This window comes from Nocardioides flavescens (assembly GCF_009823805.1).
In the GTDB taxonomy this organism is placed as follows: domain Bacteria; phylum Actinomycetota; class Actinomycetes; order Propionibacteriales; family Nocardioidaceae; genus Nocardioides; species Nocardioides flavescens.
This window is the reverse complement of record NZ_WUEK01000001.1, coordinates 425314-479903: the sequence shown is the minus strand read 5'-3', so window position 1 is coordinate 479903 and position 54590 is coordinate 425314. Positions and strand designations below refer to the sequence as shown.

The window sequence follows — 54590 nt, the reverse complement described above, 5'->3', positions numbered from 1 at the left end:
CGCCCAACGGCATCCCCGACTACAACTACGACGTCGTCGCGGGGCTCGACGCCAAGCTGACCTACGACATCGACATCTCGCAGGACGCCAGCTCGCGCATCAAGAACCTCGCGTACGGCGGCACGGCGGTCGCCGACGGGCAGGAGTTCGCGCTCGCGGTCAACAACTACCGCCAGTCCGGCGGCGGTGGCTTCCCCGCGGTCAAGACGGCCCCGATCGTCTACAACCGGCAGAACGAGATCCGCCAGCTGCTCATCGACTGGGTCATCGCCAACAAGACGATCGACCCGGCGCAGTTCGCCTCCGTCGACTGGCGGCTGGTCTCCGGGAGCACGCAGATCACGGTGAGCTGAGGCTCGCGACCCTTCCGGGTCGGTAGTCCGTGACGTTCTGGCCCCTGTCCGTGTGGATCGGGGGCGAGAACGTCGCGGACTATCCCGCCGCCGGCGCGACCCTCGGCAGGTCGCGCACCTGGCGCGAGCACAGCGTCAGCAGGCAGACGACGACGTAGAGCAGACCGGCGCCGACCAGTGCGTGCTGTGCTCCGACGGCCCCGGCCAGGACCCCTGCGCCCAGCTGACCGATGGGGATGGCGACGAACGAGCCGAGCATGTCGTAGGAGTAGGCCCGCGAGAGCAGCGGCGGTGGCACGTGCTCCTGCATGGCCAGCGCCCAGCCGATGCTGAAGACCTCGATGGAGACCCCGGCGAGGACCATCGCCACGATCAGCGTCGGCAGGTGCGGAGTGAGGCCGAGGGTGATCATCGGCGCCGCGCAGAGCGTGATGGCGCCCATGCCCCACAGCAGCGGGCGCCGCAGCGAGACCCGCAGCAGCACGAGACCGGCCAGCACGAGCCCGAGCGCCTCGGCCGACAGTGCGAGACCCCATCCCGCCTCACCGATCTCGGTGCGCTGGGCGATCACCGGACCGAGCGTGAAGAAGAGCCCGGCGTGCAGCGCGTTGAGCACGCCGAAGGCCACGACGACGACCCACAGCCAGGTGGTGCCGACGACGTAGCCCCACCCCTCGCGCAGCTGGGTGAGCAGCGAGGGCTCGTCGGTGTCCCTGACCAGCGGGGGGAGCCGCACCTTCAGCAGCAGAGCTGCCGAGACCAGGTAGGTCAACCCGTCGGCGGCGATCGCCCAACCGGCGCCGACCGTCACCACCAGCACCCCGGCGAGGGCCGGTCCGACGACGCGCAGTGCGCTGCGCTGCAGCGCGACGAGGGCGTTGGCCTGCTGCAGGGCCCCGGGTGAGACGAGCTGGGGGAGCAGGCTCGCGAACGCCGGCAGGCTCGCCGCCGACACCACGCCGTTGACGGCGGTGAGCGCGACCAGCTGCCACACGGTGGCGTGTCCGCCGAGCACGAGCGCGGCGATCGCGAGCTGGGTGAGCCCGGCCGCGACGTTCGACACCTGGATGACCAGCGTGCGTGAGAACCGGTCGGCGATCACGCCGCCGAGCAGCAGGAACACCACCATCGGCACGCTGTGCGCCGCCAGCACGGTGCCGAGGGCCGAGGCTGAGTCGTCGACCGCCAGGACCGCGAAGGTCAGGGCGACGGAGTTCATCACCGAGCCGGCGAGGTTGACCAGCTGGGCGAGGAAGAACCAACGGAACGTCGGCTCCCGCAGCGGCGCGAGCGCCCCGCTCCCCGTGTCCGCCACGAGGGTCAGTGTGGGGGAGCGGTCGTGGGCCCGTCGAACGGGTTGCCGCCGCCTCAGCTCCCGCCGAACTCCGGACGCCGGCGCTCGCGGAAGGCGCGCATGCCTTCCGCGGCGTCGGCGGTGCGGAGCAGGAGGCTCTGGCCGGAGCGCTCGCGGTCGAGGGCGGGCTCGAGCTGGCTGAGCGTGGCGGCGTTGACGGCGCGCTTGGTGGCGCTCTGGGCGAGCGGGGCGCCGCGCACGAGCCGGCGCACGAGCGTCTCCAGGGCGGCGTCGTGCTCCTCGTCGGTGACGAGGTGACTGACCAACCCCGCGTCGTAGGCCTCCCGACCGGTCAGCGGCTCGCCGAGCAGGGCCATCCGCATCGCGCGGGGACGGCCGACGGCGGCGGCGACGGTGGCCGACGTGCCGCCGTCGGGCATCAGGCCGATCCGGGCGAAGGCCAGCAAGAAGTTCGCCGACTCGGCGACCACCTGGAGGTCGGCGGCCACGGCGATCGAGCAGCCGACCCCGGCGGCGACCCCGCGGACGCCGGCAACGACCGGCTTGGCGCAGCCTGTCACGGCGCGCACCATCCGGTTGGCGGCCTCGACCGCGCGCACGTCGAGGCGCTCATGGGCGTCGTCGGCCGAGATGTCGGCCCCGGCGCTGAAGGCGTCGCCGGCCCCCGTCACGACCACGGCCCGCACGTCGTCGCGCGCGTGCGCGGCCTCGAGCTCCTCGGCGAGGGCGAGCGCCATCTCGTCGCTGAAGGCGTTGAGCACCTCGGGCCGGTCGAGCGTCAGCCAGAGCGATCCGTCGTCGCGGAGGTCGACCCGCAGGTGGGCCTCAGGCAACGGTGACGCCCGCCTCGCGCATCGCGGCCAGCGCCGTCTCGGTCGTCGCAGGGGCGACCCCGGCGGTCAGGTCGAGCAGCACCGTGGTCGCGAAGCCCTCGGCCGCGGCGTCGAGCGCGGTCGCCCGCACGCAGTGGTCGGTCGCGATGCCGCAGACGTCGACCTCGGTGACGCCGCGCTCGCGCAGCCACTCCGCCAGCCGCGAGCCGTCCTCGGCCGTGCCCTCGAACCCGGAGTACGCCGCCTCGTGGCGGCCCTTGCGGAACACCGCGTCGAAGCGCGAGACCGCCGGCAGCAGCCCGGGGTGAAACTCCTCGCCGCTCGTGCCGACCTCGCAGTGCACGGGCCAGGAGTCGACGAAGTCGGGCTCGGCCGACCAGTGGGCGCCCGGGTCGACGTGGTGGTCCTTGGTCGCCACCACCACGTCGTACGCCGCCGCGCGGGTCGGATCGGCGACGAGCGCCGCGACGTCGGAGGCGACCTGGGCGCCGCCGGTGACGGGCAGCGAACCGCCCTCGCAGAAGTCGTTCTGGACGTCGACGACGACGAGCGCGCGGGTCATGCGGTCCAGGCTAGCCAGCGGAGACCGGCGCGCCCGGGATCGGGAGCCAGTCGACGACCTCGCGGATGACGGTGTCCCACAGACCCCACTCGTGCTCGCCGGGCCGCAGGTCGGCGGTCACGTCGACACCGCGGGCGCGCGCCGCGGCGATCAGCTTCTCGCTGCCGGGGAGCAGGGGGTCCTCGGTGCCGCAGGAGACGTGCAGCGGTGGTACGTGCTCGGCGCGCTCGAGCAGGGCGAAGAGGTCGGCCTCGGGTCCGGGCGCGCCGCCGTGGATGCGGTCGAAGAGTGCGGTGCGGGGCCCGGCGGCGAGCTCGACCACGTCGAGCGCCCCGGACAGCGAGGCGGCCGCGGCGTAGCGCTCGGGGTGGGTGAGGGCGAGCCGCAGCGCGCCGTACCCGCCCATCGACAGGCCGGCGACGAACGTCGACGCCGGCTCGGTCGCCACGCGGAAGAACCGCGCCACGAGCTCGGGCAGCTCCTGCGACACCCAGGTCCAGTACCGGTGGCCGTGCGCCTCGTCGGCGTAGAAGCTGCGCCCGACGGCCGGCATCACGACGGCGAGTCCCCGCTCGGCGGCGTACCGCTCGATCGAGGTGTAGCGGGTCCAGGCGGTGTGGTCGTCGGAGAGCCCGTGGAGGAGGTACAGCACCGGGGGCGGCCCGGTGACGTCCGCACCCGAGACCCCGATCTGCTCCTCGGTGGGCTGGGGGAGCAGCACGGTCACGGACGTGCCGACCTCGAGCGACTCCGAGAAGACGTCGCAGGTCAGGCGGGCCATCAGTGCCCCTCGAAGACGGTCGGGATCACCGGCTCGCCCTTCGACATCTGCTGGGCCGCCGGGGGCAGCTCGGCGCGCGACGACAGGTGCCGCTCGCGGGCCGCCTCGAGCGGCTCGCGGCCGACGACCTCGCCGTCGCGCACCAGCGGCACGAGCAGCTCCCGGTCGTCGCCGTCGTTGTGGCCGGGCGCCCCGATGCCGACCACCTCGGCCTCGGCGCGTCCTCGGGGGTCGAGGCGGCGCAGGGCGTACTTGCGCCCGCCGATCGAGGTCTTGTCGACGCTCCTCTTGGCGACCGAGACGAGCTCGCCGTCGTCACCCTCGCGCGCGACGAGCTTGTAGACGAACCCCGAGGTCGGGTGGCCGCTGCCGGTGACGAGCTGGGTGCCGACGCCGTAGCCGTCGACGGGTGCGCTGGCGAGTGCCGCGATGGCGTACTCGTCGAGGTCGCTGGTCACCACGATCCGGGTCCCGGTCGCGCCGAGGGAGTCGAGCTGGGCGCGCACCTCGTGGGCGAGCTCGCCGAGGTCGCCGGAGTCGATGCGGACGGCGCCGAGCCCGGTCCCGGCGACCTCGACCCCGACGCGCACGGCCTCGGCGATGTCGTAGGTGTCGACCAGCAGGGTCGTGCCGGCGCCGAGCGAGTCCACCTGAGCGCGGAACGCCTGGGCCTCGGTGTCGTGCAGCAGGGTGAAGGAGTGGGCGCTCGTGCCGACCGTCGGGATGCCGTACCGCTGGCGGGCGGCCAGCAGGCTGGTCGCGCTGAACCCCGCGACGTACGCCGCCCGTGCGGCCGCGACCGCCGCCTCCTCGTGGGTGCGGCGCGCGCCCATCTCGAGGCACGGCCGGTCGCCGGCGACCGCGGTCATCCGGCTCGCGGCCGAGGCGATCGCCGAGTCGTGGTTGTAGATGCTGAGCAGCACGGTCTCGAGCAGCACGGCCTCGGCGAAGCTCGCCTCGACGATCATCAGCGGGCTGTGGGGGAGGTAGACCTCGCCCTCGGCGTAGCCCCACGCGTCGCCGCTGAAGCGGTAGCCCGCGAGCCACTCGCGGGTGGGCTCGTCGACCACGCCCTCGAGCGCGGCCAGCGCCTCGTCGTCGAAGCGGAAGGCCTCGATCGCGTCGAGCGCGCGGCCCACACCGGCCACGACGCCGTAGCGACGTCCCTCGGGCAGCCGTCGGCCGAAGAGCTCGAACACCGAGCGGCGGTGGGCCGTCCCGCTCGCGAGCGCGGCCTGGAGCATGGTGAGCTCGTACTGGTCGGTGAGGAGGGCCGTCGACGTCACCGGACCAACGTAGTGCTGCCCGACGGGCGCGCTGTGCCACGATGGAGGAGTGGCCGCAGCAAGTCCCGTCGAGGTCGAGCCGACCAGCACCCCGGAGGAGATCACCGTCCTCGCGACGCCGTGGGTGACCATCGTCTGGAACGACCCGGTGAACCTGATGTCCTACGTCACCTACGTCTTCCAGAAGTACTTCGGCTACGACAAGAAGAAGGCCGAGAAGCTGATGATGGAGGTGCACGAGGACGGCAAGTCCGTCGTCAGCTCGGGCAGTCGCGAGGAGATGGAGCGCGACGTGCAGGCGATGCACGAGTACGGCCTCTGGGCGACCCTCGACAAGCAGAGCTGAGCGGACGTGAGCGGATTCCAGCGCCACCGTCGCTCCCAGCAGGTCATCGCGACGTTCACCGGCTTCGAGGCCGACCTGCTGCGCTCCCTCGAGGCCCAGCTCGTCGAGCTGCTGCGCAACGAGGCCGCCGTCCCGCGCGACGACGTCGACCCGTTCGAGGCGCTGATGGACTTCACCGGCCCCACGACCGAGCCTGACGACCCCGTCCTGCAGCGGCTCTTCCCCACGGCGTACCCGGACGACGAGGAGGCCGCCTCGGAGTTCCGCCGCTACACCGAGGGCGGGCTGCGCGACGGCAAGGCCGCCGCCGCGGTCACGGTCATCGAGACCCTCGAGGACGCCGGACTGCCGCCCGAGCTCACCGAGGACGGGCTGATGATCGACGTCGAGCTCGACGAGCCGACCGCCGAGACCTGGATGCGCTCCTTCACCGACGTGCGCCTCGCACTCGCCACCCGCCTCGAGGTCGAGGACGGCGACGAGGAGTACTGGGAGTCGCTGCCGGACGACGACCCCCGCGCGCAGGCCCACGAGATCTACGACTGGGTGGGCTACCTGCAGGAGACGCTCGTCATGGCCCTCTCGAAGCGCTGAGCTCTCCGGGCCCTAGGCTGGCCCCGTGCTGAGACTCGACCGGGCGACGTACGACGCGATCGTCGCGCACGCCAAGCGGGACCACCCCGACGAGGCGTGCGGCATCGTCGCCGGCCCCGCGGGCAGCGACCGGGCCGAGCGGCTCGTCGAGATGGTCAACGCCGCCGGCAGCCCGACGTTCTACGAGTTCGACTCCACCGACCTGCTGAAGCTCTACCGCGAGATGGACGACCGCGACGAGGAGCCGGTGGTGATCTACCACTCCCACACGGCGACCGAGGCCTACCCCAGCCGCACCGACACCGGGCTCGCCTCCGAGCCGGGCGCCCACTACGTGCTCGTCAGCACACGCGAGCACGGGAACAACGACGGGCCTGTGGAGTTCAGGTCCTACAGGATCGTGGACGGCGAGGTCTCCGAGGAGGAGATCGAGCTGGTCGACGAGCTCTGACCCACCCACTCACCCACGAGACCCACCGAGCACCGAGGAGCACCACCAGATGGCCATCGAGGTCCGGATCCCGACCATCCTGCGCACCTACACCGGCGACCAGAAGTCGGTCACCGCGGAGGGCACGACCCTCTCGGCGCTCATCGACGACCTGGAGGCCAACCACTCCGGCATCAAGGACCGTCTGATCGACAACGGCGACCTGCGCCGCTTCGTCAACGTCTACGTCAACGACGAGGACGTCCGCTTCCTCGGCGGTCTCGAGGCCCCGCTCAAGGACGGCGACCAGGTCGTCGTCCTCCCCGCTGTCGCCGGGGGCTGATCCGCGATGGGTCGCACGATCGTCCTCGTCGACGGCGAGAACATCGACGCGACCCTGGGCACCAACGTCTTCGCCCGACGGCCGCACCCCGACGAGCGGCCGCGCTGGGAGCGCCTGACGGCGTACCTCGCGGCCGAGTGGGACCAGCCGGCCGTCGGGCTGTTCTTCCTCAACGCCAGCAACGGCACCATGCCGACGCAGTTCGTGCAGGCGCTGCTGGCGATGGGCTACCGCCCCGTCCCGCTGTCCGGTCGCGCCGACCAGAAGGTCGTCGACGTCGGCATCCAGATGACCCTGGCCGCGCTCGTCGACCGCGACGACGACGTCGTCCTGGTCAGCCACGACGGTGACTTCGCCGACGACCTCGCCGCGCTGAAGCGACGCGGGCGCCGGCTCGGGCTCGTCGGCTTCCGCGAGTTCTTCTCCGGCCGGCTCAACGCCCTCGACCTCGACACCTTCGACCTCGAGGACGACGTCGAGGCGTTCAAGGCCCCGCTGCCGCGCGTGCGCGTCATCGACCTCGACGACTTCGACCCCGACCGCTTCCTGGTCTGAGGGGTCTCAGGGCTCGTCTCGGGTCCGGGCACCCCTGTCGCGGGTGTCATGCTGGAGGCATGCGCTACGACAACCTCCTCGCCTCGGTCGGCGGTACGCCGCTCGTCGGGCTGCCGCGGCTGTCGCCCAGCGCCGACGTGCGCCTGTGGGCCAAGCTCGAGGACCGCAACCCGACCGGCTCCATCAAGGACCGCCCCGCGCTGCGGATGGTCGAGGAGGCCGAGAAGGAGGGGCTGCTCCGCCCCGGCTGCACGATCCTCGAGCCCACCTCCGGCAACACCGGCATCTCGCTGGCCATGGCGGCCAAGCTCAAGGGCTACCGGATGGTCTGCGTGATGCCGGAGAACACCTCCGAGGAGCGCCGCCAGCTGCTGCGGATGTGGGGCGCCGAGATCATCACCTCGCCCGCCGCGGGTGGCTCCAATGAGGCCGTGCGCGTCGCCAAGCGGGTCGCCGAGGAGCACCCCGACTGGGTGATGCTCTACCAGTACGGCAACGAGGCCAACTCGCTCTCGCACCAGGAGAGCACCGGGCCCGAGATCCTCGCCGACCTCCCGTCGGTCACCCACTTCGTCGGCGGTCTCGGCACCACCGGCACCCTGATGGGCGTCGGCCGGTTCTTCCGCGAGGCCAAGCCCGACGTGCGCATCGTCGCCGCCGAGCCGCGCTACGGTGAGCTCGTCTACGGCCTGCGCAACCTCGACGAGGGTTTCGTGCCGGAGCTCTACGACGCCGACCTCATCGACGCGCGGTTCTCCGTCGGCCCGCGGGACGCCGTACGCCGGGTGCGCGAGCTGCTCGAGCTCGAGGGCATCTTCGCCGGCATCTCGACGGGCGCGATCCTGCACGCCGCGCTCGCCCAGGCCGCCAAGGCCGTCAAGGCCGGCGAGAGCGCCGACATCGCGTTCATCGTCTGCGACGGCGGCTGGAAGTACCTCTCCACCGGCGCCTACGAGGGCACCGTCGACGAGGCGGAGGACGCCCTCGAGGGTCAGCTCTGGGCATGAAGCCACAGTCGGGTGGTTTCGAGACAGGACTTCGTCCTTCCTCAACCACCGTGGACCGAACGGCCGCGTCGGTGGTTGAGGAGGCCGGCTACGGCCGTCTCGGGACCACGTCTCGGCGAGCGTGGTTTCGAGACAGGACTTCGTCCTTCCTCAACCACCGGGTGCTCCTGCTCCTCCTGGTGCTGACGACTCTGGCGTCGCCAGCGGTCGCCGCGCCGGCGGACCTGACGCCGACGGGCGGGCAGGCGCTGGTGGGGACGGCGCGCTACACGCAGACGCTGACCGCGCGGCCGGGCCGCTGGAGCGAACCGGACGTCGACGTCACCTACGAGTGGCGCTCGGGCGGGCAGGTCGTGGCGGGGGTGACCGGGCAGCGCTACGAGCTGCGGCCCGAGGACGTCGGGCGGCGGGTGCAGGTGCGGATCACCGCCACCGCGCCGGGGCTGGCGCCGGTCACCGTCACCGAGACCCGCGGGCCGGTGAAGCACCGCGTCGACGTGCGCCGCGTGGTGCGCTACAGCGTCGAGACGCGCGGTCGGATCACGGCCCGGCTCGGGGAGTTCCGCACCCAGGCGCAGGCGACGTACGACGACCCGCGGGGCTGGCGCAGCGCCGGCATCGAGTTCCGCCGGGTGGCGCGCGGTGGGGCGTTCACGCTCGTGCTCTCGCAGGCGAGCCTGCTCCCGTCGTTCTCGCCGGTCTGCTCGTCGATGTGGTCGTGCCGGGCCGGGCGCTTCGTCGTCATCAACCAGGACCGCTGGCTCGGCGCGTCACCCGCCTGGAACGCCGCCGGCCTCGCGCTGCGCGACTACCGCCACATGGTCGTCAACCACGAGACCGGGCACTGGCTCGGTCTCGGCCACGCCAGCTGCCCGGGGCCGGGCCAGCTGGCGCCGGTGATGCAGCAGCAGTCGAAGGGGCTGCAGGGCTGCCGGTTCAACCCGTTCCCGACCACCGGTGAGATCGCCTCGCGCAGCTGAGGCGTGCGCGAGGACACGTCGTCGTCCATTCCGCGCGGGCGCGCCGAGAGCCTAGGCTCGGACACCGTGCCTCCCGCAGCCCCCACGGTGTCGCCCGACGCCCCGATCGGGATCTTCGACTCCGGTTTCGGCGGGCTGACCGTGGCGCGGTCGGTCATCGACCAGCTGCCGCACGAGTCGGTGCACTACCTCGGCGACACGGCCCGGCAGCCCTACGGCCAGAAGCCGATCGCGGAGGTGCGCGAGTACGCCCTCGAGTGCCTCGACCACCTCTACGCCCAGGGCGTGAAGGCCCTCGTCATCGCCTGCAACTCCGCCAGCGCGGCCATGCTCCGCGACGCCCGCGAGCGCTACGACGTGCCGGTCGTCGAGGTGATCCTGCCCGCCACTCGCCGCGCGGTCGCCGCGAGCCGGAGCGGCCGGATCGGGGTGATCTGCACCCGGGCGACGAAGGAGTCGATGGCCTACGAGGACGCCTTCGCCGCGGCCCCGCAGGTCGAGCTGACCACCCAGGCCTGCCCCCGCTTCGTCGACTTCGTCGAGGCCGGCGTCACCGGCGGCGAGGAACTGCTCGCCGCGGCCCACGAGTACCTCGACCCGCTCACCGCAGCCGGGGTCGACACCCTGATCCTCGGCTGCACGCACTACCCCCTGCTCACCGGCGTCATCTCCTACGTCGTCGGCGACGCGATCACTCTGGTGAGCAGCGCGGAGGAGTGCGCCAAGGACGTCTACCGGATGCTCACCACCACCGGGCTGCTGCGCCCGTCGGGCGTGCCGACGTACACCTTCGCGACGACGGGGGAGCCGCAGGAGTTCGAGACGATCGGGCGCCGTTTCCTGGGAGCGGAGATGATGGCGGCCAGCCAGTTCGCGGGGGGTCTCAGATGAAGCTGACCGTCATCGGGTGCTCGGGGTCCTTCCCCGGCCCGGACTCCGCCGCGTCCTGCTACCTGCTCGAGGCCGAGCACGACGACGGCACCGGCGCGCGTACCTGGCGGGTGCTGCTCGACCTCGGCAGCGGCGCGCTCGGCGTGCTGCAGCGCTACGCCGACCCGCTGGCCGTCGACGCGGTGCTGCTGAGCCACCTGCACGCCGACCACTGCCTGGACTTCTCGGGCTACTACGTCATGCGCAAGTACCACCCCGACGGCGCGCAGCCGCGGATCCCGGTGCACGGCCCGAGCGACACCCCCGGCCGGCTCGCGCGCGGCTACGACCTGCCCGAGGACCCGGGCATGAGCGAGGAGTTCGACTTCGTGTCCTGGGCGCCGGGCGCCCCGGTCGAGGTCGGACCGTTCACCGTCGAGGCGTTCCCGGTCGAGCACCCCGTCGAGGCCTACGGCCTGCGCGTCAGCGCCGACGGGCGCACCGTCGCCTACACCGGCGACACCGCCGTCTGCGACGCCCTCGCGCCCCTCGCGGACGGTGTCGACCTGCTGCTCGCCGAGGCGTCGTTCCGCCACGGCGACGACAACCCTCCGGGCATCCACCTCACCGGACGCGACTGCGGCGAGCTCGCCGCCTCCGCCGGCGTCGGCCGTCTCGTGATCACCCACGTGCCGCCGTGGCACGACGCCGAGGCGATGCTCGCCGAGGCCACCGAGGTCTGGGACGGCTCCGCCGAGCTCGCCCGCACCGGCGCGGTCTACGACCTGTAGGAGACGGGCGCTCAGACCAGCCCGGCGTCGTGGACGCAGATGGCGATCTGGACGCGGTTGGTGACGGCGAGCTTGTCGAACAGCCGGGAGACGTGGGCCTTGACGGTCGGGACCGACAGGCACAGCTCGCGGGCGATCTCGGCGTTGGTGAGGCCGCGCCCGACCGCGAGGGCGACCTCGTGCTCGCGTCCGGTGAGCGAGGCGAGGCGCTGCTGGGCCTGCTCGGCGCGGTCGGCGGCGGGGTCGGCGCGCAGCCGCTCGATCAGGGTGCGGGTGACCGACGGGGAGAGCATGGGGTCGCCCTCGGCGACGGCCCGCACCGCCTCGAGCAGCTGGGCGGGCGGGGTGTCCTTGAGCAGGAACCCGTCGGCGCCGGCGGCGAGCGCCCCGAGCACGTGCTCGTCGGCGTCGAACGTCGTGAGCACGATGACGTGCGGGGGCTCGGGACGCGCGTGCAGCGCGGCCGTGGCCTCCAGGCCGCTCATCCGCGGCATCCGGATGTCCATCAGCACGACGTCGGGGCGCAGCTCGCGCACCTGCGTCAGGGCCTGCAGGCCGTCGCCGGCCTCGCCGACGACCTCGACGTCGGGCTGACCGCCGAGCATCAGGGTCAGCGCGGAGCGCACCAGCGGGTCGTCGTCGACGACCAGCAGCCTCACGCCGCCCACGGGATCCAGCCGTGCAGCACGAAGGTGTCGCCCTCGACGCGGGTCGCGAGCCGGCCGCCGCGCAGCTCGGCGCGCTCGGCGAGGCCGACCAGGCCGAGCCCGGCGCCCGGGGTGCGACTGCCGAAGCCGAGCGGGTTGCGCATCACGACGTCGAGTCCCTCCTCCGGCGAGCCGGTCAGCTCGATGGCGAGCCGGCTGCCGGGCGCGTGCTTGCGGGCGTTGGTCATGCCCTCCTGGACGATCCGGTAGACCGTACGACCCGCGGCGTCGGGCACGGTCTCGGCCCCGTCGCGCTCGACGCGGTCGTCGTAGTCGACGGCCAGACCGGAGCCGCGGGCCTCGGCGACCAGCGCCTCGAGGTCGGCGTACGTCGGCTGCGGGGCGGTGGTGAGCTCGCCGTCGCCGTCGCGCAGCACGCCGAGGACGCCCCGCAGGTCGGTGAGCGCCTCGTGCGCCTTGGCCTGGACGACCCCGGCGCTCTCGCGCATCGAGGCGGCGTCGAGGTCCTCGCGGAAGGCGAGCGCGCCGGCGTGCATCGAGATCTGGGAGATGCGGTGGGCGAGGACGTCGTGCATCTCGCGGGCGATGCGGGCGCGCTCGTTGGTGCGGGCCTGCGCGACCCGCAGCGCCTGCTCGGACTCCGCGCGCTCCGCACGGTTGCGCAGGGTCCAGATGAGCTCGCGGCGCGAGCCGATGTAGAGCCCCCAGGCGATGATCGCGAGGGTGCCGAAGGCGTTGAGCCCGAGCAGCAGCCACCACGGGTCGGCGTCGTTCGCGCTCGGCTGCCAGGTCACCAGCAGCTGTGCCGCCGCGAAGCCCACGCAGCCGACGACGACGATCTCGCGCCACCGGCGCCGGGTCGCGACCGAGACGGCCACGAGCACGCTGGGCCCGGCCGCGATGCCAGAGACCGCGGCGAGCAGGCTGACGACGACCGCGATCGGCAGCGGGTGGCGGCGGCGCCAGCCGAACGCCAGCACGTAGGCCAGGAGCCCGACGGTGACGTCGATCGCGAGCAGGCCGCGGCTCTGCTCGCCGATGAGCGGGACCCAGCCGAAGGCGCTGATCAGCAGGGTCAGCAGCAGGCGCCAGGTCCAGCCCCAGGCCGAGACCCGTGGCTGGTAGTCCGCCGGGGTCGGGCGGTCCTGGCTGTCCGGCACGCGGCCACGCTAGCGACCGACGTACGTCGCCCGCAGCGTGCGGCGGTCGGGCGCAGACCCCTACTTAGGTAGGTGCCGACACGTGACACTTGTCCGATGTGCGGGGCCTGCCGCTCGGGCAGGGTGGAGCCATGATCACCGTCGAATCACTCACGCGCAGGTACGGCGCCTTCACCGCCGTCGACGACGTCAGCTTCGTCTGCCAGCCCGGTCGGGTGACCGGGTTCCTCGGGCCCAACGGCGCGGGCAAGACCACCACGATGCGCGTCATGGTCGGGCTCACCCAGCCGACGTCGGGGCGCGTCACCATCGGTGGCCACCGCTACGCCGACATCCCCAACCCGGGCCGCCACGTCGGGGTCCTGCTCGACGCGTCCGCGCAGCACGCCGGACGCACCGGTCGCGAGATCCTCACCATCGGCGCCGAGACGATGGGGCTGCCGAAGTCACGCGTCGACGAGATGCTGCGGATGGTCTCCCTCGACGACCGCGAGGCCAAGCGCCGCCTCAAGAACTACTCGCTCGGCATGAAGCAGCGCCTCGGCATCGCCCACGCGCTGCTCGGCGACCCGTCCGTGCTGATCCTCGACGAGCCCGCCAACGGACTCGACCCGGCCGGCATCCGTTGGATGCGCGGCCTGCTGAAGGACTACGCCGACCGGGGCGGCACGGTGCTGCTCTCGAGCCACCTGCTGCACGAGGTCGAGCAGATCGCCGACGAGATGATCCTCATCGGTCGCGGCCGCATCGTGGCCAGCGGCACCAAGGAGCAGCTGCTCGCCGGGACCGAGACCAAGGCCGCCCACGTCACCGCCCTCGACAACGACCTGCTCGCCAAGGCCCTGCAGGCCAAGGGCGTCACCGTCGCGGCCGCCGGCACGGGCCTGCGCGCCGAGTGCGCGCCGGTCGAGGTCGGTCGCGTCGCGGCCGAGCAGGCCATCGTGCTGACCGACCTGCGCTCGGCCGGCGGGGGACTGGAGGACCTGTTCCTCTCCCTCACCGAGGACACCCAGCGCGAGGCCCCCGCCCAGACCCCGTCCGCGCCCGCGACCGCCGAAGGAACCGCCCGATGAGCGCCACCTCTGCCAGCACCGCCAACCCTCGCCCCCTCGACCTCGCGAGCACGCCGCAGGTGCCCCTGACCCGGCTCGCCAAGGTGGAGTACCGCAAGGCGCTCGACACCCGCGCCGGGCGCTGGTTCATCGCCGCGATCCTCCTGCTCGTCGTCGCGGTCGAGGTCATCTACGCCTTCGCCGCCGGCGACGACCAGAAGAACTTCCAGGACTTCCTGCAGGTGCCCGGCGCCGTCCTGGGCTACTTCCTGCCGATCATCGCGATCATGCTCGTGACCAGCGAGGCTAGCCAGCGCAACGGGCTGGTCACCTTCACCCTCGAGCCGCGACGTTCGCGCGTGGTGCTCGCGAAGTTCCTCGCCGGCCTCGGCCTGGCGGTCAGTGTCATGGTGCTCGGCCTCGTGCTGGCGGTGCTCGGCACGCTGTTCGGGATCGTCACCGGCGGCTCGCCGTCGTGGTCGCTCGACACGGGCATCGTCGTCAACGCCATCGTGCTGGCCAACGTCATCGGTGTCTTCGTCGGCTTCGCGCTGGCGATGCTCATCATGAACACCCCCGCGGCGATCGTGGGCTACTTCGTCTACTCGTTCATCCTGCCGACGGCCGTCGGGATCCTGCGCGCCCTCAGCGACGGCTTCGACAAGATCGCGCCCTGGATCGAGTTCAACACCGCGCAGACCCCGCTCATCTCGGGCGACTTCTCGCCGACCGGTGAGCAGTGGGCCCAGATCGCCACCTCCGGCTTCATCTGGCTGATCGTGCCGCTGGCCATCGGCATCTGGCGGCTGCTGCGGATCGAGTTCAAGTGATCGAGTTCGCGTAGCCCGCTGCTGAGGGTCCGGCACGACCCAGGCTTCACCCACCGGTGGCCGACACGACACGTCGTGTCGGCCACCTGGTGCGTGCGGGCCGCGACGCTCGGCTCGTGTACGTCAGGTACGCCGCCCTCGGAGACAGCGCGACCGTCGGGGTCGGCGACCCCGTGCCCGACGGGTGGCGCGGCTGGTCGCGGCTGCTGGCCGCCGCCCTCACGACGTCGTACGACCTCTCCTACTGCAACCTCGCGGTCTCGGGCTCGACCTCGGCCGACGTGCTGGAGCACCAGCTCGACGACGCCCTCGCGCACCGGCCCGACCTCGCCTCGCTCGTGGTCGGCCTCAACGACACGATGCGCGCGAGCTTCGACCCGGCCGACCTGCGCGAGCGGGTGCTCACCTGCGCCGAGGCACTCACCGATGCGGGGGCGCAGCTGCTCACCGTGCGCTACCACGACCACGCGGCCGTCTTCGGCCTGCCGAGCTGGCTGGCGCGGCCCCTGCGCGCCCGGCTCGGGTGCGTCAACGCGGTCTACGACGAGGTGCACGCGTCGTACGGCGGGCACCGGGTCGACCTCGCCCTGCAGCCGCAGGTCCTGCAGCGGGCGTTCTGGTCGGTCGACCGGCTGCACCCCTCCGAGCTCGGTCACCGCGCCCTCGCCCGGGCCCACGCCGAGCTGCTGCTCGCGGCCGGGATGGAGTTCCAGCCGCCCTCGCTGCTGCCGTCCGGCGGGCTCCCGCAGGGCTGGCGTGACGACGTCGCGTGGCTCGTGCGCGAGGGCGCCCCGTGGGTCGGACGCCGGGCGCGGGACTGGGCGCCGACCCTCACCCTTCTACCGGCACCGCGTCGCGCAGCACCAGCGCGTCGGTGACGAGGCTGATCGCCTGCTGCTCGCTGATCGCGTCGGTGGGGAACTGCAGCACGAGCAGCCCCTCCGGTTCAGCCGGCTGGCGGGTGCGGACCGCGACGGTGCTGTAGCCGCTCTGGGCGCTCCGGTCGACCCAGACGACCCGTCCGGTGTCCAGGACCCGCTTCTGGCCGCTCGGCGGGTTGCTGGTGAGCATCAGGACGAGCTTGCCCCCGAAGTCGTCGCGGCTCGAGGTGTCGCCGGGGCGGGCCATCACGAGCGTCGACGGGTCGTTGCCCTGGACCTGCCAGCCGGGGGGCGTGTTCGTGACGATGCCGACGTGGTTCGCCGAGGGTGGAGGCGTGGGCGAGGGCGTGGGGTCGGTGGTGGGCGCGGACGTGGTCTCGACGGTCGGTGGATCGGTCGCCACCGGGGCCGCATCGCGGTCGCGGCCGCCGATGCCCGTGGCTGCGAGTCCGACGACCCCGACGGCGGCGATGCCGACCGCACCCAGCGCCGTACGCCGGAGCCGGGTGCGGGCGAGCGCCCGCCGGCCGCGGACCACGTCGGGACGGGTGTCGTGGACGGCGTCGGCCTGTCCCGCGGCGCGGTCGAGCAGGTCGGACAGGTCGTTCATCGCTGGTCCTCCAGGGTCAGGTCGAGGGTGGCCCGCAGGTGGGCCAGCGCCTTCGCGTTCTGGGACTTCACGGTCCCGGTCGTGCAGCCGAGCGCGCGGGCGGTCTCGGTGGTGTCGAGGTCGAGCCAGTGCCGCAGCACGACGACGGCGCGCTGGCGGGGCGGGAGCCCCCGCAGCGCGCCCAGGACGACGTCGGCGAGGTCCGGGTCGGTCGCGGGCGCCGTGGTCTCGCGGGGTGTCTCCGTCAGGTGCTCGCGGCGCCGGTGGGCGCGGCGCTGCTCGTCGACGAACGCGTGGGTGAGCGCGGTGCGGGCGTAGCCCACGGGGTTGCCCGCCCGTCGCACCCGCGGCCAGTGGACGTACAACCTGGTCAGCGTCGTCTGCACCAGGTCCTCGGCGTACGCCGGGTCTCCGGCCGTCAGCAGCCGGGCCAGGCGCAGCAGTGTCGGGCGCTGGGCGGTCACGAACTCGGCGAACTCGGTGTCGCGGTCGATGCTCCTCATCCGACCTCCTTCCACCCTGGCTGACGCGTCCGGGGGCGTTGGGGGTTGCCTCCTCTATCGTCGGGCCCATGACGCGCGCAGACGGACGGGCCGACGACGAGCTCCGCCAGATCAAGATCACCCGCAACTGGCTCGACCACGCCGCGGGCTCGGTGCTCGTCGAGTTCGGGCGCACCCGCGTGCTGTGCGCCGCCTCCGCCTCCGAGGGCGTGCCGCGCTGGCGCAAGGGCTCCGGGCTGGGCTGGGTCACCGCGGAGTACGCCATGCTCCCCGCCTCGACCAACACCCGCTCCGACCGCGAGTCGGTCAAGGGCCGCATCGGCGGCCGCACCCACGAGATCAGCCGCCTGATCGGCCGCTCGCTGCGCGCCGTCATCGACTACCAGGCGCTCGGGGAGAACACCATCCAGCTCGACTGCGACGTCCTGCAGGCCGACGGCGGCACCCGCACCGCCTCGATCACCGGCGCCTACGTCGCCCTCGCCGACGCGGTCTCGCACCTGCGCTCGACCGGTGCGCTCAAGGGTGAGCCGCTCACCGGGTCGGTGGCTGCTGTCTCGGTCGGCATCATCGACGGCGTGCCGCGCCTCGACCTTCCCTACGAGGAGGACGTGCGCGCCGAGACCGACATGAACATCGTCATGACCGGCGCCGGCTCCTTCGTCGAGGTCCAGGGAACGGCCGAGGGTGCGGCGTTCTCGCGCACCGAGCTCGACGCCCTGCTCGCCCTCGGCGAGAAGGGCTGCGCCGACCTGACCCGCATGCAGAAGGAAGCGCTCGCCTCGTGAGCGTGCAGGTCTTCCTCGCCTCCCGCAACGCCAAGAAGCTCGCCGAGATGGAGCGCATCCTCGCCGAGCACCTGCCTGGCGTGACAGTGCTCGGCCTCGACGACGTGCCGGCCTACGACGAGCCGGTCGAGGACGAGCCGACGTTCACCGGCAACGCGCTGATCAAGGCGCGGGCCGGCCTCGCGCGCACCGGGCTGCCCTCGATCGCCGACGACTCGGGCCTGTGCGTCGACGCCCTCAACGGGATGCCCGGGGTGCTGTCGGCGCGCTGGTCGGGACCGCCGAAGTCGGACGCCCGCAACAACGAGCTCCTGCTCGCCCAGCTCGCCGACGTGCCCGACGAGCGCCGGGGCGCTCACTTCGCCTGCGCGGTGGCGTTCTGCCGGCCCGGCGTCGACGGCACGAGCGACGAGATCGTCGTCGAGGGCCGGATGGACGGCCGGGTGATCCGCGAGGTCCGCGGCGAGGGCGGGTTCGGCTACGACGGGCTGTTCGTCGCCGCTGACCGTCCGGGGCTCACCACGGCCGAGCTGACCAAGGACGAGAAGGACGCCATCTCCCACCGGGGCCACGCGATGCGCCAGCTCGCGCCGCTCGTCGCCGCGGCGCTGGCGCCCGAGCAGGACCGGTAGGGCCGTGGCCCGTCCGTTCGCCGTACGACGAGCCTTCGCCCGCTTGGCCCTGCGCGTCGTGCGCTGGCGCACCGTCGGGGAGGTGCCGCAGCGCGGCATCCTCGTCGGGGCTCCGCACACGTCCAACTGGGACTGGGTGCTGACGGTGCTGCTCGCCTGGGACAGCCGCATCCACCTGCGGCTGCTCGTCAAGGAGTCGTTCTTCCGGGGCCCGCTGGCGCCGTTCATGCGCTGGACGGGCGCGGTCGCGCTCGACCGGGCCAACCCCGGCGCGACGATCCGGCAGCTGCTCGAGGACGCCGAGTCCGACGGGTCGTTCCTGCTCGGCATCGCCGCCGAGGGCACCCGCAGCAAGGGGGAGTACTGGAAGTCCGGCTTCCACCGCATCGCCCGGCAGACCGGCATCCCGATCACGCTGGCCTTCCTCGACGCGCCGTCGCGCACCGTGGGCTGGGGCCCGACGTTCCCCGCGAGCGAGGACGTGCGCGCCGACATGGACCGCATCCGCGCGTTCTACGCCGACAAGCGCGGCATCAAGCCCGACCAGGCCACGGTGCCGCGGCTGCGCGAGGAGGACCGTGCCGACCCGGAGGTCGACGGGGGTGCCGGAGGGGGGACTCGAACTCCGATGGACCCGGGTGCACCGGACAGCATGTAGGTGCCTACGGGGCGCCGAGGCCACCGCCTCACGCCGGTGGACGGGTGTCTTAAACGTCTGGATGTGCGCAGGTACATCGGCGGCGGTATCACGCCAGGTGTCACTCAGGTGTCGGCGCCGGGCGGGACGGTGGTTCGCATGAGGGGCGACCACGATGACCGCACACCTTCTCGGCGTCAAGCACCGGGCGCATTGCCGTTCGCCCTCGGTCGGGCCGACTGCCCGCCTCGTCGCCCGGCCGCTGCTCCAGCTGATCCGCCCCTGCGATGGGGACTTCGAGCTCGGCGTCCGCGCCGGGTCAGCCGAAGAGCGCGCGTGCGCTGGGGCGGTGTCACGGTGTACGCAGCCGACCGGCTCGCCACCGAGGTGCCGCGGATGTCGACCTGGGACGTCTGGGTAGACAGCTTCTGGGCCCACGCCCAGTGCGACACCCATGACGCCTCCACCCTTCTCCGCATCACCACCGGCGAGTGAACCAGCGCGAGACTGACGCGCAGAAGCGCCCCCATCCCTCCACCCAGAGGAACGGGGACGCCCTGTGCTGCGGACGAGCTGGGGGGTCAGCCCGTGATGTTGACGTTTTGGCACCCGAACCAGGTGTTGTCGCCGCTGCCGATGTTGATGGCGGCGATGCACACCTGCACCGTTCCCCTCAGCGAGGTGGGAACGATGGAGTCGAAGCCGTGCAGACCAGTCGTGCCCTGGGACGAGTTGACGTCGGGGCGGTCGACGGCGGTGGGGCCGAGGTTGGTCCCCTCCTGCCCGCTGCCGTCGGTCCTTGAGATGTAGACGTGGGTCTGCAGCGAGGCGCTGCGGTCGTTGGGGTCGAAGCTCCAGCCGGCGACGTGGACGCCGCCGCCGTAGGCCTCCACCAGAGGAACAGGGCCGATCGGGTTGACGGCGTAGCGGCGGTACTGATTGGGACCGGTGACCGTGGCCGGGTAGCCAGCACGCGTCCCGACGGTGGCTCCGGCGACGACCAAGTGACCCGGCGCGCTGGGGGTGTTCGTGAGGACTCGGCCGGCCGCGTTCTTGAGGAGCGCCTGGCCCTCACCGGGGGTGCCGGCGCCGGCCGGCATCGGCAACGTCTCACGACCGATGTAGTTGAAGGAGGTGTCGAACATCGCGAGGCCGACCTCGTTGTTCCCGTTCGGCACGGTGAACACGAAGCGGTTGTTCTGCAGGTCGAAAGTGAGGTGAGCTGACCAGCCACCGATCAGTCCGGGGTTGATGCGTGCGACCTCGGTGCGGGTGTTCGCGAAGGACGGGTCCGGGGAGCGGAGAACGACGATGGAGTTGCGCTCATAGGGTTCGATCTGGTTGGTGAACGCCATGTACCACTGGCCGTCGGAACCTTGCGCGACGCTGGTCTGCCCGCGGCCGTACTGTCCGGCGGTGAGGCCGGTGTACCGGCCGAGCAGGTTGCGGCTGATCTTGGTGTAGGTGCCGTCGATCGTGGGAGAGGAGGCGACGCCTGCTCCGGTGCTCCCGTTCGGGGTGTTGGAGTAGTGCAGGTACCAGGTGCCGTTGTCGCCGCGCACGACTGAGGGGTCACAGGTGTGGGTCTCGCCGCCCTCGGGCTGCAGGACGGTCTTGAACGCAGCGCCGTTGAGCCCAGCGAGAGTGGTGGCCGACTTCACCTGGATGTAGTCGCCGCTCTTGCCGACGCAGGCGAAGTAGTAGTACTTGTTGCCGAAATAGATCAGGTCGGGTGCATAGACGTAGGTCGAGTTGTTGGCGTCGACCTGGCCGCCGTCGACGACGTTCGATGCGTAAAAGCCGGATGCGCTTGCGGCTTGGGCTGGCGCGACCGGCTGGAGCGCCGTGAGGCCGACTACTGCGAGCGCTGCGGCTGCGAGTCGGCGAGACCAACGGATCATGGGTTCCCTCCCGAGAGACACGGCGTTCGCCGTGAGGTGGACGAGCGGCCCCACCATTGCATCGGCTGACCCGAGGGCGCAAAGGTTGATCTGTCAGCTGGAGTCGGCGGTCGAAGTGGCCTCTTCCCCCTCGACCAACGTGCCAGGTTGCCGTCATGGTTCCTTGGCAAGGAGTAGTCCGAGCAGATCCATCAGGGCCCCACGACGAGCGTCCGCCCGCGGGTCGTCGACCTCGACCCCGTCGAACAGCTCCGCCAGTGGCGCAGGCAGCGCACCTCGATCAGCCTCGACCTGGGCCGCGACGTCGCCCTCGTCCTCGGCACCATCGGCAGCGCCCACCTGCATCCCGAACGATTCTCCCGAGGGTCCACGCGACACCTCGACCGGTGCCGCCACGAGCTCGGCGAAGCCGCGCCGCCGGCGATCCGCGTCCACGACACCAGGCGCAGCGACGCCACGCTGCTGCTGCGGGCCGGCTAGCCCGTGCAGGTCGTGAAGGAGCAGCTGGGGCATACCGCGACATTCGCGGCGTTGCTGCGGGACGGAGCTGCGTCGTGAAGTGCGATCGAGCGGGGGTGCCGCGTCAGTATCACGGGGTGCCGGAGCCGCGCCTCCCGGCCATCGTCGAACTTCTGACCTGCGTCGGAGCCGCAGGGTCTGAGTGCCGGAGGGGGGACTCGAACCCCCACGCCCTGAGGCACAGGAACCTAAATCCTGCGTGTCTGCCAGTTCCACCACTCCGGCCGGAGTGCGCCCACGCTAGGGCATCACGCCAGGCCGAGGTCCTTGCGGAGCTTGGCGACGTGGCCGGTGGCCTTGACGTTGTACTGCGCGAGCTCGACGGTGCCGTCGGGAGCGATGACGAAGGTGGAGCGGATGACGCCCTGCACCTCCTTGCCGTAGAGCTTCTTGGTCCCGAACGCGCCGTACGCCGCGAGGACGGCCTTGTCGGGGTCCGAGAGCAGCGGGATGGTCAGTGAGTCGCGCTCGCGGAACTTCGCGAGCTTCTCCGGCTTGTCCGGCGAGATCCCGACGACGGTGTAGCCGGAGGCGGCGAGCGAGTCGAGCGAGTCGGTGAAGTCGCAGGCCTGCTTGGTGCAGCCCGGCGTCATCGCCGCGGGGTAGAAGTAGACGATCACGCGCTGGCTGTCGGCGAGGAGGTCGCGCAGCGCGACCGTCGAGCCGTCGTCGGCGGGCAGCGAGAAGTCGGGCGCGGTGTCGCCGGGGGTGAGCCGGGTCTGCTCGGAGGGGGCGTCGGTCATGGCGGGCTCCTGTCCGCCTCGCAGTTGCAAGGGAGTTGCAAGAGCGTAGGCTGAGCGAGTTCGAGAGAAGCGGTCCCCACGGTAGGGGACCACCGAGGCAGGAGGCACCCAGGGTGCACGTCCCCGACGGATTCCTGGACGCGCCGACCTCGGTCGGCACCGGCGTGGTCGCGGTCGCGGCCGTGGCGGTCGCACTGCGCGGCGCCCGACGCGAGCTCGACGACCGCACGGCCCCGCTGGCCGGGCTGGTCGCGGCGTTCGTCTTCGCCGTCCAGATGCTCAACTTCCCCGTCGCCTCCGGCACGAGCGGGCACCTGATGGGCGGGGCCCTCGCGGCCGTGCTCGTCGGGCCCTACACGGCGGTGCTGTGCACCAGCACGGTGTTCATCGTGCAGGCGCTGCTCTTCGCCGACGGTGGCATCACCGCGCTCGGCACCAACATCGTGCTGATGGGCCTCACCACGACGCTCGTCGGCTGGGCGGTCTTCCGGGCCCTGCAGACGGTCCTGCCCAAGCGGCTCTCGAGCGTCGCGCCCGCCGCCGGCGTAGCGGCGTTCGTCTCCGTGCCCGTCGCGGCGCTGCTCTTCGTGGCGCTCTACGCGATCGGCGGCACCGCCGACCTCTCGCTCAGCACGCTCGCCACCGCCATGGTCGGCGTGCACGTGCTCATCGGCATCGGCGAGGGCGTCATCACCGCCCTGGCCGTCGCCAGCATCGTCGCGGTGCGACCCGACCTGGTGTACGGCGCGCGGCGGGTGATGGCGGTCCGCGAGCTCGAGGTCCGCACCACCGGAGCGGCCGCGTGACGCGCGTGGCCCGCCGGCGCGTCAGCACCGGCGTCCTGGCCGCCGGGGTGCTGCTCGTCGCAGTCGTGCTCGCCGGCGTCGTCAGCTTCTACGCCGACAGCGACCCCGACGGCCTGACCAAGGTCTCGCAGGACCAGGGGTTCGCCCAGACCGAGACCGAGCACGCGACCAGCGACGGGCCCTTCGCCGGCTACTCCGCTGACTTCGTGGGCGACGACCGCCTGTCCGGCGGACTCGCCGGGGTCGTGGGCGTCGTCGTCGTGCTGGCCCTGGCCGGCGGGCTGGCGTTCGTCGTACGCCGCCGCGGGCGCGCGGACGAGACGGTCGACTCCGCCTGATGGGCGGTCCGCACGGCCACTCGCTGCACTTCCACGCCCACTCGCCACTGCACCGGGCCCCCGCCCACCTCAAGATCCTGGCGCTGCTGGGGTTCGTGCTCGTGGTGGTGGCGACGCCGCGCGAGTGGTACTGGGCCTACGCCGGCTACCTCGCCGTCATCGTCGGGGTCGTCGCGGTCTCCCGGGTGCCGGTGGGCTACCTGCTCAAGCGGATGGTCGTCGAGGTGCCGTTCGTGGCCTTCGCGGTGCTCATCCCTTTCGTCGCGCACGGCCCCCGTGTCGAGGTGCTCGGACTCTCGCTGAGCGAGTCGGGGCTGCTGTCGGCGTGGGGGCTGCTCGCCAAGGGCACGCTCGGTGTGCTCGCCAGCCTCACGCTGGCGGCCACCACCGAGGCCCAGGACCTCCTGCGCGGGCTGGAGCGGCTGCGGATGCCCGACCTGCTCGTGCAGATCATGGGCTTCATGGTCCGCTACCTCGAGGTCGTCACCGGCGAGCTGCAGCGGATGAGGGTCGCCCGCGCCTCGCGCGGCTTCGACGCCCGCAACCCGCGGCACTGGCCGGTGCTGGCCCGCAGCGCCGGCGCGCTGTTCATCCGCTCCTACGAGCGCGGCGAGCGGGTGCACCTGGCGATGCTGAGCCGGGGCTACACCGGACGGCTGCCCCGCTCGTGACCACTCCCGTGCTCGACGTCCAGGGGCTGGCCTTCGCCTACCCCGACGGTCACCAGGCGCTCTTCGGCGTCGACCTGCACGTCCACCGCGGCGAGCGCGTGGCCATGCTCGGCCCCAACGGCGCCGGCAAGACCACGCTGGTGCTCCACCTCAACGGCATCCTCACCGGCGGTCGCGGATCGGTCTCGGTGAGCGGCCTGCCGGTGACCCCGGCCAACGTGCCCGAGATCCGGCGTCGCGTGGGCATCGTCTTCCAGGACCCCGACGACCAGCTCTTCATGGGCACCGTGCGCGCCGACGTCGCCTTCGGCCCGGCCAACCTCGGCCTGCGCGGCGCCGAGCTCGACGCCCGCGTCCAGCACGCGCTCGAGCAGGTCGGGATGGCGGAGTACGCCGATCGCCCGCCGCACCACCTGTCCTTCGGTCAGCGGCGCCGGGTCGCGGTCGCGACCGTGCTGGCGATGGAGCCCGAGATCCTCGTCCTCGACGAGCCGTCGTCCAACCTCGACCCGGCCAGCCGTCGCGAGCTGGCCGACATCCTCCGCTCGCTCGACGTGACCGTGCTGATGGTGACCCACGACCTGCCCTACGCACTCGAGCTGTGCCCGCGCTCGGTGGTGCTCAGCGGGGGCACGATCGTGGCCGACGGGTCGACGTACGACGTGCTCACCGACGACGCCCTGATGAGCGCCCACCGCCTCGAGCTGCCGTTCGGGTTCGACCCGCGCAGCCTGCCGCGGAGCAGTTGATAGCCTCCCCAGGTGGCCAAGCGGACCGAAGACCCGGCGGATCGCCCGCCCTCCCAGCTCGAGCGCGAGATCGAGGAGACGCGCGAGCGGTTGGCGGGCACGATCGACGAGCTGCTGTTCCGCGCGCACCCCAAGACGATCGTCGGTCGGGAGGTCGCCGGGGTGAAGGCGTTCTTCGTCGACCACGCCACGGGCGAGCCGCGCACCGAGAACATCCTCAAGGTCGTCGGCGGGGTCGCTGCCTTCGTGGCGGTGCTCGTCGTCATCCGCCGCACCACCCGCTGAGCGACCTGCTGAGTCACCCGGTGAGCGACAAGACCCCCATCCGCATGCTGCACGACCGCGTGCTCGTCGAGGTGGACCGCGAGGCGGGCGAACGCCGTTCGACCGGCGGCATCGTCATCCCGGCGACCGCCGCGATGGGCGCCCGCCGGCTCGCCTGGTCGCGCGTCGTCGCCGTCGGCCCCCACGCCCGCAGCGTCGAGACCGGTGACCGCGTGCTCTTCGACCCCGAGGACAAGTCCGAGGTCGAGGTCCACGGCGAGACCTACGTCGTCATGCGCGAGCGCGACGTCCACGCCGTCGCCACCGACCGACTAGGCGGCACCGGCGAGTCGACGGGGTTGTACCTGTAGTCCTCGCGTGCATCTGAGGTGGTTTCGAGACAGGACTTCGTCCTTCCTCAACCACCGGGACCACCGGTGGTTGAGGAAGTCGCGCTAGCGACTGTCTCGAAACCAGCTGGGTCCGCTCAGTCCTTCAGCGCGCCGTAGGCCCGGGTGGGGGAGAGGCGTACGACGAGGCGCCGGTCGCGCACCATCGCGGCGCGGTAGTCGTCCCAGTCGTCGTGCTCGCCGTTGAGCGAGCGGTAGAGACCGACGAGCTCGTCGACCGTCGCGTCGTCGGGTGCGGCGGCCTCGGCCGACAGCGTGACGTCACCCTCGAGGACGGCGTAGCCCCAGAAGTCCTCGCCGTTGACGTGCAGGGCCGCCCACGGGGTGCGCCGCAGGTTGGCGGCCTTGGCCCGGTCGCCGGTGGTCGAGACCCGCACGAGACCGTCGTCGCCGACGGCGTGCAGGACGTTGGACAGCTGCGGTCGTCCGTCGGAGCGCAGCGTCACCAGGATCGACTCGTGCCGCGCCCGCGCGGCGCTCAGGGCCTTCTCGACGTCCATCTCGGGCCGGTACCCCCGACCGGAGTAGGTGGGCTCAGCCCTCCGGCTGCCCCAGCGGGGCGGCGGTGACGACGACACTGCGCTGGTAGCGCGAGCCGTCCCACTGCTCGGTGGAGATCGCGACGAGGCCGCCGTCGCCGGCGTCCTGGTCGAAGAGCCGGACGGAGGCGCGCTGCAGCCGATCGGGGCCGAGGGTGCGCACGGAGGTGACCTCGTAGCGCATCGTGCCCGCGCGGGTCGCGACATCGAGGTGGTCGCCCTCGGTGAGGTCGGCGAGGGCGGTGAGACCGCCCGCCTCGGCGCTCGCGTGCGCGGTCAGCACGGTCTGGCCCTGGGCGGCCCCTGGCTCGGCGCTGTCCTGCCACCACGTCACCAGGGGCGTGTCGTCGGGCGGGGTGGCCAGGGTCGAGACGGGGTCGCGGTCGGAGCCGAGCAGAGGCGCGGTGAGGCCCACGTCGGCCGCGCTCAGCTGCACGGGCTGGGCCGGCGTCAGCCCGGCGTACGACGGCCGGTCGTCGCCGCCCGAGCCCGGCCGCAGCTCGGGGAAGACGACCAGGACCAGCGCGACCAGCAGCCCCGCGAGGCAGAGTCCGGAGAAGGCTCGACCGACGTGGGACGCCGCGCTCCGGGTGGGCACGTCAGGGTCAACGGTGCAGCGGCGTCCGGGTCACGCGGGGACGCGAGCTCCGGGGGTGGCTCCGGGGACCAGTCCGAGCTCGCCGTCGGCGGCGTCGAGCAGCGGGCCGGGGTCGCGGCGCGGCGTGCGGGGGATGAGGACGGAGGCGAACGCCGCGAGGGCGGTGACGACCCCGAGCACGACGAAGCCGACGGTGTAGCCGACCTCCTCGGGGAAGCCGGTCGGTCCGACGTGGGCGGCGAGCACGCCGGCCATCGTGGCCGAGCCGATCGAGCCGCCGATCGTGCGGATGTTGTTGTTCATCCCCGACGCGACGCCGGTCTGCTCGGCCGGCACGGCGGAGACGACGACGGTCGCGAGGACGGAGAAGACCAGACCCGAGCCAAGGCCCTGCACCGTGGTGACGAGCACCAGCTGCCAGGCGTGGTCGTGGAGCAGCCCCATCCCGACGAACGACGCGCCGGTCACGACCAGCCCGACGGTGATGACGAGCCGGGCACCGACGACCTGCGCGAGGCGCCCGGCGAAGAAGCCGACGACGAACGACGCGACCGCCGACGGCAGCAGGATGTGGCCCGACTCGGTGATGGTGGCGCCGAGGCCGTAGCCCGCCTCGGGCGGCGTCTGCAGCAGCTGCGGCAGGAAGCCGAACGCGCCGAACATGCCGAAGCCGACGCAGCCCGCGACGACGTTGGCCGTCCACACGCCGCGCTGGCCCATCATCTTCATGTCGACCAGCGGGACCGCCGCCCGGCGCTCGACCTGCACCCACACGACGGCCAGCACGAGCGCGGCGACGGCGAGGGCGACGACGGGGACGGAGACCCAGCCCCACCGGTTGCCCTGGCTGATCGCCAGCAGCAGGCAGACGAGCCACGTGGCGAGCAGGGCCGCGGGCAGGACCGGCAGGCGGGCGCTGGTGCGCGTGGGCGACGGGGGTACGACGAGCAGCGCGGCCAGCGAGGTCGCGCCGGTCACGATGGCGGGCACCCAGAAGAGCCCGCGGATGCCGACGGCGTCGACCAGGGGCCCGGCGACGACGATGCCGACCCCGAACCCGACGGCCAGCAGCGAGGCGATGACGCTGATCGCCGTCGTCATCCGGCTTCCGAACTCGTCACGGATGATGCCGAAGCACAGCGGCATCACGCCGCCGCCGAGGCCCTGCAGGACGCGGGCGGCGATCAGCCAGCCGATGCTGGGCGCGAGCGCGGCGGCCAGGGAGCCGACCGCGAGTGCGCCGAGGCAGAAGACCAGCACCCGGTCCTTGCCGATCGCGTCGCCGAGGCGGCCCAGGAGGGGCGTCGCGACGGAGGCGGCGAGCAGGTAGCCGGTGAGCACCCAGGTGGCGGTGCTCTGGTCGGTGGCGAACTCGACCTGCAGCGTCGCCAGCACCGGGACGATGAGCGACTGCAGGAGGGAGAACGACGCGGCAGCCACGGCCAGCACGGCGAACGTGGCGCCGCGGTGGCCCCGCAGGCGGAGGAGGGCTGGGACGTGGGAGTAGGGGGACCGTTGCCCGTCATTTCGTTGCACAGTGCAACGATCTTCGCACGCTGTCGGGCCCTGGCTGGCATCGGTGGGTCTGCCTAGGTGTTGCCTAGGTGGAGTGTGGTTTCATGCGTCCATGACCCGCTTCCGCCGCTTCGGCTCGGTGACCGTCGCCGCCCTCCTCGTGCTCGCTGCCGCAGGCTGCGGGGACGACGGGGGAGACGCCGGCAGCGGTGGCGACGGCGGTGGGAACGGCGAGACGACGCTGACGGTCTTCGCGGCCGCCTCGCTCACCTCGACGTTCGAGCAGCTGGGCGAGGAGTTCGAGGCCGCCCACGACGGCGTCGACGTGCAGTTCAGCTTCGGCGGCTCTTCCGACCTGGTCTCGCAGCTGCAGGAGGGCGCGCCCGGCGACGTCTTCGCCTCGGCCGACACGGCCAACATGGACAAGCTCACCGCCGACGACCTGCAGGCCGGCGACCCGCAGGACTTCGCCACCAACACCCTCGAGATCGCCACTCCGCCCGACGACCCCGGTGGCGTCACGTCGTTCGCCGACCTCGCCGACCCCGACCTGAAGGTCGTGGTCTGCGCGCCCGAGGTGCCCTGCGGCGCGGCCACGGCGAAGATGGAGGAGGCCACGGGCGTCGACATCACGCCGGTGAGCGAGGAGCAGTCCGTCACCGACGTGCTGGGCAAGGTCACCTCCGGCGAGGCCGACGCCGGGCTCGTCTACGTCACCGACGTGACGGCCGCGGGCGACGACGTCACCGGCGTACCCTTCCCCGAGTCCGACCAGGTGGTGAACACCTACCCGATCGTCGCCCTGGAGGGCTCCGAGCACCGTGACCTCGCCCAGGAGTTCGTCGACCTCGTCCTCTCCCAGACCGGCCAGGACGTCCTCGCGAAGGCCGGGTTCGGCGCGCCCTGACCGACGCGCCAGGTCGTCGACGGTGGGCGTGCCCCGCTGGGTGTGGGTCCCGGCGGCGCTCGGCGCGGCGTTCGTGCTGCTGCCGCTGGTCGCGATCGTCGCCCGGGTCGACTGGGGCGACTTCGGCTCGCTGATCACCTCGGAGTCCTCGCGGGCGGCGTTCGCGCTGTCGCTGAAGACCTCGGCGGCGAGCACCCTGGCCTGCGTGGTGCTCGGGGTGCCGATGGCGGTGGTGCTGGCGCGCCACGAGTTCCCGGGGCTGGGGGTGCTCCGCTCGCTCGTGCTGCTCCCGCTCGTGCTGCCGCCGGTCGTCGGCGGGCTGGCGCTGCTCTACACCTTCGGCCGGCGCGGACTGCTCGGCTCCGAGCTCGACGCGCTCGGCGTGCAGGTGGCCTTCTCGACGCTCGCCGTCGTGATGGCGCAGACCTTCGTCGCGCTGCCGTTCCTCGTCGTCTCGCTGGAGGGTGCGCTGCGCACCGCGGGGGAGCGCTACGAGGTCGTCGCGGCCTCCCTCGGCGCCCGGCCCACGACCGTGCTGCGGCGCATCACGCTGCCGCTCGTGCTGCCCGGCCTGGCCTCCGGCGCGGTGCTCGCCTTCGCCCGGTCGCTGGGCGAGTTCGGGGCGACGATCACCTTCGCCGGCAGCCTGCAGGGCCGCACCCGCACGCTCCCGCTCGAGATCTACCTCCAGCGCGAGACCGACCCCGACGCCGCCGTGGCGCTCGCGCTCGTGCTGGTCGTAGTGGCGGTGCTGGTGATCGGGTTCGCGCGCACCGGGCGGGGGGCGCTGTGACGCTCGAGCTCTCGCTGCACGCCACGGAGCGCGACGTCGAGGTCGCGCTCGAGGTCGCCGACGGCGAGACGCTCGCGCTGCTCGGGCCCAACGGGTCGGGCAAGTCCACCGCGCTCGGCGTCGTCGCCGGGACGCTCGTGCCCGAGCGAGCACGGGTCGTGCTCGGCGGGCGGGTGCTCACCGACGTCGGCTCCGGCGCCCGGGGGACGCGGGTGGCCCCTCACGCCCGGCGTACGGCGCTGCTGGGGCAGGACGCGCTGCTGTTCCCGCACCTGAGCGCTCTCGACAACGTCGCCTTCGGTCCGCGCAGCACCGGCGCACGGCGCGCGTCGGCGCGGCGGACGGCGCAGCGGTGGCTGGACGAGGTCGGCGTCGGCGAGCTCGCCGAGCGCCGCCCGGCGCAGCTGTCGGGCGGTCAGGCGCAGCGGGTCGCCGTCGCCCGGGCGCTGGCCGCCGAGCCGGACCTGCTGCTGCTCGACGAGCCGATGGCCGCGCTCGACGTGGCGGTGCTGCCGGAGCTGCGCCGCACCCTGCGCCGGGTGCTGGCCGAGCGCACGACGATCGTGGTCACCCACGACCCGCTCGACGCGCTGATGCTGGCCGACCGCGTCGTCGTGCTCGAGCGCGGCCGGGTCGTCGAGCAGGGGGTGTCCCAGGAGGTGCTCTCGCGACCGCGAAGCGCCTTCGCGGCGCGCCTGGCCGGCCTCGACCTCGTCGTCGGCACGTGGCGCGACGGCGCGGTCGTCGACGCCGACGGTCGCGCCGTGCACGGCCGGGTGGTGGGGGAGCCGCCCGCCGAGGGTGCGGCCGCCGTGGCGACGTTCCGCCCCGGTGCGGTCGCGGTCTACCGCGAGGCCGTGGCCGGCAGCCCGCGCAACGCCTTCGACGTCGTCGTCACCGAGATCGAGCCCACCGCCGACCTGATCCGGGTGCACGCGGGCGCGCTGCACGCCGACGTGACCGTGCAGGCCGCCGCCGAGCTCGGGCTGGAGCCGGGACTGCGGGTGGTGCTCGTGGTCAAGGCGACCGAGGTCGCGGTCTACGCCCGGTAGGTCGCGCCGGTAGGTTGCGAGCGTGGCGGAGCACCTGCGGATCGGCGAGGTCGCCCAGGCGGTCGGCGTCAGTGTCGACACCTTGCGGCGCTGGGAGGCCGAGGGCCGCGTGCGGTTCGAGCGCCACCGCAACCAGCGGGTGCTGCCGGTCGACCAGCTCGCCCCGCTGCTCGCCTCGCTGTCGGGCTCGACCCGCACCAGCTCGGCGCGCAACCGGCTCACCGGCGTCGTCGTGGCGGTCAAGCGTGACGAGGTGATGGCCCAGGTCGAGCTGGCCTGCGGTGACTTCCGCATCGTCTCGCTGATGAGCCGCGACGCCGCCGACGAGCTCGGTCTGGAGGTCGGCTCGACCGCCACCGCGGTCGTCAAGGCGACCAACGTGATCGTGGAGGTCTGAGACAGCCGGGTCTCAGCCGGTCGAGCGCCGCGCCACCAGCTCGGGGGTGAACTGCACCTGCCGGTGCTCGTGGTCGGGGTTGCCGGCCTCGTCGAGCAGCAGGTCCGCGGCGGCGCGGCCGAGCTCGTGGCGCGGCTGGCGCACCGACGAGAGCGGCACCGCGGCGGCGGCCGCGAACTCGATGTCGTCGTAGCCCACGATCGCGAGCTGCTCGGGCACCGAGGTGCCGCTGCTGATGGCGTGCTGCAGCAGCCCGAGCGCGATCAGGTCGTTGGCGCAGAACGCCGCCGTGGGGCGCTTGGCCGAGCTCATGCCCGCCAGGCGGGCGCCGGCCTCGCGACCGCCCGCCACGTCGAGCCAGTCGGTCACGAGCACCACCAGGTCCTCGGCCGGCCGGCCGGCGTCGGCCCACGCCGCCCGCGCCCCGCGCAGGCGGTCGGTGATCTGGCCGATCTCCATCGGGCCGCCGATGAAGGCGATGCGCCGGTGCCCGCGGTCGACGAGGTGCTCGACGGCCAGCCGCCCGCCCAGCTCGTCGTCGACGGAGACCGAGCAGAACGACGCGTCGTGACGCGTCCGGTCGACGATCACGACCGGGGTGCCCAGGGTGCGGGTGCGATCGAGCAGCGGCGAGGTGGGGTCGACCGGGGTCACGAGGATGCCCTGCACCCGCTGCTGGGCGAAGAGCGCGAGGTGGGCGGCCTCCCGGTCGGGCCGCTGCCCGCTGTTGCACAGCACGAGCGAAAGACCGTGGGCCTCCGCCGCGCCCTCCATGCCCCGGGCGACGTCGGTGAAGAACGGGTTGCTGGCGTCGAGCACGACGTAGGCGAGCGTCTGGCTCGTGCCGGTGCGCAGCTGACGGGCGGACTCGTTGCGCACGAAGCCGAGCTCGCCCATGGCGGCCTCGACGCGCTCCCGCGTGGAGCTGCTGACCCGGTCGGGCCGGTTGAGCACGTTGGACACGGTGCCGAGGGACACGCCGGCGCGCGCGGCGACGTCCTTGACGGAGGCACTGCGCATCGGGGACTCCTCGCCGTGGCCGGGGGCTGGGTGAAACGTTGCGTGCGCACTCTACGCAACTTTCTTCGCTCGTGATCTTGACGACTGTGATCGCAGTCACCTAGCGTCTGCGGCGATGAATGAAACCTTTCAATCGGCGTCGCAGGGCGAGGCGCCGATCCTCGAGCTCGAGGGTGTGCAGAAGTCCTTCGGGGCCGTGCGTGCGCTGCGCGACGGCACCCTCAGCGTGCGTCCCGGCTCCATCCACGCCCTCATCGGCGAGAACGGCGCGGGCAAGTCGACGCTGGTCAAGATCGTCGCCGGCGTGCACCGCCGCGACGGCGGCGACCTGCGCTTCCGCGGCGAGAGCGTCGACTTCGCCTCGACCGCGGAGTCGAAGGCCGCCGGCATCGCGGTGATCTACCAGGAGCCGACGCTGTTCCCCGACCTGTCGGTCACCGAGAACATCTTCATGGGCCGCCAGCCGCTGCTGAGCGGACGCCGGATCGACCGCGGTGCGATGCACGCCGAGGCGACCTCGCTGTTCCGCCGTCTCGGCGTCGACCTCGACCCCCGCCGGCTCGCCCGCGGCCTGTCGATCGCCGACCAGCAGATCATCGAGATCGCCAAGGCCATCTCGCTCGACGCGGCGCTGCTCATCATGGACGAGCCGACCGCGGCGCTCAGCGGGGTCGAGGTCGAGCGGCTGTTCCAGGTCGCCCGCAGCCTGCGTGACGAGGGGCGCGGCCTGGTCTTCATCTCCCACCGCTTCGACGAGGTGTTCGCGCTCTGCGACACCGTCACCGTCATGCGCGACGGTGCGTACGTCGCCACGCAGGCCCTCGCCGACACCACCGTCGACGCGCTGGTCGCCCAGATGGTCGGTCGCGAGGTCGGCGAGCTGTTCCCGAAGACCCCCGCGCCGGTCGGCGACGTGGTGCTCTCGGTCGAGGGGCTCACCTCGGCCGGCGTCTTCCACGACGTCTCCTTCGAGGTGCGGGCCGGCGAGATCGTCGGCCTCGCCGGGCTCGTCGGTGCCGGCCGCAGCGAGATCGCGCGCGCCGTCTTCGGCGTCGACTCCTACGACAGCGGCACCGTGCGCCTCGACGGTCGCGAGGTCCGCCGCGGCGACCCGCGGGGCGCCGTACGCGCCGGCATGGCGCTGGTCCCCGAGGACCGCCGCAAGCAGGGCCTGGTCGTCGAGGGGTCGGTGGCGCGCAACATCGCCTCCGTCATCCGCCGCGGCCTGAGCACCGCCGGCGTGCTGACCGGGAGCGCCGAGGACCGCGCCAGCAGCCCGTGGGCCGCCAAGCTGCAGGTGAAGACCAACGCCCTCGACATGCCCGCCGCGACGATGTCCGGGGGCAACCAGCAGAAGGTCGTCATCGCCAAGTGGCTCGCCACCGAGCCCAAGCTGCTGATCATCGACGAGCCCACCCGCGGCATCGACGTCGGCACCAAGTCCGAGGTGCACCGCCTGCTCTCCGACCTGGCCGGCCAGGGCATGGCCATCGTGATGATCTCCTCCGAGCTGCCGGAGGTGCTCGGCATGGCCGACCGCGTCCTCGTCGTCTGCGAGGGCCGGATCAGCGCCGAGCTCGACCGCGCCGACGCCACCCCCGAGAAGGTCATGCTCGCCGCCACCCGCCGCAACGACCAGGAGGTCCACGCATGAGCACCGACCTGCTCGTCCAGCCCAGCGCGACCTCGCCGACCCGGCGGGTGCTCGGGGGGCTGCTCCGCTCCCGCGAGATCGCGGTGTTCACGGTCCTCGTCGCGCTGATCCTCGTCACGACGGTCAAGAACGACGGGTTCCTCTTCAGCTCGACCGGCTTCCGCGACCTGCTGCTGACCCCGTGCCTGCTGCTGATCCTGGCGACCGGTCAGACGGTCGTGATCATCACCCGCAACGTCGACCTGTCGGTCGGCTCGACCCTCGGGCTGTCGGCGTACCTCACCGGGCGGTTGTTCGTCGACCACCCGGGGCTGCCGATCCCGGTGGTGTTCCTCGCCGGCATGGCCTTCGGTGCCGTACTCGGCCTGGTCAACGGCGTGCTGGTCGCGTGGGGCAAGGTGCCCGCCCTGGTCATCACGCTCGGCACGCTCTACATCTACCGCGGCGCGTTCCTCACCTGGGCCGGCTCCGACCGGATCAACGCCTCCGACCTGCCGCGCGGCTTCTCGCGGCTCGGCACCCAGCAGCTGCTGGGCGTCCCGGTCCTGACGATCATCGCGCTGGTCGTGCTGGCGGTCGTGGGCTACTTCCTCTGGACCGCCCGGGCCGGCCGCGAGCTCTACGCCATCGGCTCCGACCCCGACGCGGCCACGCTCTACGGACTGCGGGTCAGCCGCCGCGTGCTCCTGGCCTTCGTGGTCTCGGGGGCGCTCGCCGGCCTGGCCGGTGTCGTGTACGCCGCGCGCTACGGCACCGTCTCCTCGGGCGCCGGCTACGGCATCGAGCTCCAGGCGGTCGGCGCGGCCGTCATCGGCGGCGTCGCGATCTTCGGCGGCAGCGGCACGGTGTGGGGCGCCGCGATCGGCGCCTTCCTGCTCGTGACCATCAACCGCGCCCTGCCGATCCTCGGCATCTCCGACTTCTGGCAGCAGGCCGTCGTCGGCGCCCTGATCCTCGCGGCCGTCGCCCTCGACCGGCTGCTCACCCTGCGGCAGGAGCGCAAGCTCGTGGAGGCCAACGACCGATGACCCAGCTCGCCACCCCTCCCACGGAGACGCCGCGCTCCTACGCGGCGCACGCCCAGCCCCTGTGGCGCCGGGCCCTGCTGACCCCCGAGGTCGCGGTCATCGTCGCCCTGGTGCTCGTCTTCACCTGGAGCACCGCCAACGTCCAGGCCTTCGACGGTCCGCTGACGCTCTACTACCTCTTCCTCGACACCGCGCCGATCCTGCTCATCGCCCTGCCGATGACGCTGGTCATCGTCACCGGCGAGATCGACCTGTCGGTGGCGAGCGTGGTCGGGCTGAGCAGCGTGCTCGTCGGCCTGCTCCACCAGGACGCGGGTCTCTCGATCCCGGTCGCCGCGCTCGTCGCGGTGCTGGTCGGCGTCGTCTGTGGGGCCCTCAACGGCTTCCTCGTCGGCTACGTCGGTCTGCCGTCGCTCGCGGTCACCATCGGCACGCTCGCGCTCTACCGCGGCATCGCGGTCGGCCTGCTCGGCACGGAGGCGGTCACCGACTTCCCCGAGCGCTGGACCGACCTGGCCAAGCAGCGCATCGTCGACGGCTCGAGCTACCCGGTCGTGCTGATCCCGTTCGTCCTGCTGCTCATCGCGTTCGCCTGGCTGCTCCACTTCACGCCGTTCGGCCGCGGGATCTACGAGATCGGGCTCAACGACGAGGCCGCGCACTTCTCCGGCGTGGACGTCGAGCGCACGAAGTTCTGGCTGTTCGTCATGACCGGCGCGGTCTCGGCGCTGGCCGGCGTCTACTACACGCTGCGCTACGGCAGTGCCCGCGGTGACAACGCCACGGGCCTCGAGCTCCAGGTCATCGCCGCGGTGCTGCTCGGCGGCGTCTCGATCTTCGGCGGCCGGGGCGCCTTGCACGGCGTCGTCGCCGGCGTGCTGCTCATCGGCGTGATCTCCAGCGCGATGCGCCTGGAGAACCAGACGGTCAACGTCATCAACATCGTCATCGGGAGCCTGCTCATCCTCTCGGTGATCGCACCCAGTCTCCTCGTCCGGCTGCGCAGTCTGGCCGGTCGGACGAGGTCCGCAACACCCGCTCCACCCAGAAACGACACGGGCGAAGCACCGGTCGACCACGAGGAAAGGCTCCAACGATGAAGTTGCACAACCGACGGGTGGCGGCGCTCGCCGCACTCGTCCTCTCGGCCGGTCTGTCCCTGTCCGCCTGCGGCGGCGACGACGGCGGCAGCGGCTCCGACAACAGCAGCGGTGGCGGCGACAGCGCGTCCGGCACCTACGTCTTCCTGCCGAAGAACCTGGGCAACCCGTACTTCGACACGAGCGACAACGCCGGCAAGGCGGCCGTCGAGGCCTTCGGCGGCACCTACCAGGAGGTCGGTCCCGACCAGGCCAGCCCCGACGCGCAGGTGCCGTTCATCAACACCGCGGCGCAGCAGGGCGCGAGCGCCCTCGTCGTGTCGGCCAACGACCCCGAGGCGATCTGCGACGCGCTGAACGAGGCGCGCGACGCCGACGTCAAGGTCGTCACCTTCGACTCCGACACCAACGCCGACTGCCGCGACCTGTTCATCAACCAGGCCACCGCCGAGGGCATCGCCAAGGTGCAGGTCGACATGATCGCCGAGCAGATCGGCGACGAGGGTGACATCGCCATCCTCTCGGCCGCGGCCAACGCGACCAACCAGAACGCCTGGATCGACCTCATGAAGGAGGACCTGGCGGCGAACCACCCGAACATCACGCTCGTCGACACCGTCTACGGCGACGACGACGACCAGAAGTCGTTCGACCAGACCGCGGCGCTCCTGCAGGCCAACCCGGACCTGAAGGGCATCATCAGCCCGACCACCGTCGGCATCGCGGCCGCCGCCCGCTACCTCTCGACCTCCGACGCCAAGGGCAAGGTCGCGCTCACCGGTCTCGGCACCCCGAACCAGATGCGCGAGTACGTCGAGGACGGCACCGTCACCGAGTTCGCCCTGTGGAACCCCGCCGACCTCGGCACCCTCGCGGCGTACGCCGCCAAGGCCCTCGTCGACGGCGACGTCACGGACGGCTCCGGCTCGTTCGAGGCCGGCGACCTGGGTGAGTTCACCGCCGAGGACGGCGTCGTGCTGCTGGGCGAGCCGTTCAAGTTCAACGCCGACAACATCGGCGACTTCGACTTCTGAGTCGAAGTCGGACCGACGCAGAGCACAGACCCAGAGACGAGAGAGGACCCGACGTGCGGCGTGTCTGCTTCCAGCTCCAGGTGAAGCCCGATCGGCTCACGGAGTACCGGCAGCGGCACGCCGCCGTCTGGCCCGACATGCTCGCGGCCCTCGCGGAGACCGGGTGGCACAACTACTCGCTCTTCGTGCGGCCCGACGGGCTGCTCATCGGCTACTTCGAGACGCCATCGCTCGAGGAGGCCCTGGCGGGCATGGCCCGCACCGAGGTCAACGGCCGCTGGCAGGCCGAGATGGCGCAGTTCTTCGAGGAGCTCGAGGGCCGTGCGCCCGACGAGGGGTTCCTCGTGCTCGAGGAGGTGTTCCACCTGGAGGACCAGCTGGAGCACCACCTCGGGTCCACTACCGACGCGTGAGTGAGTGAGATGACGACGTTCGAGCAGATCGCAGCCCAGCTGGAGGGGCAGGCGATCGAGGTCCCCTCGTGGGCCTACGGCAACTCCGGCACCCGGTTCAAGGTGTTCGGCACCCCCGGCACCCCCCGGACGGTGGAGGAGAAGATCGCCGACGCGGCGACCGTCCACCGCTTCACCGGCCTCGCGCCGACGGTGGCCCTGCACATCCCGTGGGACCTGGTCGACGACTTCGCCGCCCTGCGCCGCTACGCCGAGGACCTCGGCACCGGCATCGGCACGATCAACTCCAACACCTTCCAGGACGACGACTACAAGTTCGGGGCCCTCACCCACACCGACGCCAAGATCCGCCAGAAGGCGATCGACCACCACTTCGAGTGCCTCGACGTGATGGCCGCGACCGGCTCGCGCGACCTCAAGATCTGGCTCGCCGAGGGGACCAACTACCCCGGCCAGGGCGACATGCGCGGCCGGCAGGACCGGCTCGCCGAGAGCCTGCAGACGATCTACGAGCGGCTGCTGACGCTGGGCGACACCCAGCGCCTGGTGCTCGAGTACAAGTTCTTCGAGCCGGCGTTCTACCACACCGACGTCCCGGACTGGGGCACGTCGTACGCCCAGGTCAGCGCGCTCGGCGAGCGCGCGATGGTGTGCCTCGACACCGGCCACCACGCGCCCGGCACCAACATCGAGTTCATCGTGGCGCAGCTGCTGCGCCTGGGCCGCCTGGGCTCGTTCGACTTCAACAGCCGCTTCTACGCCGACGACGACCTGATCGTGGGCGCGGCCGACCCGTTCCAGCTGTTCCGGATCCTCTTCGAGTGCGTCCGCGGCGGCGGCTTCGGCCCCGACAGCGACGTGGCCTACATGCTCGACCAGTGCCACAACGTCGAGAAGAAGATCCCCGGCCAGATCCGCTCGGTGCTCAACGTCCAGGAGATGACGGCGCGCGCGCTGCTCGTCGACCGCGACGCGCTGACGGCGGCCCAGGAGGACGGTGACGTCCTCGGCGCCAACGCGGTCTTCATGGACGCCTTCTACACCGACGTCCGCCCCCACCTCGCCGCCTGGCGCGAGGAGCGGGGCCTGCCGGGTGACCCGATGGCGGCCTACCTCGCCAGCGGCTACCAGGAGCAGATCGAGGCCGACCGCATCGGCGGCGCCCAGGCCGGCTGGCTCTGAGCGCCCGGTCCTCCCACCCCTCCTCCCACACCACACCTCTTCGCACCTCACCGGAAGGCACCATGCCCACCTCCAACCCGACCGCGGCCGAGCTGATCGCTCGGTCCAATCGACTCGGCGCCGACCCCAAGAACACCAACTACGCGGGCGGCAACACCTCCGCCAAGGGCACCGAGACCGACCCGGTCACCGGTGAGCCCGTCGAGCTCGTCTGGGTCAAGGGCTCGGGCGGCGACCTCGGCACCCTGAAGGAGTCCGGCCTGGCCGTGCTGCGCCTGGACCGGATGCGTGCACTCGTCGACGTCTACCCCGGCATCGAGCGCGAGGACGAGATGGTCGCGGCGTTCGACTACTGCCTGCACGGCAAGGGCGGTGCCGCACCGTCGATCGACACCGCGATGCACGGCCTCGTCGACGCCGCGCACGTCGACCACCTGCACCCCGACTCCGGCATCGCGATCGCGACCGCCGCCGACGGCGAGGCGCTCACCAAGGAGATCTTCGGCGACCGCGTGGTGTGGGTGCCCTGGCGCCGTCCGGGCTTCCAGCTCGGCCTCGACATCGCCGCCATCAAGGAGGCCAACCCGCAGGCCGTCGGCTGCATCCTCGGAGGTCACGGCATCACCGCGTGGGGCGAGACCAGCGAGGAGTCCGAGACCAACTCGCTCTGGATCATCGACACGGCCGCGGCCTACATCGCCGAGCACAGCAAGGCCGAGCCGTTCGGCCCGGCGCTCGAGGGGTACGCCGCGCTGCCCGACGCCGAGCGTCGCGCCCGGGCCGCCGCGCTCGCGCCGACCATCCGCGGCATCGCCTCGGTGGACCGCCCGATGGTCGGCCACTTCACCGACTCCAGCGTCGTCACCGACTTCCTCGCCGCCGCAGAGCACCCGCGCCTGGCCGAGCTGGGCACGTCGTGCCCCGACCACTTCCTGCGCACCAAGGTCAAGCCGCTCGTCCTCGACCTGCCCCCGACCGCGAGCGTCGAGGAGTCGATCGCCCGGCTCAAGGAGCTGGCCGTCGCCTACCGCGAGGACTACCGCGGCTACTACGAGCGCAACGCGACGCCGGACAGCCCGGCCATCCGCGGCGCGGACCCGCTCATCGTGCTCGTCCCGGGCGTCGGCATGTTCAGCTTCGGCAAGGACAAGCAGACCGCGCGGGTCGCCGGTGAGTTCTACGTCAACGCCATCAACGTGATGCGCGGCGCCGAGGGCCTGTCGACGTACGCCCCGATCGACGAGGCGGAGAAGTTCCGCATCGAGTACTGGGCGCTCGAGGAGGCCAAGCTCCAGCGGATGCCGGCCCCCAAGCCGCTCGCGACCCGCATCGCGCTGGTCACCGGCGCGGCCTCGGGCATCGGCAAGGCCACCGCCCAGCGTCTGGCCGCCGAGGGCGCCTGCGTCGTCATCGCCGACCTCGACCTCGCCAAGGCCGAGGCCGCCGCCGCCGAGATCGGTGGCCCCGACGTCGCCGTCGGTGTCGGCGCCGACGTCTCCGACGCCGCCGCCGTGCAGGCGGCCGTCGACGCGGCCGTCCTCGCCTTCGGTGGCGTCGACCTCGTCGTCAACAACGCCGGTCTCTCGCTCTCGCGCTCGCTGCTCGAGACCACCGAGAAGGACTGGGACCTGCAGCACGACGTGATGGCCAAGGGCTCGTTCCTGGTCACCCAGGCCGCGGCCCGGGCGATGATCGCGCAGGAGATGGGCGGCGACGTCATCTACATCTCCAGCAAGAACTCCGTCTTCGCCGGGCCCAACAACGTCGCCTACGGCGCCGCGAAGGCCGACCAGGCCCACCAGGTGCGCCTGCTGGCCGCCGAGCTCGGCGCCCACGGCATCAAGGTCAACGGCGTCAACCCCGACGGCGTCGTCCAGGGCTCCGGCATCTTCTCCGGCGGCTGGGGCGCCAACCGCGCCGAGGTCTACGGCGTCGAGGAGAAGGACCTGGGCAAGTTCTACGCCCAGCGCACGATCCTCAAGCGCGAGGTGCTGCCGAGCCACATCGCCAACGCCGTCTTCGCGCTGTGCGGTCCCGACCTCACCCACACCACGGGTCTCCACGTGCCCGTGGACGCCGGGGTGGCCGCGGCGTTCCTGCGATGACGCATGCCCCCACCGTGACCGTGGCCGCGGTCGACCTGGGCGCCTCGAGCGGCCGGGTCGTCCGCGGCCGGGTGGGGCCCGACGAGCTGGTGATCGAGACGGTCGCGCGGTTCGTCAACGGCCCGAGCGAGATCCCCGGCCCCGCAGGCCGCGAGCTGAGGTGGGACACCCCCTCGTTGTTCGACCACGCCCTCGCGGGCCTGCGGGCCGCCGGTCCCGTCGACGGGGTCGGCGTCGACTCCTGGGCCGTCGACTACGGCCTGCTGCGCGGCGGCGAGCTGCTCGGGTGGCCGTGGTGCTACCGCGACGCCCGCACCGCCGCCGGGGTCGAGACCGTGCACCGTGCGGTCGACCCGGCGGAGCTCTACCGCCGCAGCGGGCTGCAGTTCCTGCCCTTCAACACGGTCTACCAGCTGGCCGCCGAGACGCGGCTGGCCGAGGCCGAGCGGCTCCTGCTCGTGCCCGACCTGCTCACCTGGCAGCTCACCGGGCGCGCGGTGAGCGAGCGCACCAACGCCTCGACCACCGGCCTTCTCTCGGTCAGCACCGGTGACTGGGACGACGACCTGCTCGCGCTGGTCGGCCTGCGTCGCGACCAGCTCGGCGAGCTCGTCGACCCGGGCACCGTCGTCGGCGAGCACGCCGGTCCGCACGGGGCCGTGCCCGTCGTCGCGGTCGGCTCCCACGACACCGCCTCCGCGGTCGTCGCCGTGCCGATGCGCGACCCCGGCGTGGCGGCGTACGTCTCCTGCGGCACGTGGGGGCTGGTCGGCGTCGAGCTCGAGACGCCCGTCGTCACCGAGGCCGCGCGCGCCGCCAACTTCACCAACGAGGGCGGCGTCGACGGTCGCACGCGCTTCCTCACCAACGTCATGGGCACCTGGCTGCTCTCGGAGACCCTGCGCTCCTGGGGGCAGGGCGGGGCCGACCTCGGCGAGCTGCTCGCCCGGGCCGCGGCGTACGACGGTCCGGTCGTGGTCTTCGACGTGCAGGACCCGCGGTTCCTGGCGCCCAACGACGGCAGCGACGACCAGCCGGCGCGGATCGCCGCGTGGTGCCTCGAGCACGACGTCGCCCCGCCGGCCGACCGCATCGGCCTGGTGCGCAGCATCGTCGCCTCGCTCGCCGAGGGGTTCGCCCGCGCGGTGGAGCAGGCGGCGACCCTGTCGGGCCGCACCCTCGAGCGGGTGCACGTGGTCGGCGGCGGCGCGCAGAACGCGCCGCTCTGCGACCTGCTCGCCGACCGGCTCGGGCTGCCCGTGCTCGCCGGCCCGGTGGAGGCGACGGCGCTCGGCAACGTGCTCGTGCAGGCCCGCGCCCTCGGCGCGCTGAGCGGTGACCTCGAGGCGCTGCGCGACCTCGTCGCCCGCACCCACCCGCTGCGCGAGCACCGCCCGCGTGCGGGCGTGACGCAGGATGGGGGAGTGGTGGTCTCGTGAAGGTCGCGCTGATGGTGACCTGCGTCAACGACGCGATGTTCCCCGACGTCGGGAAGGCCACGCTCACCCTGCTGCGCCGCCTCGGCGTCGACGTGGAGTTCCCGACCGCGCAGACCTGCTGCGCCCAGCCGATGGTCAACACCGGCTACCTCGACGAGGCCGTGCCGGTCGTGCGCACGTTCGTCGACGCCTTCGCGGGCTACGACCACGTCGTCGCCCCGTCGGGCTCGTGCGCCGGCTCCTGCCGCCACCAGCACTCGATCGTGGCCCGCCGCTCCGGCGACGCGGGGCTGCAGCGGGCGGTGGAGGAGGTCTCGCCGCGGGTGCTCGAGCTCAGCGAGTTCCTCGTCGACGTCCTGGGCGTCGAGGACGTCGGAGCGCACTACCCCCACCGGGTGACCTACCACCCGACCTGCCACTCGCTGCGGATGCTCGGCGTCGGCGACCGTCCCACCCGGCTGCTGCGCGCCGTGAAGGGGCTCGACCTGGTCGAGCTCCCGGCGGCCGAGCAGTGCTGCGGCTTCGGCGGCACCTTCGCCGTCAAGAACGCCGACACCTCGGTGGCGATGGGCTCCGACAAGGCGCGCCACGTGCGCGAGACCGGCGCCGACGTGCTGGTCGCCGGCGACTCGTCGTGCCTCATGCACGTCGGGGGGCTGCTCTCGCGCCAGCGGGCCGGCGTACGCGTCGTGCACCTGGCCGAGGTGCTGGCCTCGACCGAGGCGAGCGCCCGGGAGGTGGCCTCGTGAGCCGCACGTTCCTCGGCACCCCGGCGTTCCCGGAGGCCGCGCGGGCCGCGCTCGCCGACCCGCAGCTGCGCCGCAACCTCGCCCACGCCACCGGCACCATCCGCGGCAAGCGCGCCGCCGTCGTCTCCGAGCTCGAGGAGACCGGCGAGTGGGAGCAGCTGCGCCTTGCCGGCGCGGCGATCAAGGACCAGACGCTGCTCCACCTCGACGAGCACCTCGTGGCGCTCGAGGAGTCCCTGGTCGCGGCCGGGGCGGTCGTGCACTGGGCCCGCGACGCCGAGGAGGCGTGCGCGGTCGTCGCCTCGATCGCCCACGGCCACGGCTTCGACGAGGTCGTGAAGATCAAGTCGATGGCCACCGCCGAGATCGGGCTCAACGAGGCCCTCGCCGCCGAGGGCATCGCGGCCTGGGAGACCGACCTGGCCGAGCTCATCGTGCAGCTCGGCGACGACCTGCCGAGCCACATCCTGGTGCCGGCGATCCACCGCAACCGCGCCGAGATCCGCGAGATCTTCCTGCGCGAGATGGCAGGCGCCGGGCGGCCCGCGCCCGACGACCTCACCGACGAGCCCGCGCGCCTCGCCGAGGCCGCACGGCTGCACCTGCGCGAGAAGTTCCTGCGTGCCGGCATGGCGGTCTCGGGCGCCAACTTCGCCGTCGCCGAGACCGGCACCCTGGTCGTCGTCGAGTCCGAGGGCAACGGGCGGATGTGCCTCACGCTGCCCGAGGTGCTCGTGAGCGTGGTCGGCATCGAGAAGGTCGTCCCGACCTGGGCCGACCTCGACGCCTTCCTGCAGCTGCTCCCGCGCTCCTCGACCGGCGAGCGGATGAACCCCTACACCTCCACCTGGACCGGGGTCACCCCCGGCGACGGGCCGCAGGAGGTGCACGTGGTGCTGCTCGACAACGGCCGCACCCGCGCTCTGGCCGACGAGGTCGGGCGCCAGGCGCTGCGCTGCATCCGCTGCTCGGCGTGTCTCAACGTCTGCCCGGTCTACGAGCGCACCGGCGGGCACGCCTACGGCTCGGTCTACCCCGGCCCCATCGGGGCGATCCTGACCCCGCTCATGCGCGGGGTGGGGGAGGACGAGCAGGTCGACTCGCTGCCCTACGCCTCCTCGCTGTGCGGGGCCTGCTACGAGGTCTGCCCGGTGCTCATCGACATCCCGAGCGTGCTGGTCGACCAGCGCGCCCAGGTCGTCGACGCCCGCCGCGGACAGGTCTCGCACGTCGGCGAGGCGGCCGCCATGAAGGGCGCCGCCTGGGCCTTCGGCCGGGCCTCGCGGCTCGGCGCCGTCGAGCGGGCGACGGGCCTGGCCGGGAAGTTCCTGGGTCGCAGGCGTGTAGACCCGGGTGGACGCGGGGTAGTGTCAAGGTTGCTTGGACCGGGGGGCGCTTGGTCAGAGGCACGGGATCTCCCTGCTCCTCCACGGGAGTCGTTCCGCGCTTGGTGGCGACGGACGAACGGGGCCGACACATGAACGACGCACGCACGGCGATCCTCGAGCGGGTGCGCGGAGCACTCCACGGCACGGAGCGGGCCGCGGCCCCGGTGCCGCGGGACTACCGGACCAACCCGGCGCGCCGCCCGGTGCGCCCCGATCTGCTCGACCTCTTCGTCGAGCGGGTCGAGGACTACCGCGCCCGGGTGCACCGCTGCACCCCGGCGGAGGTGGCCGACACCCTGGCGACGGTGCTGCGGCGCCGTCGCACCGTCGTGCCCGACGGCTTCGCGTGGCCCGTGCCGCAGCCCGTGCCCGGAGCCGGGCTCACGGCGGCCGAGCTCGATCGGATCCCGGCGGTCGTGACGACCGCGACGCTGGGCGTCGCGACCACCGGCACGCTGGTGCTCACGCACGGCGAGGGCCAGGGGCCGCGGGCGTTCTCACTGGTGCCCGACGTGCACGTGTGCGTGCTGCCCGCGGACCGGGTCGTGCTCGGGGTGCCCGAGGCCGTCGCGGCCCTCGACCCGCACCGTCCGCAGACGTGGATCAGCGGCCCTTCGGCGACGAGCGACATCGAGCTCGACCGCGTCGAGGGCGTCCACGGTCCCCGCGAGCTGCACGTCCTCGTCGTCACCTGATCCCTGTGCCATAGCCTGCCAAGGTGGCGTCTGCGGCGGAGTGGTTGCTCGGCAAGCTCGAGCGGGCCAATGCCCGGACGAGGCTCGACGACCAGCACCCGGGCGACCAGGCGTGGTCGGAGGGCAACCTCGTGCGACCGCTGGTCCACGGCGCGACGTACTTCGCCGAGCTCTACGAGCGGATCCAGGCCACCCGCGAGGGCGACCTGGTGCTGTTCACCGACTGGCAGGGCGACGCCGACGAGCGGCTGACCGGCGAGCCGGGCAGCGAGGTCGTCGAGGTCCTCGGGAGCGCCGACGAGCGCGGTGTCGACGTGCGCGGCCTGGTCTGGCGCTCGCACTCCGAGGCCATCGGGTTCACCGCGCGCGGCAACCACCAGCTGGGCAAGCGACTGCAGCAGCGCGGCGCCGAGGTCATCCTCGACATGCGGGTGCGCACCGGCGGCTCGCACCACCAGAAGATGGTGGTCATCCGCCACCGCGACGACCCGTCGCGCGACATCGCCTACGTCGGCGGCATCGACCTGTGCCACTCGCGACGTGACGACGAGCGCCACCTCGGCGACCCGCAGCCGCTCACCGGCATGGCCGACGAGTACGGCGAGACCCCGCCCTGGCACGACATCCAGGCCGCCATCAGCGGGCCGGCCGTGCACGACGTCGAGACCGTGTTCCGGGAGCGGTGGGAGGACCCCACGACGCTGCGCCGCAGCCCCATCGTCATTGCCCACGACCGGCTGCGGGGCCTCGACACCTGGCCCGACCCGCTGCCCGAGCAGCTGCCACCGCCCCCGCCGGCCGGGCACCACGTCGTGCAGCTGCTGCGCACCTACCCCAACCTGCGCCAGGGCCGCGACTACGCCTTCGCCCGGGGCGGCGAGCGCAGCGTCGCGCGCGGATACACCAAGGCGGTGCGCAAGGCGCGCCGGCTCGTCTACGTCGAGGACCAGTACCTCTGGGGCGCCCACGTCGGCTCGGTCTTCACCGAGGCGCTCGCCGAGCACCCCGAGCTCCACGTGATCGCCGTCGTGCCGATCCACACCGACGTCACCGGCCTCAGCCGTCGCGCCCAGCAGCTCGGCCGACGTCGCGCGATGCTCGACATGCAGCGCACCGCGCCCGACCGGGTCGCGATCTACGGCCTGGAGAACGCCGAGGGCACCCCGGTCTACGTCCACGCCAAGACCTGCATGGTCGACGACACCTGGACGACCATCGGCTCCGACAACTTCAACCGCCGGTCCTGGACCCACGACTCCGAGCTCTCGGCCGTCGTCATCGACCCCGACGACGAGTTCGCCCGCACCCTGCGCCTGCGCCTGGCCGCCGAGCACCTCGACCGCGACGCCGACGACCCCGAGGCGCTCGTCGACCTGCACGAGCCCGAGGGCATGTTCGCGGCGTACGCCGAGAGCGCGGCGGCGCTCGACGCCTGGCACGCCGGCGGCCGCGTCGGTCCGCGGCCGCCCGGGCGGCTGCGCCGGCTCGAGCCGCCCGAGCTCGGCCCGGTCACCCGCGCGCTCGCCCTCGCGCCGTACCTGCTGCTGCACGATCCCGACGGCCGGCCGAAGCCTCTGCAGCGTCGCGACGAGTTCTGAGCGCTCCCGCGGCGCCCGCTGGGTACCCCCGTGGGTGTGAAGGCGCCCTGCCCGCACTGCGGCACGCGACGCGTGCTGGAGATGTCGTGCCCCAACCCCGCGTGCCCGACGCACGACGCGCGGCGGGGGAGCGGTCGGGCTGCGCCGCGGCGGCCCGGTCCCGCCGAAGGACGGGACCAGGGGCGGGACCAGGGGAGGAGGGTGTCGTGACGACCGCGGCGGTTTGCGCGGGACCGGCTTCGGGCACCGCCCGCCTGCGCTCGGCGACGCACTGCTCCGGGTCAGACTCGACGCACGCGCACGCACCGCTCGCCGACCCCAGGAGGACCCACGTGTCGACCGCGCACCAGTCGACCGCTCATGGTCCCGGGGACCCGTGCACCACGGTGCACCTGCCCCACGACGCGGGTGCCGCGCGCGTCGCCCGGGAGCAGATGACGTCCGAGCTGCGCAGCCGTGGCTGCCCCGGGCCGTTCGTCATGGACGCCGAGATCGTGCTCGGCGAGCTCGTCGCCAACGCCTACGAGCACGGTCGCCCCAACGCGAGCGGCGAGGTCGAGGTCAGCTGGTGCCTGCTCGGCGACCGGCTGCGGCTCAGCGTCATCGACGGCGGCGACGTCAGCGAGCTCGAGCCCAAGCGTGTCGGCCCCGAGTCGCCGCGCGGACGCGGCCTGCACATCGTCGACTTCATCTGCGACAACTGGAGCACCGACAACGACAACGGCACCCGCGTCACCGCGGAGCTCGCACTGCCCTGAGGCCGCCGCTGCGGTCGAGTGGTCTCGAGACAGGACTCCGTCCTTCCTCGACCACCGTCACGGTGGTTGAGGAGGCCGGCTACGGCCGTCTCGAAACCACTCTCGGCGTCACTCGGACTCGCGGGAGACCAGCCCGATGAACTCGTCGGCCATCGCGAGCTGACGGGCGAGCTGGCGGCGGCGCTCGTGCGCCTCGTCGCGGACCTCGCCGAGCCGCGCGCGGGCGGCGTCGCGATCGGCGGGCGACGAGGCGTCGTCACGCAGCAGGTTGAGGTCGGCCATCACGGCCTTCATCGACTCGATGCTGAAACCCAGCGGCTTCATGCGTCGGATGACGAGGATCTTCTCGACGTCGTCCTCGGTGTAGAGCCGGAACCCGCCCTCGCTGCGACCCGAGGGGGTGAGCAGGCCGACCTCCTCCCAGTGGCGCAGGCTCCGCAGCGAGAGCTCGGTGCGGGCTGCGACCTCGCCGATCTGCATGAACCCGCTCACGATGCGAACTCTACCCTCACGTGAGGGTAGAGTCTGGGTCTCGTGAGTTCTTCCTCCCCGACCGTGCGCACCGCGCTGCGCTCGCCCCGGCTGCTGCGCACCGAGGTGCTGGCGGGCCTCGTGGTCGCGCTGGCGCTGATCCCCGAGGCCATCTCGTTCTCGATCATCGCGGGCGTCGACCCGCGGGTCGGGCTCTTCGCGTCGTTCACCATGGCGGTGACCATCTCCTTCCTCGGGGGCCGTCCCGCGATGATCTCAGCCGCCACCGGAGCGGTCGCGCTGGTCATCGCCCCGGTGATGCGCGAGCACGGCTACGACCACCTCATCGCGACAGTCCTGCTCGGGGGGATCATCCAGCTCGTGCTGGCCGCGGTGGGGGTCGCGCGGCTGATGCGGTTCGTCCCGCGCTCGGTGATGATCGGCTTCGTCAACGCGCTGGCGACCCTCATCTTCCAGGCCCAGCTCACCCACCTCGTCGACGTGCCGTGGGCGGTCTACCCGATGGTGGCGGTCGGCATCGCGGTGATCGTCGGGCTGCCGCGGGTGAGTGCGGTCGTGCCGGCTCCGCTCGTCGCGATCGTCGCGCTCACGGCGTTCACGCTCTTCGCGGCGGTGCAGGTGCCCGACGTCGGCGACGAGGGGCGGCTGCCCGACTCGCTGCCGTCGTGGTTCGTGCCCGACGTGCCGTGGGACCTCGACACCCTGCGCACCATCGCGCCCTACGCCCTCGCCATGGCGGTCGTCGGACTGCTGGAGTCGCTGCTCACCGCGAGCCTGGTCGACGACCTCACCGACACCCCGTCCGACAAGACCCGCGAGGGGCTCGGCCAGGGGGCGGCGAACGTCGTCACGGCGTTCTTCGGTGGCATGGGCGGCTGCGCGATGATCGGCCAGACGATGATCAACGTGAAGGTCTCGGGTGCGCGCACCCGGATCTCGACGTTCCTCGCCGGTGTCTTCCTGCTGCTGCTGGTCGTCGGGCTCGGCGACGTCGTCGCCCTCATCCCGATGGCCGCCCTGGTCGCGGTGATGGTGATGGTCTCGGTCGCGACGTTCGACTGGCACTCCGTGCGTCCCTCGACGCTGCGCCGGATGCCGCGCTCGGAGACCGCGGTGATGCTCGTGACCGTCGCGGTGACCGTGCTGAGCCACAACCTCGCCATCGGGGTCGTCGTCGGGGTGCTGACGGCCATGACGCTCTTCGCCCGCCGGGTCGCCCACGTGACGCGGACCCACCGCGAGCTCGTCGAGGACGAGCACGGTCGCGCCACCGCGGTCTACCGCGTCACCGGCGAGCTCTTCTTCGCCTCGAGCAACGACCTGGCGACCCAGTTCGCCTACGCCGACGACCCCGACCGCGTCGTCGTCGACCTCTCGCAGGCCCACGTGTGGGACGCCTCGACGGTGGCGACGCTCGACGCCATCACCGCGAAGTACGCCGCCCGCGGCACCGAGGTGAGCGTCACCGGGCTCGACGGGCACAGCGCCGAGCGCCACGACCGGCTCACCGGGCAGCTGAGCGGGCACTGACCCGGAGGGTCGCCGCGAGCAGGGCTGCCGCCGCGACCTGGAGCACGGCGATGCCGGCCGCGAGGAGGCCGACGTGGCGCTCGACCAGCGCGCCCGCGACCGTGCCCCCGGCGAGCGCCCCGACGCCCTGCACCGCCGCGAACACGCCGTACGCCGTGGCGCGTCGACCGGTCGGCACGAGCCCGGCGACGTACGCCTTGACCGTCGAGTCCTGGACCCCGGTGCCCGCGCCCCACGCGACGACGCCGACGAGGACGAGCCACAGCCGGTCGGAGAAGACGGTGAGCGGCACGGCCACGGTGAGCGCGGGCACCGCGAGCAGCACGCCGGCGCCCCACCGGTCGAAGAGGTCGCCGGTGGCCAGCGCGACGAGCGCCTCGACCGCCATCGCCAGCGCGTAGACCAGCGGCACCGCTGCCGCGCCGACCAGACCCGTGTCGACCCAGCGGTAGGAGATGACCCCGAAGGTCATCAGCCCGGCCGTGGTCAGCGCCGAGGACAGCGAGAAGACGTGGAAGACGCGCGGCAGGGGGGTGCGCGGGGCGTCGAGGCGCTCGGCCGGGTCGGGGCGGGTGATGGACGGGACGCGGCGGCGCAGCTGGGCCAGCAGCAGCAGGGAGACGAGGCCCGGCACCGCCAGCAGGGCGAACCCCGGCCAGTAGCGGCCGGTGAGGGCCAGGACGCCCGCCAGGAGGAGCGGTCCGGCGAAGGCGCCGACCTGGTCGAGCGCCTTGTGCACCGCGAAGCCGCGCCCCTGCCCGGTGCCGACGGCCATCCGCGCGAGCAGTGCCGACTTCGACGGGCTGCGCACGGCCTTGCCGGTGCGCTCCAGCAGGACGAGCGTGGCGGCGACGCCGACCCCGGCCGCCCCGAGGAACGGCGCCACGGCCAGCAGCGGCACGCAGACCGCGGTCATCGCGTAGCCCACCACGGTCAGCCGCCAGTGCCGGTGGCTGCGGTCGGCCCACGGCCCGGTGAGCAGGCGCAGCACGAGCGCGATGCCCTCGCCGGCCCCCGTCACGATCCCGACCGTGAGCGCCGAGGCGCCGAGCGAGCCGAGGAACGGCCCGGAGACCGAGCGCATCCCCTCGTAGACCATGTCGGCGGCCAGGCTGACCAGTCCGAACGCCACGACCGTGCGCCACGGCGACCAGCTGCTCACCACCCGACTCTGGCAGGTCGGGCGGCCGGGGACGACGAAGGCCCCGACCGGCTGGTGCTGGTCGGGGCCTTCGGTGGTGGTACGGCATCAGGGACTCGAACCCCGAACCCGCTGATTAAGAGTCAGCTGCTCTGCCAATTGAGCTAATGCCGCATGCGCCTGGCGCGAGAGACAACATTAGCAGCGGGGGTCCGCGAGACCGAAATCCGGGTCAGGGAGAGGCCAGCACGGCCTGGGCGGCGTCGCGCCCGGCCACCCCCGAGAGCGTGCCGCCGCGCCGCGCGCCGGACCCCGCGAGGAGGACGCGGGGGTGGCCGGTCGCGACACCCCAGGCCAGCTCGGGGGTGTCGAGGCGGGCGCGCGGCGGCGCCCAGGGCCAGTCGAGGTCGCCGTGGAACGGGTGGCCGCCGGGGGCGGCGAACTCCGCCTCCAGGTCCAGCGGCGAGCGTGCCTCGGCGCAGGGGTGCCCAGCGGCGTCGCGCGCCAGCAGTCCCTCCACGGACTCGCCGAGGGTGTCGTCGAGGACGGCCAGGACGTGGCGCAGTGCCTCCTCGCGTCGTTCCCGCGGGTCGGGGTCGAACAGGTGCACCGGGTGGTGCACGCCGACCCAGGTCAGCGTGTGGGTGCCGTCCGGCTCGCCCGCGACCAGGGAGGGGTCACGCAGCGACGGGCTGTGCAGCGCGCCCGGAGGACGGCGGGGCAGCCGGCCGCTCCGCGCGTCGTCGTACGCCGCCGCGAGGCTCGCCGCGTCGGCCGCGACGACCAGTCGCGCGCCCTGCAGCTCGAGGACGCGACGGGGGAGCCGGTCGACGAGGAGGTCCACGACGAAGCGCGAGCCCTGCGGCTTGGACTCGGCGTCCTCCGGCTCGCCGAGCAGGATGTGCAGGATCCAGGGCGCCAGGTCGGCGAGCACCCAGCGTGCACCGATCGTCTCGCGGCCGGAGGCGAAGTCGGCGTCGACCTCGTGCGGTGCCTCGTCCGCGCCCGTGCGGACCGCGGAGACGCCGCCGCCCAGGCGCAGCTCGGCACCGGCGCGGGTCGCCGCCGCGGCGAGCGCGTCGGCCACGGCCGCGCCGCCGCCCACCACCTGCGGCCAGCGGTCGGCGCCCCCGGCGAGGGCGGCGCGCAGAGCCGACGGGTTCGCGACGGCCGGCCCCGGCGAGCCCGCCAGCGCGTCGAGCGCGGCGAGGCCGGAGAGCGGCTCGGTCCCGGGGACGGGTGGCAGCGACCGCGTCGAGGGCAGCGGGTCGAGCAGCGTCGCCTCGACGGCCGCGGCGAGGGCGTCGAGGGGAGTCGGCGTCGGCGGGTCGGCGGGCGGCGCGACGACGTCGAGGCGCAGGTCGAGCTCCTCGGCGAGCCGTTGCGGGAACGGCGGCACCGGGCCGGGCCACCGCGAGACGCGCGCGCTGCGGCCGGACCACGGCTGCGTCGTCGCCGCGGCGCCGCCGGGGCGGTCCAACCGGTCGAGGACGACGACGGACAACCCGGCCTGGGCGAGCAGCGTGGCCGCGGTCAGGCCGTGGTGGCCGGCGCCGACGACCGCGACGTCGTACGAGGCGGTGGGGGAGTCCGTCACCTCCTCAACCTAGCCGTGTCGCACCGTGGCGAGTGGTCCAGGATTGAACTATTCTGGGCGCGCCATGCCTGCCATCACCGTCGACGACGTCACCGCCCTGCCACGCGTCAGCGGCCCGGGCCTCGGCGACCAGCCGCGCCCGGTCCTGCAGGTCACGACGGCGCCGAAGGGCTACGAGGGCGAGGGCTTCCCGGTGCGCCGGGCGTTCGCCGGCATCGACCTCAAGCGGCTCGACCCGTTCATCATGATGGACCAGATGGGTGAGGTGGAGTACGCCCCCGGCGAGCCCAAGGGCACCCCGTGGCACCCTCACCGCGGGTTCGAGACGGTCACCTACATCATCGACGGCCAGTTCGACCACCGTGACTCCCACGGCGGCGGCGGGTCGATCACCGACGGCGACACCCAGTGGATGACCGCCGGCAGCGGCCTGCTGCACATCGAGACGCCGCCCGAGTGGCTGGTCGCTCGGGGCGGGCTGTTCCACGGGCTGCAGCTGTGGGTCAACCTGCCGCGCGAGGCGAAGATGACGACCCCGCGCTACCAGGACCTGCGATCGCGCGAGGTCGGCCTGCTCGCCTCGGCCGACGGCGGTGCCCTGGTCCGGGTCGTCGCGGGATCCGTCGCCGGTCAGTCGGGTCCCGGCGCGACCCACACGCCCATCACGTTCGTGCACGCCACCCTCGAGCCCGGCGCCCGTCTCGACCTGCCGTGGGACGTCGAGTCCAACGCCCTGGTCTACGTCCTCAACGGCGCCGGGACGGTCGGGGCGACCGACGCCCGTCCCCTGCGGGCCGGTCAGACGGCCGTGCTCGGCGCCGGTGACTACCTCACGGTCAGCGCCGAGGCCACGCAGGAGAGCCGCTCGCCGCGGCTCGACGTCGTCGTCCTCGGCGGGCGCCCCATCCGCGAGCCGCTCGCCTGGGCCGGTCCGTTCGTCATGAACTCCAAGGCCGAGGTCCTCCAGGCCTACGAGGACTACCAGCGCGGGCGCTTCGGGCAGCCCGACTACTCACCTCGCTGACCCGTCCCATCCGAGCTGCTTCTCGAAGAAGACCTCGGCGTCGGGGTTGTCGTTGTAGCGCTCCGTGCGCCGGTAGCCGGCCCGCTCGTACATCGCGATGGCCTCGGTCAACGACCCGTGGGTGTCGAGGCGTACGCCGGCGAAGCCCCCGCGTGCGGCCTCGGCCTCGAGGTGGCGCAGCATCCGCGCGCCGAGTCCGGCGCCGCGCCACGACGGGTCGACCCACATCCGCTTGACCTCGGCCCAGCCCTCGCCGAGGTCGCGCAGACCGCCGCAGGCGACCGGGTCGCCGTCGCTGACGGCGAGCACGAAGGCCCCGCGCTCGGCCGGGCGCAGCCCTCCCGTGTCGAGAGGACCGGGCGCGAAGCCGGCCGCGAACCGGTCGTCCAGCTCGGCGACGTAGCGGGCGACGGCCGCTCGCGCGTCGGGCTCGTCGGGGTCGACCGTGCGCAGCTCCAGGGTGGCCGCGCGGACCAGCAGGTCCGCGGTGGCCAGCGCCTCGGCCAGGCGGTCACGCTGCCGTTCGGTGAGGGGCTCGACGAGCCGCTCGGCGAGGTCCTGCGAGCGCCGCTCGAGCCGGTCGCAGCGCTCCCGGCCGGCGGCCGTGACGCCGACCAGTCGGCGCCGCCGGTCGCGCTGGTCGGGGGTGACCCGCACCAGGTCGTCGTCCTCGAGGCGGCGCAGCAGTCGGGTCAGGTGGCCGGAGTCGAGGCCGAGCCGGGCCCGCAGGTCCCGCACGGTCGTCCCGTCGCCGTCGGCACCGTCCCGCCCGCCGACCTCCCAGAGCACCCGTGCCGCCGCGAGCGGCAGTCCCGTCCCGAGGTGGGTCTCCTCGAGCACCCCGACCCGCTGGGTCCAGGTGCGGTTGAACCGGCGCAGCACCGCGGTCTGATCCACATCTCTGACTATAGTCAGAGACTGTTTCCCCGGCACCCTCCCCGGGCACCCGTTCCGTGTGAGCGACACGACAGGTGCCCCGACTGCGGAGGCCGACGCCTACGGACCCCCGCCCGCGATGCCCTCGATCGTGGGCTCGGCCCTGCGCGAGATCGCCCTCCTGCTGCAGAGGGGCTGACCCCCTCGGGAGAAGAGTTCGCGCCCCCGGTCCGCTGCGTGAGGGACGGGGGGCGCACTCCACAGGTACCTCAGAGGGCTCCTCACAAACGGAGTCGGGAGGAATTCCACCCCGAGGGGTGAACGGTCGTCGGGGCTAGGGTCGGGGCGTGACGGAGTACCAGGTGACCAGCTGGCGGGAGCTGCCCTCGATGGTCGCGGCCCGCGCGGGTGACGACACGGCCAAGGTCCAGCTCGCCCCGCGTTTCCAGGAGGCGATCGACGAGGCCGCGATGCGGCTCGGCGACACCGGCTCGGACGACTACCTCGCCGGGTGGGAGCGCTCGGCGTGGACCGCCGCCGACGGCGCTCCGGGCGACGTGCTCGACCGGGTCGCCGCCGAGCTCGACGGCGCGTGGCCCCAGGAGCGCATCGACGCCTACCTCGACACGCTCGGCCCGGCCTCGGGCGGTGCCGCGTGAACCGGCTCGCGCAGGTGCTGGGGCAGCAGCGCCCGGTCGTCCTCGACGGCGGCATGGGCACCCTGCTGCAGGACAGCGGGCTCGAGGACGGCGCGCCCG

64 protein-coding genes and 2 tRNA genes (2 of these 66 only partly in view) are annotated in these 54590 nt (G+C 72.8%); 44 read left to right on the top strand and 22 right to left on the bottom strand.

The window, feature by feature from the left end:
• On the top strand, positions 1-353 hold the 3' portion of the coding sequence (locus GRQ65_RS02335) for a bifunctional metallophosphatase/5'-nucleotidase (protein WP_160874717.1). Its footprint begins 1555 nt before the window's first position; 353 of the gene's 1908 nt are visible here — the last part of the coding sequence; its start codon lies off the left edge, out of view; its stop codon occupies positions 351-353.
• A gap of 79 nt (positions 354-432) precedes the next feature.
• On the opposite strand, the gene GRQ65_RS02330 is transcribed toward GRQ65_RS02335, so the two are convergent.
• Genes GRQ65_RS02330 through GRQ65_RS02310 form a run of 5 tightly spaced genes read right to left on the bottom strand, consistent with a single transcriptional unit; the run spans position 433 to position 5130 of the window.
• Positions 433-1668 carry an MFS transporter gene (locus GRQ65_RS02330; RefSeq protein WP_160874716.1) on the bottom strand — a complete coding sequence of 412 codons (1236 nt, stop codon included), beginning with the start codon at positions 1666-1668 and terminating at the stop codon, positions 433-435.
• A 53-nt stretch (positions 1669-1721) separates the two neighbouring features.
• Positions 1722-2501: an enoyl-CoA hydratase-related protein gene (locus GRQ65_RS02325; RefSeq protein ID WP_160874714.1), complete on the bottom strand. Its 780-nt coding sequence runs from the start codon at positions 2499-2501 to the stop codon at positions 1722-1724.
• Entirely contained in the window at positions 2494-3063 is a 570-nt protein-coding gene (locus tag GRQ65_RS02320) for a nicotinamidase (protein WP_160874712.1), read from the bottom strand. The genes GRQ65_RS02325 and GRQ65_RS02320 overlap by 8 nt, the downstream gene beginning before the upstream one ends.
• A 10-nt stretch (positions 3064-3073) precedes the next feature.
• Positions 3074-3844: an alpha/beta hydrolase gene (locus GRQ65_RS02315; RefSeq protein WP_160874710.1), complete on the bottom strand. Its 771-nt coding sequence runs from the start codon at positions 3842-3844 to the stop codon at positions 3074-3076.
• On the bottom strand, positions 3844-5130 hold the full coding sequence (locus GRQ65_RS02310) for a nicotinate phosphoribosyltransferase (protein ID WP_337191433.1): 1287 nt from the start codon (positions 5128-5130) through the stop codon (positions 3844-3846). The genes GRQ65_RS02315 and GRQ65_RS02310 overlap by 1 nt, the downstream gene beginning before the upstream one ends.
• Positions 5131-5179: 49 nt before the next feature.
• On the opposite strand from GRQ65_RS02310, the gene clpS reads away from it, so the two are divergent.
• From clpS to GRQ65_RS02265, 9 genes are all read left to right on the top strand, one after another.
• Complete coding sequence (clpS, locus tag GRQ65_RS02305) at positions 5180-5476, top strand: ATP-dependent Clp protease adapter ClpS (protein WP_337191432.1); 297 nt, start codon at positions 5180-5182, stop codon at positions 5474-5476.
• Between the two features lie 6 nt (positions 5477-5482).
• Positions 5483-6070: a DUF2017 family protein gene (locus GRQ65_RS02300; RefSeq protein WP_160874706.1), complete on the top strand. Its 588-nt coding sequence runs from the start codon at positions 5483-5485 to the stop codon at positions 6068-6070.
• Positions 6071-6095: 25 nt separating this feature from the next.
• Positions 6096-6521: a Mov34/MPN/PAD-1 family protein gene (locus GRQ65_RS02295; RefSeq protein WP_160874704.1), complete on the top strand. Its 426-nt coding sequence runs from the start codon at positions 6096-6098 to the stop codon at positions 6519-6521.
• 49 nt (positions 6522-6570) lie between these two features.
• On the top strand, positions 6571-6843 hold the full coding sequence (locus GRQ65_RS02290) for a MoaD/ThiS family protein (protein ID WP_160874702.1): 273 nt from the start codon (positions 6571-6573) through the stop codon (positions 6841-6843).
• Between the two features lie 6 nt (positions 6844-6849).
• Positions 6850-7398, top strand: a complete 549-nt coding sequence (locus GRQ65_RS02285) for an NYN domain-containing protein (RefSeq protein WP_160874700.1) — start codon at positions 6850-6852, stop codon at positions 7396-7398.
• A 59-nt stretch (positions 7399-7457) separates the two neighbouring features.
• Positions 7458-8405 (top strand): PLP-dependent cysteine synthase family protein, encoded by a 948-nt coding sequence (locus tag GRQ65_RS02280; RefSeq protein ID WP_160874698.1) that lies wholly within the window; start codon positions 7458-7460, stop codon positions 8403-8405.
• Positions 8406-8566: 161 nt separating this feature from the next.
• Complete coding sequence (locus GRQ65_RS02275; RefSeq protein ID WP_160874696.1) at positions 8567-9385, top strand: DUF3152 domain-containing protein; 819 nt, start codon at positions 8567-8569, stop codon at positions 9383-9385.
• Between the two features lie 66 nt (positions 9386-9451).
• Complete coding sequence (gene murI, locus GRQ65_RS02270; RefSeq protein ID WP_160874694.1) at positions 9452-10276, top strand: glutamate racemase; 825 nt, start codon at positions 9452-9454, stop codon at positions 10274-10276.
• Entirely contained in the window at positions 10273-11046 is a 774-nt protein-coding gene (locus GRQ65_RS02265; RefSeq protein ID WP_160874692.1) for an MBL fold metallo-hydrolase, read from the top strand. The genes murI and GRQ65_RS02265 overlap by 4 nt, the downstream gene beginning before the upstream one ends.
• A gap of 11 nt (positions 11047-11057) precedes the next feature.
• On the opposite strand, the gene GRQ65_RS02260 is transcribed toward GRQ65_RS02265, so the two are convergent.
• Together GRQ65_RS02260 and GRQ65_RS23710 are read right to left on the bottom strand one after the other, a co-directional pair.
• Positions 11058-11651: a response regulator gene (locus GRQ65_RS02260; protein ID WP_202387200.1), complete on the bottom strand. Its 594-nt coding sequence runs from the start codon at positions 11649-11651 to the stop codon at positions 11058-11060.
• 50 nt (positions 11652-11701) lie between these two features.
• Positions 11702-12874: a histidine kinase gene (locus GRQ65_RS23710; RefSeq protein ID WP_160874688.1), complete on the bottom strand. Its 1173-nt coding sequence runs from the start codon at positions 12872-12874 to the stop codon at positions 11702-11704.
• Between the two features lie 131 nt (positions 12875-13005).
• On the opposite strand from GRQ65_RS23710, the gene GRQ65_RS02250 reads away from it, so the two are divergent.
• The 3 genes from GRQ65_RS02250 to GRQ65_RS02240 all read left to right on the top strand — a co-directional run bounded on the left by GRQ65_RS02250 (position 13006) and on the right by GRQ65_RS02240 (position 15634).
• The gene (locus GRQ65_RS02250; protein WP_160874686.1) at positions 13006-13947 is read left to right on the top strand and encodes an ABC transporter ATP-binding protein; all 942 of its coding nucleotides are present in this window, start codon (positions 13006-13008) and stop codon (positions 13945-13947) included.
• Positions 13944-14756: an ABC transporter permease gene (locus tag GRQ65_RS02245; protein ID WP_160874672.1), complete on the top strand. Its 813-nt coding sequence runs from the start codon at positions 13944-13946 to the stop codon at positions 14754-14756. Before GRQ65_RS02250 ends, GRQ65_RS02245 begins: the two co-directional genes overlap by 4 nt.
• Positions 14757-14872: 116 nt before the next feature.
• Positions 14873-15634 carry a GDSL-type esterase/lipase family protein gene (locus GRQ65_RS02240; protein WP_160874670.1) on the top strand — a complete coding sequence of 254 codons (762 nt, stop codon included), beginning with the start codon at positions 14873-14875 and terminating at the stop codon, positions 15632-15634.
• On the opposite strand, the gene GRQ65_RS02235 is transcribed toward GRQ65_RS02240, so the two are convergent.
• Positions 15588-16247: a hypothetical protein gene (locus GRQ65_RS02235; protein WP_160874668.1), complete on the bottom strand. Its 660-nt coding sequence runs from the start codon at positions 16245-16247 to the stop codon at positions 15588-15590. The two genes, GRQ65_RS02240 and GRQ65_RS02235, sit on opposite strands and share 47 nt — an antisense overlap.
• The gene (locus GRQ65_RS02230) at positions 16244-16750 is read right to left on the bottom strand and encodes a SigE family RNA polymerase sigma factor (protein WP_160874666.1); all 507 of its coding nucleotides are present in this window, start codon (positions 16748-16750) and stop codon (positions 16244-16246) included. The genes GRQ65_RS02235 and GRQ65_RS02230 overlap by 4 nt, the downstream gene beginning before the upstream one ends.
• Before the next feature lie 68 nt (positions 16751-16818).
• Between GRQ65_RS02230 and rph the strand changes: the two genes are divergently transcribed.
• The 4 genes from rph to GRQ65_RS02210 all read left to right on the top strand — a co-directional run bounded on the left by rph (position 16819) and on the right by GRQ65_RS02210 (position 19302).
• Entirely contained in the window at positions 16819-17538 is a 720-nt protein-coding gene (rph, locus tag GRQ65_RS02225; protein ID WP_160874664.1) for a ribonuclease PH, read from the top strand.
• Entirely contained in the window at positions 17535-18170 is a 636-nt protein-coding gene (gene rdgB, locus GRQ65_RS02220; protein ID WP_160874662.1) for an RdgB/HAM1 family non-canonical purine NTP pyrophosphatase, read from the top strand. The genes rph and rdgB overlap by 4 nt, the downstream gene beginning before the upstream one ends.
• A 4-nt stretch (positions 18171-18174) precedes the next feature.
• The gene (locus GRQ65_RS02215; protein WP_160874660.1) at positions 18175-18828 is read left to right on the top strand and encodes a 1-acyl-sn-glycerol-3-phosphate acyltransferase; all 654 of its coding nucleotides are present in this window, start codon (positions 18175-18177) and stop codon (positions 18826-18828) included.
• 336 nt (positions 18829-19164) lie between these two features.
• Positions 19165-19302 (top strand): hypothetical protein, encoded by a 138-nt coding sequence (locus GRQ65_RS02210; RefSeq protein ID WP_160874658.1) that lies wholly within the window; start codon positions 19165-19167, stop codon positions 19300-19302.
• Between the two features lie 86 nt (positions 19303-19388).
• Here the strand turns inward: GRQ65_RS02210 and GRQ65_RS02205 are convergent, their stop codons facing one another.
• The 4 genes from GRQ65_RS02205 to bcp all read right to left on the bottom strand — a co-directional run bounded on the left by GRQ65_RS02205 (position 19389) and on the right by bcp (position 21970).
• The gene (locus GRQ65_RS02205; protein ID WP_160874656.1) at positions 19389-20708 is read right to left on the bottom strand and encodes a glycoside hydrolase family protein; all 1320 of its coding nucleotides are present in this window, start codon (positions 20706-20708) and stop codon (positions 19389-19391) included.
• Between the two features lie 153 nt (positions 20709-20861).
• Positions 20862-21221, bottom strand: a complete 360-nt coding sequence (locus GRQ65_RS02200; RefSeq protein WP_160874654.1) for a hypothetical protein — start codon at positions 21219-21221, stop codon at positions 20862-20864.
• A gap of 149 nt (positions 21222-21370) precedes the next feature.
• Positions 21371-21452: transfer RNA gene (locus GRQ65_RS02195), tRNA-Leu, on the bottom strand.
• 23 nt (positions 21453-21475) lie between these two features.
• A complete protein-coding gene (gene bcp, locus GRQ65_RS02190) occupies positions 21476-21970 on the bottom strand; it encodes a thioredoxin-dependent thiol peroxidase (RefSeq protein ID WP_160874652.1) in 495 nt (164 codons plus the stop codon).
• A gap of 113 nt (positions 21971-22083) precedes the next feature.
• Here bcp and GRQ65_RS22055 point away from each other — a divergent pair, with 113 nt between their 5' ends.
• Genes GRQ65_RS22055 through GRQ65_RS02165 form a run of 6 tightly spaced genes read left to right on the top strand, consistent with a single transcriptional unit; the run spans position 22084 to position 25169 of the window.
• On the top strand, positions 22084-22776 hold the full coding sequence (locus GRQ65_RS22055; RefSeq protein ID WP_337191431.1) for an energy-coupling factor ABC transporter permease: 693 nt from the start codon (positions 22084-22086) through the stop codon (positions 22774-22776).
• Positions 22773-23114, top strand: a complete 342-nt coding sequence (locus tag GRQ65_RS22050) for a PDGLE domain-containing protein (RefSeq protein WP_337191430.1) — start codon at positions 22773-22775, stop codon at positions 23112-23114. Before GRQ65_RS22055 ends, GRQ65_RS22050 begins: the two co-directional genes overlap by 4 nt.
• Complete coding sequence (gene cbiQ / locus GRQ65_RS02180; protein WP_160874650.1) at positions 23114-23785, top strand: cobalt ECF transporter T component CbiQ; 672 nt, start codon at positions 23114-23116, stop codon at positions 23783-23785. The genes GRQ65_RS22050 and cbiQ overlap by 1 nt, the downstream gene beginning before the upstream one ends.
• Entirely contained in the window at positions 23782-24534 is a 753-nt protein-coding gene (locus GRQ65_RS02175; RefSeq protein ID WP_160874648.1) for an ATP-binding cassette domain-containing protein, read from the top strand. The genes cbiQ and GRQ65_RS02175 overlap by 4 nt, the downstream gene beginning before the upstream one ends.
• A 12-nt stretch (positions 24535-24546) precedes the next feature.
• Positions 24547-24819 (top strand): DUF3618 domain-containing protein, encoded by a 273-nt coding sequence (locus GRQ65_RS02170; RefSeq protein WP_160874646.1) that lies wholly within the window; start codon positions 24547-24549, stop codon positions 24817-24819.
• 44 nt (positions 24820-24863) lie between these two features.
• On the top strand, positions 24864-25169 hold the full coding sequence (locus tag GRQ65_RS02165; RefSeq protein WP_160874962.1) for a GroES family chaperonin: 306 nt from the start codon (positions 24864-24866) through the stop codon (positions 25167-25169).
• A gap of 116 nt (positions 25170-25285) precedes the next feature.
• Here GRQ65_RS02165 and GRQ65_RS02160 read toward each other — a convergent pair whose 3' ends face one another.
• From GRQ65_RS02160 to GRQ65_RS02150, 3 genes are read right to left on the bottom strand one after another with little or no spacing between them, the layout of a single operon-like run.
• A complete protein-coding gene (locus tag GRQ65_RS02160) occupies positions 25286-25708 on the bottom strand; it encodes a PPOX class F420-dependent oxidoreductase (protein ID WP_160874644.1) in 423 nt (140 codons plus the stop codon).
• Positions 25709-25742: 34 nt separating this feature from the next.
• Positions 25743-26345 carry a sortase domain-containing protein gene (locus GRQ65_RS23705; RefSeq protein ID WP_160874642.1) on the bottom strand — a complete coding sequence of 201 codons (603 nt, stop codon included), beginning with the start codon at positions 26343-26345 and terminating at the stop codon, positions 25743-25745.
• A gap of 30 nt (positions 26346-26375) precedes the next feature.
• Positions 26376-27794 (bottom strand): MFS transporter, encoded by a 1419-nt coding sequence (locus GRQ65_RS02150; RefSeq protein ID WP_337191429.1) that lies wholly within the window; start codon positions 27792-27794, stop codon positions 26376-26378.
• A 178-nt stretch (positions 27795-27972) separates the two neighbouring features.
• Between GRQ65_RS02150 and modA the strand changes: the two genes are divergently transcribed.
• Genes modA through GRQ65_RS02130 form a run of 4 tightly spaced genes read left to right on the top strand, consistent with a single transcriptional unit; the run spans position 27973 to position 31009 of the window.
• Complete coding sequence (gene modA / locus GRQ65_RS02145) at positions 27973-28767, top strand: molybdate ABC transporter substrate-binding protein (protein WP_160874638.1); 795 nt, start codon at positions 27973-27975, stop codon at positions 28765-28767.
• A gap of 28 nt (positions 28768-28795) precedes the next feature.
• The gene (locus GRQ65_RS02140) at positions 28796-29560 is read left to right on the top strand and encodes an ABC transporter permease (RefSeq protein ID WP_337191428.1); all 765 of its coding nucleotides are present in this window, start codon (positions 28796-28798) and stop codon (positions 29558-29560) included.
• On the top strand, positions 29557-30612 hold the full coding sequence (locus GRQ65_RS02135) for an ATP-binding cassette domain-containing protein (protein ID WP_160874634.1): 1056 nt from the start codon (positions 29557-29559) through the stop codon (positions 30610-30612). Before GRQ65_RS02140 ends, GRQ65_RS02135 begins: the two co-directional genes overlap by 4 nt.
• A gap of 22 nt (positions 30613-30634) precedes the next feature.
• Entirely contained in the window at positions 30635-31009 is a 375-nt protein-coding gene (locus tag GRQ65_RS02130; protein ID WP_160874632.1) for a TOBE domain-containing protein, read from the top strand.
• Positions 31010-31021: 12 nt separating this feature from the next.
• Here the strand turns inward: GRQ65_RS02130 and GRQ65_RS02125 are convergent, their stop codons facing one another.
• On the bottom strand, positions 31022-32029 hold the full coding sequence (locus tag GRQ65_RS02125) for a LacI family DNA-binding transcriptional regulator (RefSeq protein ID WP_160874630.1): 1008 nt from the start codon (positions 32027-32029) through the stop codon (positions 31022-31024).
• 115 nt (positions 32030-32144) lie between these two features.
• On the opposite strand from GRQ65_RS02125, the gene GRQ65_RS02120 reads away from it, so the two are divergent.
• The 13 genes from GRQ65_RS02120 to GRQ65_RS02060 all read left to right on the top strand — a co-directional run bounded on the left by GRQ65_RS02120 (position 32145) and on the right by GRQ65_RS02060 (position 47172).
• Positions 32145-33683, top strand: coding sequence for a sugar ABC transporter ATP-binding protein (locus tag GRQ65_RS02120; RefSeq protein WP_160874628.1), 1539 nt, complete (start codon positions 32145-32147; stop codon positions 33681-33683).
• A complete protein-coding gene (locus GRQ65_RS02115; RefSeq protein WP_160874626.1) occupies positions 33680-34711 on the top strand; it encodes an ABC transporter permease in 1032 nt (343 codons plus the stop codon). The genes GRQ65_RS02120 and GRQ65_RS02115 overlap by 4 nt, the downstream gene beginning before the upstream one ends.
• Positions 34708-35811: an ABC transporter permease gene (locus tag GRQ65_RS02110; protein ID WP_160874624.1), complete on the top strand. Its 1104-nt coding sequence runs from the start codon at positions 34708-34710 to the stop codon at positions 35809-35811. Before GRQ65_RS02115 ends, GRQ65_RS02110 begins: the two co-directional genes overlap by 4 nt.
• Positions 35808-36845: a rhamnose ABC transporter substrate-binding protein gene (rhaS, locus tag GRQ65_RS02105; protein ID WP_160874622.1), complete on the top strand. Its 1038-nt coding sequence runs from the start codon at positions 35808-35810 to the stop codon at positions 36843-36845. Before GRQ65_RS02110 ends, rhaS begins: the two co-directional genes overlap by 4 nt.
• 53 nt (positions 36846-36898) lie before the next feature.
• A complete protein-coding gene (locus tag GRQ65_RS02100) occupies positions 36899-37258 on the top strand; it encodes an L-rhamnose mutarotase (RefSeq protein ID WP_160874620.1) in 360 nt (119 codons plus the stop codon).
• Between the two features lie 9 nt (positions 37259-37267).
• Positions 37268-38440 carry an L-rhamnose isomerase gene (rhaI, locus tag GRQ65_RS02095; protein WP_160874960.1) on the top strand — a complete coding sequence of 391 codons (1173 nt, stop codon included), beginning with the start codon at positions 37268-37270 and terminating at the stop codon, positions 38438-38440.
• A 62-nt stretch (positions 38441-38502) separates the two neighbouring features.
• Positions 38503-40545, top strand: a complete 2043-nt coding sequence (locus GRQ65_RS02090; RefSeq protein ID WP_160874618.1) for a bifunctional aldolase/short-chain dehydrogenase — start codon at positions 38503-38505, stop codon at positions 40543-40545.
• On the top strand, positions 40542-41984 hold the full coding sequence (locus GRQ65_RS02085; protein ID WP_160874616.1) for a rhamnulokinase: 1443 nt from the start codon (positions 40542-40544) through the stop codon (positions 41982-41984). Before GRQ65_RS02090 ends, GRQ65_RS02085 begins: the two co-directional genes overlap by 4 nt.
• An 11-nt stretch (positions 41985-41995) precedes the next feature.
• Positions 41996-42733: a (Fe-S)-binding protein gene (locus tag GRQ65_RS02080; RefSeq protein ID WP_160874958.1), complete on the top strand. Its 738-nt coding sequence runs from the start codon at positions 41996-41998 to the stop codon at positions 42731-42733.
• Positions 42619-44214: a lactate utilization protein B gene (locus GRQ65_RS02075; protein WP_439331839.1), complete on the top strand. Its 1596-nt coding sequence runs from the start codon at positions 42619-42621 to the stop codon at positions 44212-44214. Before GRQ65_RS02080 ends, GRQ65_RS02075 begins: the two co-directional genes overlap by 115 nt.
• A complete protein-coding gene (locus GRQ65_RS02070) occupies positions 44211-44816 on the top strand; it encodes a LutC/YkgG family protein (protein ID WP_160874612.1) in 606 nt (201 codons plus the stop codon). Before GRQ65_RS02075 ends, GRQ65_RS02070 begins: the two co-directional genes overlap by 4 nt.
• A gap of 23 nt (positions 44817-44839) precedes the next feature.
• Positions 44840-46414, top strand: coding sequence for a phospholipase D-like domain-containing protein (locus tag GRQ65_RS02065; protein ID WP_160874610.1), 1575 nt, complete (start codon positions 44840-44842; stop codon positions 46412-46414).
• 332 nt (positions 46415-46746) lie between these two features.
• A complete protein-coding gene (locus GRQ65_RS02060) occupies positions 46747-47172 on the top strand; it encodes an ATP-binding protein (RefSeq protein ID WP_160874608.1) in 426 nt (141 codons plus the stop codon).
• A 108-nt stretch (positions 47173-47280) separates the two neighbouring features.
• On the opposite strand, the gene GRQ65_RS02055 is transcribed toward GRQ65_RS02060, so the two are convergent.
• Positions 47281-47664 carry a MerR family transcriptional regulator gene (locus GRQ65_RS02055; RefSeq protein WP_202387040.1) on the bottom strand — a complete coding sequence of 128 codons (384 nt, stop codon included), beginning with the start codon at positions 47662-47664 and terminating at the stop codon, positions 47281-47283.
• A gap of 42 nt (positions 47665-47706) precedes the next feature.
• Here GRQ65_RS02055 and GRQ65_RS02050 point away from each other — a divergent pair, with 42 nt between their 5' ends.
• The gene (locus GRQ65_RS02050; protein WP_337191427.1) at positions 47707-49194 is read left to right on the top strand and encodes a SulP family inorganic anion transporter; all 1488 of its coding nucleotides are present in this window, start codon (positions 47707-47709) and stop codon (positions 49192-49194) included.
• Here the strand turns inward: GRQ65_RS02050 and GRQ65_RS02045 are convergent.
• The 3 genes from GRQ65_RS02045 to GRQ65_RS02035 form a co-directional block, all read right to left on the bottom strand.
• Positions 49169-50356, bottom strand: coding sequence for an MFS transporter (locus GRQ65_RS02045; RefSeq protein WP_337191426.1), 1188 nt, complete (start codon positions 50354-50356; stop codon positions 49169-49171). The genes GRQ65_RS02050 and GRQ65_RS02045 overlap by 26 nt on opposite strands.
• Positions 50357-50433: 77 nt before the next feature.
• Positions 50434-50509, bottom strand: a tRNA-Lys gene (locus GRQ65_RS02040).
• A gap of 58 nt (positions 50510-50567) precedes the next feature.
• The gene (locus tag GRQ65_RS02035) at positions 50568-51932 is read right to left on the bottom strand and encodes an NAD(P)-binding protein (RefSeq protein WP_160874606.1); all 1365 of its coding nucleotides are present in this window, start codon (positions 51930-51932) and stop codon (positions 50568-50570) included.
• Positions 51933-51996: 64 nt separating this feature from the next.
• On the opposite strand from GRQ65_RS02035, the gene GRQ65_RS02030 reads away from it, so the two are divergent.
• Positions 51997-52956 carry a pirin family protein gene (locus tag GRQ65_RS02030; protein ID WP_160874604.1) on the top strand — a complete coding sequence of 320 codons (960 nt, stop codon included), beginning with the start codon at positions 51997-51999 and terminating at the stop codon, positions 52954-52956.
• On the opposite strand, the gene GRQ65_RS02025 is transcribed toward GRQ65_RS02030, so the two are convergent.
• The gene (locus GRQ65_RS02025; protein WP_160874602.1) at positions 52945-53853 is read right to left on the bottom strand and encodes a GNAT family N-acetyltransferase; all 909 of its coding nucleotides are present in this window, start codon (positions 53851-53853) and stop codon (positions 52945-52947) included. The genes GRQ65_RS02030 and GRQ65_RS02025 overlap by 12 nt on opposite strands.
• A 326-nt stretch (positions 53854-54179) precedes the next feature.
• Between GRQ65_RS02025 and GRQ65_RS02020 the strand changes: the two genes are divergently transcribed.
• Both GRQ65_RS02020 and GRQ65_RS02015 read left to right on the top strand, forming a co-directional pair.
• Positions 54180-54491: a virulence factor gene (locus GRQ65_RS02020; protein ID WP_160874600.1), complete on the top strand. Its 312-nt coding sequence runs from the start codon at positions 54180-54182 to the stop codon at positions 54489-54491.
• Positions 54488-54590 carry the start of a homocysteine S-methyltransferase family protein gene (locus GRQ65_RS02015; RefSeq protein ID WP_160874598.1) on the top strand. Its footprint extends 776 nt past the window's final position, so only the first 103 of its 879 coding nucleotides appear in the window; its start codon is at positions 54488-54490; its stop codon lies beyond the right edge, outside the window. Before GRQ65_RS02020 ends, GRQ65_RS02015 begins: the two co-directional genes overlap by 4 nt.

Bases quoted from the DNA above. Each gene is read 5' to 3' on its own strand.
- GRQ65_RS02115 (WP_160874626.1), top strand. From the start codon at position 33,680: ATGAGCACCGACCTGCTCGTCCAGCCCAGCGCGACCTCGCCGACCCGG.
- GRQ65_RS02085 (WP_160874616.1), top strand. From the start codon at position 40,542: ATGACGCATGCCCCCACCGTGACCGTGGCCGCGGTCGACCTGGGCGCC.
- GRQ65_RS02205 (WP_160874656.1), bottom strand. From the start codon at position 20,708: ATGATCCGTTGGTCTCGCCGACTCGCAGCCGCAGCGCTCGCAGTAGTC.
- GRQ65_RS02200 (WP_160874654.1), bottom strand. From the start codon at position 21,221: ATGCCCCAGCTGCTCCTTCACGACCTGCACGGGCTAGCCGGCCCGCAG.
- GRQ65_RS02030 (WP_160874604.1), top strand. From the start codon at position 51,997: ATGCCTGCCATCACCGTCGACGACGTCACCGCCCTGCCACGCGTCAGC.
- GRQ65_RS02165 (WP_160874962.1), top strand. From the start codon at position 24,864: ATGCTGCACGACCGCGTGCTCGTCGAGGTGGACCGCGAGGCGGGCGAA.
- GRQ65_RS02265 (WP_160874692.1), top strand. From the start codon at position 10,273: ATGAAGCTGACCGTCATCGGGTGCTCGGGGTCCTTCCCCGGCCCGGAC.
- GRQ65_RS02120 (WP_160874628.1), top strand. From the start codon at position 32,145: ATGAATGAAACCTTTCAATCGGCGTCGCAGGGCGAGGCGCCGATCCTC.
- GRQ65_RS02285 (WP_160874700.1), top strand. From the start codon at position 6,850: ATGGGTCGCACGATCGTCCTCGTCGACGGCGAGAACATCGACGCGACC.
- rph (WP_160874664.1), top strand. From the start codon at position 16,819: ATGACGCGCGCAGACGGACGGGCCGACGACGAGCTCCGCCAGATCAAG.
- rhaS (WP_160874622.1), top strand. From the start codon at position 35,808: ATGAAGTTGCACAACCGACGGGTGGCGGCGCTCGCCGCACTCGTCCTC.
- GRQ65_RS02245 (WP_160874672.1), top strand. From the start codon at position 13,944: ATGAGCGCCACCTCTGCCAGCACCGCCAACCCTCGCCCCCTCGACCTC.
- GRQ65_RS02250 (WP_160874686.1), top strand. From the start codon at position 13,006: ATGATCACCGTCGAATCACTCACGCGCAGGTACGGCGCCTTCACCGCC.
- GRQ65_RS02090 (WP_160874618.1), top strand. From the start codon at position 38,503: ATGCCCACCTCCAACCCGACCGCGGCCGAGCTGATCGCTCGGTCCAAT.
- GRQ65_RS02260 (WP_202387200.1), bottom strand. From the start codon at position 11,651: ATGCTCGGCGGTCAGCCCGACGTCGAGGTCGTCGGCGAGGCCGGCGAC.
- GRQ65_RS02280 (WP_160874698.1), top strand. From the start codon at position 7,458: ATGCGCTACGACAACCTCCTCGCCTCGGTCGGCGGTACGCCGCTCGTC.
- cbiQ (WP_160874650.1), top strand. From the start codon at position 23,114: ATGGGCGGTCCGCACGGCCACTCGCTGCACTTCCACGCCCACTCGCCA.
- GRQ65_RS02235 (WP_160874668.1), bottom strand. From the start codon at position 16,247: ATGAACGACCTGTCCGACCTGCTCGACCGCGCCGCGGGACAGGCCGAC.
- GRQ65_RS02320 (WP_160874712.1), bottom strand. From the start codon at position 3,063: ATGACCCGCGCGCTCGTCGTCGTCGACGTCCAGAACGACTTCTGCGAG.
- GRQ65_RS02230 (WP_160874666.1), bottom strand. From the start codon at position 16,750: ATGAGGAGCATCGACCGCGACACCGAGTTCGCCGAGTTCGTGACCGCC.
- GRQ65_RS02160 (WP_160874644.1), bottom strand. From the start codon at position 25,708: ATGGACGTCGAGAAGGCCCTGAGCGCCGCGCGGGCGCGGCACGAGTCG.
- GRQ65_RS02110 (WP_160874624.1), top strand. From the start codon at position 34,708: ATGACCCAGCTCGCCACCCCTCCCACGGAGACGCCGCGCTCCTACGCG.
- GRQ65_RS02080 (WP_160874958.1), top strand. From the start codon at position 41,996: ATGGTGACCTGCGTCAACGACGCGATGTTCCCCGACGTCGGGAAGGCC.
- GRQ65_RS02290 (WP_160874702.1), top strand. From the start codon at position 6,571: ATGGCCATCGAGGTCCGGATCCCGACCATCCTGCGCACCTACACCGGC.
- modA (WP_160874638.1), top strand. From the start codon at position 27,973: ATGACCCGCTTCCGCCGCTTCGGCTCGGTGACCGTCGCCGCCCTCCTC.
- GRQ65_RS02125 (WP_160874630.1), bottom strand. From the start codon at position 32,029: ATGCGCAGTGCCTCCGTCAAGGACGTCGCCGCGCGCGCCGGCGTGTCC.
- GRQ65_RS02070 (WP_160874612.1), top strand. From the start codon at position 44,211: ATGAACGACGCACGCACGGCGATCCTCGAGCGGGTGCGCGGAGCACTC.
- GRQ65_RS02315 (WP_160874710.1), bottom strand. From the start codon at position 3,844: ATGGCCCGCCTGACCTGCGACGTCTTCTCGGAGTCGCTCGAGGTCGGC.
- bcp (WP_160874652.1), bottom strand. From the start codon at position 21,970: ATGACCGACGCCCCCTCCGAGCAGACCCGGCTCACCCCCGGCGACACC.
- rhaI (WP_160874960.1), top strand. From the start codon at position 37,268: ATGACGACGTTCGAGCAGATCGCAGCCCAGCTGGAGGGGCAGGCGATC.